At 61.1% G+C, this 56659-nt stretch carries 49 protein-coding genes (1 of these 49 cut by a window edge); 16 read left to right on the forward strand and 33 right to left on the reverse strand.

Annotated elements, in window-relative coordinates; translation table 11 throughout:
• Positions 1 to 23 precede the first annotated feature (23 nt).
• The 9 genes from AC0Z4S_RS00005 to AC0Z4S_RS00045 all read right to left on the reverse strand — a co-directional run bounded on the left by AC0Z4S_RS00005 (position 24) and on the right by AC0Z4S_RS00045 (position 12005).
• A complete protein-coding gene (locus AC0Z4S_RS00005; RefSeq protein ID WP_485621548.1) occupies positions 24 to 767 on the reverse strand; it encodes a DUF4123 domain-containing protein in 744 nt (247 codons plus the stop codon).
• Positions 757 to 2799 carry a type VI secretion system Vgr family protein gene (locus tag AC0Z4S_RS00010; protein ID WP_485621549.1) on the reverse strand — a complete coding sequence of 681 codons (2043 nt, stop codon included), beginning with the start codon at positions 2797 to 2799 and terminating at the stop codon, positions 757 to 759. The genes AC0Z4S_RS00005 and AC0Z4S_RS00010 overlap by 11 nt, the downstream gene beginning before the upstream one ends.
• A gap of 135 nt (positions 2800 to 2934) precedes the next feature.
• Positions 2935 to 3450: an Hcp family type VI secretion system effector gene (locus tag AC0Z4S_RS00015; RefSeq protein ID WP_007949952.1), complete on the reverse strand. Its 516-nt coding sequence runs from the start codon at positions 3448 to 3450 to the stop codon at positions 2935 to 2937.
• A 907-nt stretch (positions 3451 to 4357) separates the two neighbouring features.
• A complete protein-coding gene (hglS, locus tag AC0Z4S_RS00020; RefSeq protein ID WP_485621550.1) occupies positions 4358 to 5746 on the reverse strand; it encodes a 2-oxoadipate dioxygenase/decarboxylase HglS in 1389 nt (462 codons plus the stop codon).
• A gap of 88 nt (positions 5747 to 5834) precedes the next feature.
• A complete protein-coding gene (gene glcF, locus AC0Z4S_RS00025) occupies positions 5835 to 7055 on the reverse strand; it encodes a glycolate oxidase subunit GlcF (protein WP_485621551.1) in 1221 nt (406 codons plus the stop codon).
• 2 nt (positions 7056 to 7057) lie between these two features.
• The gene (gene glcE / locus AC0Z4S_RS00030; protein WP_485621552.1) at positions 7058 to 8107 is read right to left on the reverse strand and encodes a glycolate oxidase subunit GlcE; all 1050 of its coding nucleotides are present in this window, start codon (positions 8105 to 8107) and stop codon (positions 7058 to 7060) included.
• Complete coding sequence (gene glcD / locus AC0Z4S_RS00035) at positions 8107 to 9606, reverse strand: glycolate oxidase subunit GlcD (protein ID WP_485621553.1); 1500 nt, start codon at positions 9604 to 9606, stop codon at positions 8107 to 8109. Before glcD ends, glcE begins: the two co-directional genes overlap by 1 nt.
• The gene (locus tag AC0Z4S_RS00040) at positions 9603 to 10529 is read right to left on the reverse strand and encodes an alpha/beta fold hydrolase (protein ID WP_485621554.1); all 927 of its coding nucleotides are present in this window, start codon (positions 10527 to 10529) and stop codon (positions 9603 to 9605) included. The genes glcD and AC0Z4S_RS00040 overlap by 4 nt, the downstream gene beginning before the upstream one ends.
• 21 nt (positions 10530 to 10550) lie before the next feature.
• Positions 10551 to 12005 (reverse strand): flavin-containing monooxygenase, encoded by a 1455-nt coding sequence (locus AC0Z4S_RS00045; protein WP_485621555.1) that lies wholly within the window; start codon positions 12003 to 12005, stop codon positions 10551 to 10553.
• A 189-nt stretch (positions 12006 to 12194) separates the two neighbouring features.
• On the opposite strand from AC0Z4S_RS00045, the gene AC0Z4S_RS00050 reads away from it, so the two are divergent.
• The 3 genes from AC0Z4S_RS00050 (at position 12195) to AC0Z4S_RS00060 (ending at position 15450) form a co-directional block, all read left to right on the forward strand.
• Positions 12195 to 13268: a diguanylate cyclase gene (locus AC0Z4S_RS00050; RefSeq protein ID WP_485621556.1), complete on the forward strand. Its 1074-nt coding sequence runs from the start codon at positions 12195 to 12197 to the stop codon at positions 13266 to 13268.
• 237 nt (positions 13269 to 13505) lie between these two features.
• Entirely contained in the window at positions 13506 to 14744 is a 1239-nt protein-coding gene (locus tag AC0Z4S_RS00055; protein ID WP_485621557.1) for a M20/M25/M40 family metallo-hydrolase, read from the forward strand.
• 403 nt (positions 14745 to 15147) lie between these two features.
• A complete protein-coding gene (locus AC0Z4S_RS00060) occupies positions 15148 to 15450 on the forward strand; it encodes a hypothetical protein (RefSeq protein WP_016774122.1) in 303 nt (100 codons plus the stop codon).
• A 105-nt stretch (positions 15451 to 15555) separates the two neighbouring features.
• Here AC0Z4S_RS00060 and AC0Z4S_RS00065 read toward each other — a convergent pair whose 3' ends face one another.
• From AC0Z4S_RS00065 to AC0Z4S_RS00100, 8 genes are all read right to left on the reverse strand, one after another.
• Positions 15556 to 16425, reverse strand: a complete 870-nt coding sequence (locus AC0Z4S_RS00065; protein WP_016774123.1) for an isocitrate lyase/PEP mutase family protein — start codon at positions 16423 to 16425, stop codon at positions 15556 to 15558.
• A gap of 153 nt (positions 16426 to 16578) precedes the next feature.
• On the reverse strand, positions 16579 to 17613 hold the full coding sequence (gene astA / locus AC0Z4S_RS00070) for an arginine N-succinyltransferase (RefSeq protein ID WP_471879882.1): 1035 nt from the start codon (positions 17611 to 17613) through the stop codon (positions 16579 to 16581).
• Between the two features lie 49 nt (positions 17614 to 17662).
• On the reverse strand, positions 17663 to 18679 hold the full coding sequence (locus tag AC0Z4S_RS00075) for an arginine N-succinyltransferase (RefSeq protein ID WP_485621558.1): 1017 nt from the start codon (positions 18677 to 18679) through the stop codon (positions 17663 to 17665).
• Positions 18680 to 18797: 118 nt separating this feature from the next.
• Positions 18798 to 20147 (reverse strand): APC family permease, encoded by a 1350-nt coding sequence (locus AC0Z4S_RS00080; RefSeq protein ID WP_485621559.1) that lies wholly within the window; start codon positions 20145 to 20147, stop codon positions 18798 to 18800.
• A 68-nt stretch (positions 20148 to 20215) separates the two neighbouring features.
• A complete protein-coding gene (locus AC0Z4S_RS00085; protein ID WP_485621560.1) occupies positions 20216 to 20968 on the reverse strand; it encodes an N-formylglutamate amidohydrolase in 753 nt (250 codons plus the stop codon).
• Positions 20952 to 22283: a type I glutamate--ammonia ligase gene (locus AC0Z4S_RS00090; protein ID WP_485621561.1), complete on the reverse strand. Its 1332-nt coding sequence runs from the start codon at positions 22281 to 22283 to the stop codon at positions 20952 to 20954. The genes AC0Z4S_RS00085 and AC0Z4S_RS00090 overlap by 17 nt, the downstream gene beginning before the upstream one ends.
• Complete coding sequence (locus AC0Z4S_RS00095) at positions 22280 to 22924, reverse strand: cysteine hydrolase family protein (RefSeq protein WP_485621562.1); 645 nt, start codon at positions 22922 to 22924, stop codon at positions 22280 to 22282. The genes AC0Z4S_RS00090 and AC0Z4S_RS00095 overlap by 4 nt, the downstream gene beginning before the upstream one ends.
• Before the next feature lie 2 nt (positions 22925 to 22926).
• On the reverse strand, positions 22927 to 23781 hold the full coding sequence (locus AC0Z4S_RS00100) for a MurR/RpiR family transcriptional regulator (protein WP_485621563.1): 855 nt from the start codon (positions 23779 to 23781) through the stop codon (positions 22927 to 22929).
• Between the two features lie 307 nt (positions 23782 to 24088).
• Here AC0Z4S_RS00100 and AC0Z4S_RS00105 point away from each other — a divergent pair, with 307 nt between their 5' ends.
• Entirely contained in the window at positions 24089 to 24658 is a 570-nt protein-coding gene (locus AC0Z4S_RS00105; protein WP_485621564.1) for a histidine phosphatase family protein, read from the forward strand.
• Positions 24658 to 25413, forward strand: a complete 756-nt coding sequence (gene cobF, locus AC0Z4S_RS00110) for a precorrin-6A synthase (deacetylating) (RefSeq protein ID WP_485621565.1) — start codon at positions 24658 to 24660, stop codon at positions 25411 to 25413. The genes AC0Z4S_RS00105 and cobF overlap by 1 nt, the downstream gene beginning before the upstream one ends.
• Before the next feature lie 219 nt (positions 25414 to 25632).
• Here cobF and AC0Z4S_RS00115 read toward each other — a convergent pair whose 3' ends face one another.
• The 3 genes from AC0Z4S_RS00115 to AC0Z4S_RS00125 are packed head-to-tail and all read right to left on the reverse strand — an operon-like array spanning position 25633 to position 28214.
• A complete protein-coding gene (locus tag AC0Z4S_RS00115; protein ID WP_485621566.1) occupies positions 25633 to 26814 on the reverse strand; it encodes an acetyl-CoA C-acetyltransferase in 1182 nt (393 codons plus the stop codon).
• Between the two features lie 11 nt (positions 26815 to 26825).
• Positions 26826 to 27491, reverse strand: a complete 666-nt coding sequence (locus AC0Z4S_RS00120) for a CoA transferase subunit B (RefSeq protein ID WP_039762320.1) — start codon at positions 27489 to 27491, stop codon at positions 26826 to 26828.
• Between the two features lie 24 nt (positions 27492 to 27515).
• The gene (locus AC0Z4S_RS00125; protein ID WP_042609530.1) at positions 27516 to 28214 is read right to left on the reverse strand and encodes a CoA transferase subunit A; all 699 of its coding nucleotides are present in this window, start codon (positions 28212 to 28214) and stop codon (positions 27516 to 27518) included.
• 278 nt (positions 28215 to 28492) lie between these two features.
• On the opposite strand from AC0Z4S_RS00125, the gene AC0Z4S_RS00130 reads away from it, so the two are divergent.
• Positions 28493 to 29428 (forward strand): LysR substrate-binding domain-containing protein, encoded by a 936-nt coding sequence (locus AC0Z4S_RS00130; protein WP_485621567.1) that lies wholly within the window; start codon positions 28493 to 28495, stop codon positions 29426 to 29428.
• A 44-nt stretch (positions 29429 to 29472) separates the two neighbouring features.
• Here the strand turns inward: AC0Z4S_RS00130 and AC0Z4S_RS00135 are convergent, their stop codons facing one another.
• Together AC0Z4S_RS00135 and AC0Z4S_RS00140 are read right to left on the reverse strand one after the other, a co-directional pair.
• Positions 29473 to 30090: a DNA-3-methyladenine glycosylase family protein gene (locus AC0Z4S_RS00135; protein WP_485621568.1), complete on the reverse strand. Its 618-nt coding sequence runs from the start codon at positions 30088 to 30090 to the stop codon at positions 29473 to 29475.
• Between the two features lie 58 nt (positions 30091 to 30148).
• Positions 30149 to 31231 (reverse strand): bifunctional transcriptional activator/DNA repair enzyme AdaA, encoded by a 1083-nt coding sequence (locus AC0Z4S_RS00140; RefSeq protein ID WP_485621569.1) that lies wholly within the window; start codon positions 31229 to 31231, stop codon positions 30149 to 30151.
• A 109-nt stretch (positions 31232 to 31340) separates the two neighbouring features.
• Between AC0Z4S_RS00140 and AC0Z4S_RS00145 the strand changes: the two genes are divergently transcribed.
• Positions 31341 to 31772 carry a VOC family protein gene (locus AC0Z4S_RS00145; protein ID WP_485621570.1) on the forward strand — a complete coding sequence of 144 codons (432 nt, stop codon included), beginning with the start codon at positions 31341 to 31343 and terminating at the stop codon, positions 31770 to 31772.
• On the opposite strand, the gene AC0Z4S_RS00150 is transcribed toward AC0Z4S_RS00145, so the two are convergent.
• Positions 31754 to 32872 carry a carboxylate-amine ligase gene (locus AC0Z4S_RS00150; RefSeq protein ID WP_485621571.1) on the reverse strand — a complete coding sequence of 373 codons (1119 nt, stop codon included), beginning with the start codon at positions 32870 to 32872 and terminating at the stop codon, positions 31754 to 31756. The genes AC0Z4S_RS00145 and AC0Z4S_RS00150 overlap by 19 nt on opposite strands.
• A gap of 159 nt (positions 32873 to 33031) precedes the next feature.
• Here AC0Z4S_RS00150 and AC0Z4S_RS00155 point away from each other — a divergent pair, with 159 nt between their 5' ends.
• From AC0Z4S_RS00155 to AC0Z4S_RS00170, 4 genes are all read left to right on the forward strand, one after another.
• A complete protein-coding gene (locus tag AC0Z4S_RS00155) occupies positions 33032 to 33310 on the forward strand; it encodes a hypothetical protein (protein WP_485621572.1) in 279 nt (92 codons plus the stop codon).
• A 196-nt stretch (positions 33311 to 33506) separates the two neighbouring features.
• Positions 33507 to 34112, forward strand: coding sequence for a biliverdin-producing heme oxygenase (locus tag AC0Z4S_RS00160; protein ID WP_485621573.1), 606 nt, complete (start codon positions 33507 to 33509; stop codon positions 34110 to 34112).
• Positions 34109 to 36343 carry an ATP-binding protein gene (locus AC0Z4S_RS00165; protein ID WP_485621574.1) on the forward strand — a complete coding sequence of 745 codons (2235 nt, stop codon included), beginning with the start codon at positions 34109 to 34111 and terminating at the stop codon, positions 36341 to 36343. The genes AC0Z4S_RS00160 and AC0Z4S_RS00165 overlap by 4 nt, the downstream gene beginning before the upstream one ends.
• 321 nt (positions 36344 to 36664) lie before the next feature.
• Positions 36665 to 37252 carry a LysE family translocator gene (locus tag AC0Z4S_RS00170; protein ID WP_253500822.1) on the forward strand — a complete coding sequence of 196 codons (588 nt, stop codon included), beginning with the start codon at positions 36665 to 36667 and terminating at the stop codon, positions 37250 to 37252.
• 144 nt (positions 37253 to 37396) lie between these two features.
• Here the strand turns inward: AC0Z4S_RS00170 and AC0Z4S_RS00175 are convergent, their stop codons facing one another.
• Positions 37397 to 38230 (reverse strand): AraC family transcriptional regulator, encoded by an 834-nt coding sequence (locus tag AC0Z4S_RS00175; protein WP_485621575.1) that lies wholly within the window; start codon positions 38228 to 38230, stop codon positions 37397 to 37399.
• 34 nt (positions 38231 to 38264) lie between these two features.
• Entirely contained in the window at positions 38265 to 38768 is a 504-nt protein-coding gene (locus AC0Z4S_RS00180) for a VOC family protein (protein ID WP_253500824.1), read from the reverse strand.
• Positions 38769 to 38957: 189 nt separating this feature from the next.
• Here AC0Z4S_RS00180 and AC0Z4S_RS00185 point away from each other — a divergent pair, with 189 nt between their 5' ends.
• The gene (locus AC0Z4S_RS00185) at positions 38958 to 39350 is read left to right on the forward strand and encodes a GFA family protein (protein ID WP_485621576.1); all 393 of its coding nucleotides are present in this window, start codon (positions 38958 to 38960) and stop codon (positions 39348 to 39350) included.
• Between the two features lie 749 nt (positions 39351 to 40099).
• On the opposite strand, the gene AC0Z4S_RS00190 is transcribed toward AC0Z4S_RS00185, so the two are convergent.
• Positions 40100 to 40930 (reverse strand): alpha/beta fold hydrolase, encoded by an 831-nt coding sequence (locus AC0Z4S_RS00190; RefSeq protein WP_485621577.1) that lies wholly within the window; start codon positions 40928 to 40930, stop codon positions 40100 to 40102.
• 247 nt (positions 40931 to 41177) lie between these two features.
• Here AC0Z4S_RS00190 and AC0Z4S_RS00195 point away from each other — a divergent pair, with 247 nt between their 5' ends.
• The 4 genes from AC0Z4S_RS00195 to AC0Z4S_RS00210 are packed head-to-tail and all read left to right on the forward strand — an operon-like array spanning position 41178 to position 45415.
• Complete coding sequence (locus AC0Z4S_RS00195) at positions 41178 to 41633, forward strand: (2Fe-2S)-binding protein (protein WP_010459764.1); 456 nt, start codon at positions 41178 to 41180, stop codon at positions 41631 to 41633.
• 22 nt (positions 41634 to 41655) lie between these two features.
• Positions 41656 to 43818: a xanthine dehydrogenase family protein molybdopterin-binding subunit gene (locus AC0Z4S_RS00200; RefSeq protein WP_485621578.1), complete on the forward strand. Its 2163-nt coding sequence runs from the start codon at positions 41656 to 41658 to the stop codon at positions 43816 to 43818.
• 1 nt (position 43819) lies between these two features.
• Positions 43820 to 44398 carry a hypothetical protein gene (locus AC0Z4S_RS00205; RefSeq protein WP_130000055.1) on the forward strand — a complete coding sequence of 193 codons (579 nt, stop codon included), beginning with the start codon at positions 43820 to 43822 and terminating at the stop codon, positions 44396 to 44398.
• Between the two features lie 54 nt (positions 44399 to 44452).
• Positions 44453 to 45415: a sensor domain-containing diguanylate cyclase gene (locus AC0Z4S_RS00210; protein WP_485621579.1), complete on the forward strand. Its 963-nt coding sequence runs from the start codon at positions 44453 to 44455 to the stop codon at positions 45413 to 45415.
• A gap of 206 nt (positions 45416 to 45621) precedes the next feature.
• Here the strand turns inward: AC0Z4S_RS00210 and AC0Z4S_RS00215 are convergent, their stop codons facing one another.
• The 7 genes from AC0Z4S_RS00215 to AC0Z4S_RS00245 form a co-directional block, all read right to left on the reverse strand.
• On the reverse strand, positions 45622 to 48744 hold the full coding sequence (locus AC0Z4S_RS00215) for a hypothetical protein (RefSeq protein WP_485621580.1): 3123 nt from the start codon (positions 48742 to 48744) through the stop codon (positions 45622 to 45624).
• 149 nt (positions 48745 to 48893) lie between these two features.
• Entirely contained in the window at positions 48894 to 49688 is a 795-nt protein-coding gene (gene fabI, locus AC0Z4S_RS00220; protein WP_014339032.1) for an enoyl-ACP reductase FabI, read from the reverse strand.
• 19 nt (positions 49689 to 49707) lie between these two features.
• Entirely contained in the window at positions 49708 to 51318 is a 1611-nt protein-coding gene (locus tag AC0Z4S_RS00225) for an ABC transporter ATP-binding protein (RefSeq protein ID WP_485621581.1), read from the reverse strand.
• A 1-nt stretch (position 51319) separates the two neighbouring features.
• Positions 51320 to 52339, reverse strand: coding sequence for an ABC transporter permease (locus AC0Z4S_RS00230; RefSeq protein WP_016774153.1), 1020 nt, complete (start codon positions 52337 to 52339; stop codon positions 51320 to 51322).
• A 1-nt stretch (position 52340) separates the two neighbouring features.
• Positions 52341 to 53414, reverse strand: coding sequence for a microcin C ABC transporter permease YejB (locus AC0Z4S_RS00235; protein WP_016774154.1), 1074 nt, complete (start codon positions 53412 to 53414; stop codon positions 52341 to 52343).
• A gap of 4 nt (positions 53415 to 53418) precedes the next feature.
• Entirely contained in the window at positions 53419 to 55260 is a 1842-nt protein-coding gene (locus AC0Z4S_RS00240; protein ID WP_485621582.1) for an extracellular solute-binding protein, read from the reverse strand.
• On the reverse strand, positions 55257 to 56659 hold the 3' portion of the coding sequence (locus tag AC0Z4S_RS00245) for an extracellular solute-binding protein (protein ID WP_485621583.1). The gene runs 430 nt beyond the window's last position; 1403 of the gene's 1833 nt are visible here — the last part of the coding sequence; its start codon lies beyond the right edge, outside the window; the stop codon is at positions 55257 to 55259. Before AC0Z4S_RS00245 ends, AC0Z4S_RS00240 begins: the two co-directional genes overlap by 4 nt.

The raw sequence follows: 56659 nt of genomic DNA on the forward strand, positions 1-56659 counted from the left end.
AACGATCCCGCCCATTAAAACGCTCATACCACCACCTCTTTTTCCAGGTAGGCCTTCAACAGCCCGGTAAAGTTTTCTTCCGTGAGTGGCGTGCGGTTAACAAAGCGCGCCACTTTTTGTTTCAGGTTCGATTCGGGAAAGGAGAAATACAGATCGGCGTGTTCCTCCTGCAACCACTGCAGCATGTTGCCGATAACGGTGGATGGATTTTCTGCCATCAACCCCTCCAACAACCCCTTCGGCACCTCCCACCACGGCCAGTCCCGCACCTTCGGCACCACCCGCGTGCCCACTTCCAGCGCCTGCCCATTGATCAGATACCGCTCGAACACCGGCAGCACTTCCCCAGCCGTTTCCCCCAGACCCCGCAGAATCGGATAAATATGCCGCCCATCCCAAAACCGGAAAAACACTTGAGTGCCATCCGGCATTTTCACCTGCGTCAGGCTGCGCAGATGTTCGAACACTTCGTTCGGCGTTGAACGCGATACCGCCAGCCAGCCCCAGTCCCGCGCATCGGTTTCGGCTATCCAGGCCAGGAAGGCGGAGTTGGCTTTGAGTTCGGTGAGGTAGGGCATCACCGGTTGCCAGGTGGAGTAGGGCGTGCCGCCCCAGATCGGCAGGAGCTGGGCGGTGGGTTCAGTGAGGTACAGGGTTTTCAGTGCGTCGGCGTCGCTGGCGGCGCTGATGATCAGGTACAGGCGCTCGCCGCTTTGCAGTGGCTGTTGCGCCAGCCAGTCCTTGGGGGTGATTCGTTCAGATGGCACAGGCACCTGCCTTGCATTTTTCGCATTCTTCACAGAACGGCGCGTTACGTTTTAGGGTGTTGATCTGCGCCGGGGTCAGGACCTGGCCAGCCTTGTCCGCATCCGCCTGTTTCAACACACCGGGCATCAGCGGCGCAGCACCCGTCCCGCTGCCAGGACTACCACCGGAGTTCATGTTGATCACCGGCCCGCTCAGGGTCACGCCGCCGGCGTCGATCTTGATAAAACTGCCGCCGCCGACCAGCGTGAGTTCCGCACCAGCCTCCATCACCACTTTCATGCCGCTGCTCAGGTGGATTTCCTGGCCGGCGTCGATGAACTGGCCGGTGCCGATCTTGATGTGCTGATTGACGCCGACGGTGAGGTGGTCGTTGGCGCGGGTTTCGACTTTTCGGTCGGCGTAGACGGTGTGGTGTTCTTCGGCCTTGAATTCGCTGTAGCTGTTCTGTTCGACGGTGTCGTGGCGTTCGTTGCCGACGCGGATCTTCTGGTCGTGCTCGATGTTTTCATCCCAGTCGCGCTGGGCGTGCAGGTAGATCTGTTCCTGGCCTTTTTTGTCTTCGATGCGCAGTTCGTTGTAGCCGCCGCCACCCATGGAACTCAGGGTCTTGAAGGTGCTGCGGGTCTTGTTCGCCGGCAGTGGATAGGGGACGGTGTTTTCCTTGTGATACAGGCAGCCGCTGATCAGCGGTTGATCGGGGTCGCCTTCAAGGAACGTGACCAGCACTTCCATGCCGATGCGCGGGATGGCGATGCCGCCGTATTGGGCGCCGGCCCAGGCGGATGAGACGCGCAGCCAGCAGCTGGTCTTGTCGTCGGCCTGACCTTCGCGGTCCCAGTGGAACTGGACTTTGACCCGGCCGTACTCGTCGCAGTGGATTTCTTCACCTTTGGGGCCGGTGACGACTGCGCTCTGGCTGCCGAGGATGCGCGGTTTCGGATGGCGCAGCGGCGGGCGGTTGGGCACGTCCCACGGCGTGGCCTGGAAACGGTTGCGATAGCCCTGATGGAAATCGTCTTTCAGCGCCGTGGTGTCGCTGGTCACCGACTCTTCGAGCACCTGCGGCTGCTTGCCTTCGTGCAGGACTTCGGTGAGCAGCCAGAGGTCGTTCCACTTCGCTTTCGGGTGTTCGGTCAGGGCGAGGAAATGGCCGCTGACCAGCAACGGCTGATCGCTTTTGCCTTCGGCCAGTTGAAAGTCGCTGCGGTGGCGTTCGAGGGCGCGTTTGGCCAGGTGTTTGCCGCGCTCGCGGTCGATGAAGCGGCCCGGGTAATCGTAGTCTTCGAGGTCGGGCAGGGCGTCGCCACGGTTTTCGCTTTCCAGGGTCAGGCGCGGTTTTTCGAAGTCGTAGTCGCGGCGGGTGGTGCGGCTGGTGCGGGTTTCCAGGCGCAGGTCGAAACGCTTGATCACCGGGTTGCTGGCGACCATGCCGGAGTCTTGCTGATAGGGCACGGGCGCAAGTTTCGGGAACACCGTCTGGTCATCGCCGAACAGCAGTTTGTGGCCTGTTGTGGTGTGCTGGAAGTGGTAGTGAATACCTTCCTCTTCGCACAGGCGCTGGATGAAGTGCAGGTCCGACTCGTCGTATTGCACGCAGTAGATGCGCTCGGGATAGATCGAGCCGGTCTTGAATTCGTAGGCATTGCTTTGAATGCCGTGCTCTTCGAGCACCATGCCGATGATTTTCGGCACGCTGAGGTTCTGGAAGATGCGCTGGTTGATGCGGTGCGCCAGGTACGCCAGTTGCGGGCGCAGGGTCACCGAATAACGCGTCAGGCGCTTGCCGGAATCGCCTTGCGCGGCGCGGTAGATCTGCCCATGAATGCCGCTGCCGTCAGGCGACAGCTGCAGAAAGGCCGGTTTGTGCAGCAGGGTTTCGAGGTCCAGCGACGGCTGCTCACTGACCAGCTCCACCTCAAAGACAAAAGGCTGGCTGATGGCTTCCCGGCCGGTGAGGGTAAACACCTGAAAGTCGGCGGAAAGCCCTTCGATGGTCAGGGCAAAGTGGGTTTCATTGGCCGGCGCGAACATCCCTTGTTCCTCGTGCTGTACAGCGGCGCTCGTCGACGGCCGCAAAAAAAGCGACTCAACGTACGCGAAATTCTGGAGGGGCGTAAACAACATCGACCAGCAGAGCTGGCCGATGCGTGTAACGGTCAGCCGTAATTAAACGACTGGAGCACGCCAGTCATCGGAACCCGAAGTACCGGATACTTCGTGGGTCCAGGTGATTTTGCGGTAGGTGAACTGCACTTCTTCCAGGTGGGTGAAGTGCGCGTTGCCTGGATCCTGGCAGTTGTGCATTTTGTTGTTGATGGCGACGATGATCGCGTCTTCCAGTTTGGTGGTGTAGTAGTGCTCTTGGGTGCCTTGAGCCGAAGTGCGGTACCACTGGATAACGATTTCGCTCATGCGCTCGCCGGAAGTCAGTGCTGCTTGCAGCAGTGGCGAAGCCTTGTCGTAGACCTTGGTGATCACAACTGGCTTGTGTACGCGCTGACCGGTTGGCTGACCGGATTGCGGGTCACGCGGGATGATCACGTCGTGGGTGAACGCCTGAACCATGACCTGGTCTTCGTGGCCTTCCTGGTAGGTGTTGCCAACGGAGTCGGCGGTGAACGCGCCGGCAGTGATCAGGCCTTGTTTTTCGCCGGTAACCGACATGTACGCTGGTGTTGCCATGGGGTGCTCTCCTTGCGGATAAATTGAGGATGCCCGGAGGCGAAATCGCCCGGTGGGTGGCTGAACTGTTATCAAAGAGCGTGCCAGGTTTTGTGAAGTGCCCGGGTGGTGGGGGCACCACGGTCGTTGGTGATCATCCGGGGCGATTTTCAGCGGAATAATCAGGAGAAAGTGCGCAAGAAGTTGCGCAGTACTGCGCAACTTCTTGCGCACTTGGCTGCAGGCCTCGCACTGCGTGGGCTGCAGGCCATTTTGCCTGTGAAATATTACGATCTACTGCGCAACTTCTTGCGCAGTTGGGTATTTGCCGGGACCGAGGTGTCTGCTTCGCGAGCAGGCTCGCTCCCACAAGGATTTATGGATTGCCTGAGAGCTGAGTTCATCCGCGAAACCTGTGGGAGCGAGCCTGCTCGCGAAGGCGTCCGTTCAGGCAAATCTTCGGCGACTGACACACCGCTATCGCGAGCAGGCTCACTCCTACAGGGGATTTGTGGGTTGCCCCGAATTCGTGTTCATCCGCGAAACCTGTGGGAGCGAGCTTGCTCGCGAAGGCGTCCGTTCAGGCAAATCTTCGGCGACTGATACATCGCTATCGCGAGCAGGCTCACTCCTACAGGGGATTTGTGTGTTGCCCCGAATTCGTGTTCATCCGCGAAACCTGTGGGAGCGAGCTTGCTCGCGAAGGCGTCCGTTCAGGCAAATCTTCGGCGACTGACACACCGCTATCGCGAGCAGGCTCACTCCTACAGGGGATTTGTGTGTTGCCCCGAATTCGTGTTCATCCGCGAAACCTGTGGGAGCGAGCTTGCTCGCGAAGGCGGCTGTTCAGGCGAATCATTGGCGACTGATAGACCGCTGTCGCGAGCAGGCTCACTCCTACAGGGGATCGGCGGGGTAGTTAGCAAAGTCAGGTTAGGTTGAAACGCAGCACCTCGGCACATTCCTCAATCGACCGCCATTGCGTCTCTGCATACAAGTCCAGCTCATCAATAGTCGAACGCCCCAGCGCCTGTTCGAATGCCTGGCGATTGGAATGTTCGGCGTAATGCGCCTGCGCAGAATCGCCGAGATTTGACTGAAAAATCCCCGCTGCGCTCACCGGCAGGAAATCTTCGTACACCAGCGGCTCCGCTTTCACATAGCCATCGCGCAGCAAGTCCTCCAGGGACGACTCACCAAGTCCTTCAGCGGCCAAGCCCTTTTCCGTAGCGAAATAACGAAAGTACGCCAACCCCTGTTCGCGCATGCCCTCGATGCTGTCAGGAAATTCGGCAAAGTGCTGCGTCATCAGCGCGTCGTAGCGTGCGGCATTGGCTTCGTTAGGGAAGTCGCCCAGTTCATCGCGAGCGGAATTCAGCAGGCGGTCATACAGCGCGCGCCCCTTCGGCGTCAGTGCAGCGCCGCGTTGTTCGATTTCGCCGAAACGCGCGCTGTGGCTGCCACGGGTTTCGGGCTGATCGGTGAAGGCGATCGGCTCGTCCAGCGCCTTGAAGCTGGTCTGGCGCAGCAGGATCGGGCACTTGCGGCGCGGTGGGCCTTCAATCACCGCTTTAGGTGTGATGCCATGGGCAGGCATCTGCTCCTGCACGGTGTCGATGTCCAGCGTGCGCGGGGTCAGATGATTGATGTGCGGGCCTTTGAACGCAACGACGTCGGCGACCAAACGGTGCTGGGCGCTGAGTTTTTGATACTGCGCGCCAGTGACGGTGGCGCTGTGGTGCCAGCGAAAAGTCTCCAGTGCCTGTCGGACGAATTCTGCGGCTTCGTCGTCATTCAGTCCGCCTGCCGTTTCGGCCTGATCGATCAGCCGCAACGCGGAGTCGGTAAAGATCGAACGACGGGCCAACACCGACCCGGCAAACGAACGCAGTTCAGGGTCTTCAATCAGCTCCAGGCGCAGCAACGAGGTGAACACGCGAAACGGGCTGACCTGCAGCGCCTCTTCATGCACCGCGCGAAACGCCGTTGAATGCACCGGCACGCCCGCCGGGGTCAGGTCGTAATAACCCACCGGTTGCATGCCCATCACCGCGAACAAGCGGGCGAGGGTGGCCAGTTCGCTCGCAGTGCCGACGCGAATGGCACCGTGGCGTTCCATGTCCAGCCGCTCGATTTCGCCGGTGCGCCTGAGGTGCCCGGCAATCTCAGGCTGACGTGCCAGCACGTCGCGGTTGGTGTTCTCTACCAGTTTCATCAACGCGCCGTACAGCGGCACCTCTTCGCGGTACATGTCGGACATCGCTCGGGAGAAGCGCTGGCGGATCAAATCGGGGCTGACGAACGGCTGCACGGTCATGAAAAAAATTCCTGCCACGGTCACGGAATGGATGCCGGAAAAGATCGCAGCCTTCGCCCACGCGGGCAAACGAAGAATCCTACGAACTTCATTCTGCCAACGACTGATCCACCAGCTCGATCCAATGCCTCACGGGTGTGCGCCCGGCGCTGGCCAGATGACTCTGGCAGCCCACGTTGGAAGTGACGATCAACTCAGGCCGGCCGCTTTCCAGAGCGTTGAGTCGCTGGTCTCGCAATTGCCGCGCCAGCACGGGTTGGGTCAGCGAGTATGTGCCCGCCGAGCCACAGCACAAATGGCCGTCCGGCACCGGTGTAAGGTTGAAACCGAGTCGGTTCAGCACTGCTTCCACCGCGCCGCCGAGTTTCAGTGCGTGCTGCAAAGTGCAAGGGCAATGCACGGCGATGCGCCGTTCGCTGGCGGCGCAAACCTGTTCCAGTGGTTCCGCCGCGATGACTTGCACCAGATCCCGGGTCATTTCACTGATCCGCCGAGCCTTGTCGGCATACACAGGATCGCCCGCCAGCAAATGCCCGTAATCCTTGATGAACGCGCCACAACCGCTGGCCGTTTGCACGATGGCTTCGGCGCCGTTCTGCAGTTGCGGCCACCAGGCATCGATGTTCTGCCGAGCGCGGTCGAGGCCTTTGGTCTGGGCGTCGAGGTGATAGTCGAGCGCGCCGCAGCAACCGGCCTCGCTCACCGGCGTCACGCTGATGCCCAAGCGATCGAGGACTCGCGCCGTCGCGTCATTGGTGTTCGGCGACAGACCCGGTTGCACGCAACCTTCGAGCAACAACACCCGGCGCGCATGCCGAGGAGCAGGGCGCGTCCCCATAACACCCAAGCGCTGCGGCAGTTTGCTTTCCAGCAGACGCGGCAGCAGCGGTCGGAAGGTCGCGCCCATTCGCAGCAAACCCTTGAACAAACCCGGATTCGGCGCCAGCGCGCGCAAGCTTTCGCGCAGCAAGCGCTGGGCAACCGGGCGCGGCACCGCGTCATCAACCACCGCGCGGCCGATGTCGAGCAGGTTGTGATAATCGACCCCGGACGGACAGGTGGTTTCGCAGTTGCGGCACGACAGGCAACGATCCAGATGCAGTTGTGTCTGCTGCGTGGCCGGTGCGCCTTCCAGCACTTGCTTGATCAGATAAATACGCCCGCGCGGGCCGTCGAGTTCATCGCCGAGCAATTGGTACGTCGGGCACGTCGCGTTGCAGAAGCCGCAATGCACGCAGGTGCGCAGGATCTTTTCCGCTTCGGCGGCGCGGGGCAGTTGCCGCGATTGCTCGCTGAGGGTGGTTTGCATGGCTAGACCTCCGCGTACATTCGCCCGGGGTTGAACAGCCCTTGCGGGTCGAGTTGCGCCTTGAGTTGCCGGTGGTAGCGCAGCAGGGTTGGCGCCAAGGGTTGGAACGGCGAATCGGTGGCGCCGTGGGTAAAGCACGTTGCATGGCCGCCCAAGGAATGGGCGAGGGCATGAATCTCAGTGCTATCGGATTTCACCCAGCGTTGCGCACCGGCCCAGTCGATCAGTTGCTCGCCGGGCAGTTCGAGCGGGCCGAGGTTGTTCGGCAATGACAGTCGCCATAGCGGCAAGCCTTCGTCGAAAAAACTCAGGCGCTGCTCGTTGAGGTCGCGCCAGAAAACCGAGTCCAGCGGCTCGCCACCCAGGCGTTGATGCGCCGCCGTCACCGAACCTTCGCCGCCTTCCAGACGCAGATACAGGCTCTGACCATCGTGGCACGCGGCGCTGATCGGCAGCGGTTGCTGGCCCCACTCGGCAAGTTTGCTCAAGGCGCGGACACAATCGATGTCGAGGCGAATGCTCAGGCACTGGCGTGGTTTCGGCAGGACTTTCAGCGACACTTCGGTGAGCACGCCGAGGCAGCCGAAACTGCCGGCCATGAGCCGCGACAGGTCATAACCGGCGACGTTTTTCATCACTTCGCCACCGAAGCGCAAATGCTGACCAAGACCGGTGATCACCCGCGCGCCGAGGACGAAATCGCGCACCGAACCGGACCAAGGCCGGCGCGACCCGGACAGTCCTGCGGCGACCATGCCGCCGACCGTGGCGCTGTCAGCGAAGGACGGCGGTTCGCAGGGCAACATTTGCCCGGCGTCATCCAGCGCCGCGAGCATCTCGGACAATGGCGTGCCGGCGCGCACCGTGACCACCAGTTCCGTCGGGTCGTACTGGACGATGCCGCGATGGGCGCGGGTGTCGAGCACTTCACCGGCCACCTCGCGACCAAGAAACGCCTTGCTGTTGCCGCCCTGAATCTTCAGCGGCGTGGCATTGGCCCGCGCGGCGTTGACCTGATCGAGCAGGGCACCGGCAGCATCGAAATCAGCCATCAGAAGCGCTCCAGCTCGGGGAAGGGCAGTTGCCCGGCGTGGATGTGCATGGCGCCAAATTCGGCGCAGCGGTGCAGGGTCGGGATGTTCTTGCCGGGGTTGAGCAGGCCCTGCGGATCGAACGCAGCTTTGACCGCGTGAAACAGCAGCAACTCGTCGCTGTTGAACTGTGCGCACATCTGATTGATTTTCTCGCGCCCGACGCCGTGTTCGCCGGTGATACTGCCGCCGACCTTCACGCACAGTTCGAGAATCTTGCCGCCCAACGCCTCGGCGCGATGCAGCTCGCCCGGCTGGTTGGCATCGAACAGAATCAGCGGGTGCATGTTGCCGTCACCGGCGTGGAACACGTTGGCCACGCGCAAGCCATATTCCTCGCCGAGGCTGGCGATACCTTGCAGCACAGCGGGCAATTCGCGGCGCGGGATAGTGCCGTCCATGCAGTAATAATCCGGCGACAACCGACCAATCGCCGGAAAGGCATTTTTGCGCCCGGCCCAGAACCGCACGCGTTCGGCCTCGTCCTGAGCCTGGCGCACCTCAGTGGCCCCGGCTGCTGTCATCACTTCGCGCACGCGCTGGCAATCGTCGTGCACGTCAGCTTCGACGCCGTCCAGTTCGCACAGCAGAATCGCCTCGGCCTCGACCGGGTAACCGGCGTGGATAAAGTCTTCGGCGGCGCGGATGGCGACGTTGTCCATCATTTCCAGACCGCCCGGAATGATCCCGGCGGCGATGATTTCGGCGACCGCGCGGCCGGCCTTTTCCACTGAATCGAAACTGCCGAGCAAGACCTTGGCGACTTGCGGTTTGGGCAATAGCTTCACGGTGACTTCGGTGATGATCCCCAGCAGACCTTCGGAGCCGGTGAACAACGCGAGCAAGTCAAAACCGGCGGAATCGAGTGCCTCGGAGCCCAGCGTCAGACGTTCGCCCTCGATGGTCAGCACTTCGATTTTCAGCACGTTGTGCACCGTCAGGCCGTACTTGAGGCAGTGCACGCCACCGGCGTTTTCCGCGACGTTGCCGCCAATCGAACAGGCAATCTGCGATGACGGATCCGGCGCGTAATACAAGCCGAACGGGGCCACCGCTTGGGAGATGGCGAGGTTGCGCACACCCGGCTGAACCCGCGCGATACGGGCGGCCGGGTCGATATGCAGGATGTTGTTGAACCGCGCCATCACCAGCAGCAGGCCTTTTTCCAGTGGCAGAGCGCCGCCGGATAATCCAGTGCCGGCACCCCGCGCAACCACGGGCACGTTGTTCTGATGGCAGAGTTTCAGCAGGGTTTGCACTTGCTCCAGACGCCGGGGCAGGGCCACCAGCATCGGTGTGGTGCGGTAAGCGGAGAGGCCGTCGCATTCGTAGGGTTTGAGTTCATCCTCGCGCCAGAGGATGTCCAGGTCAGGCAGGGCGTGTTGCAGAGCCTTGAGCAATTCGGCCTTGTTCACCTCGGACAGGGCGCCGTCGAGGCGTTCGTCGTAAAGGATGTTCATCGCTGTCGTTCCAGAAATTCCCCGTACAGCCGCGCGGTATTTCCCGGCTGCTCGACCATCGGCATGTGCCCGACGTGATCCCACACATCCACTTCGAGATTGGCGATGCCTTTGCTCCACACCGGCACGCTGCTGACGTCGATCAGGCGATCCTTGCGCCCCCAAAGCAGCAGCGCCGGGCATTTGATCTCGGCCAGTTTCGGCTCCATCGGCGGGCTGGCGCGGAAGTCGCGGAAGATTTCTTCGAGCTCGTCACGTTGTTGCTCATAGCGCTGGGCGACGGCGTCCAGCACCAGCTTCGGTACCCACGGCGGCGACTCCATGGTCATCGCGTAGAAACGCTGAAATTCTTCGCGGGAGTTGATCAGGAACGGATTATGCCCGCGCGCCAGATGGCGCTCCATGTCGCTCGGCTCCGGTGCGGTGACGCCGGCCGGGTCGATCAAGGCCAGCGAGACGATCCGCTCGGGATAGGTCGCCGCCAGCCACGCGGCGATGTAGCCGCCCATGGAGTTGCCGATGACATGGACCTTCTCCACGCCGCAGACGTCGAGCAACTGAATCATGCGTTTGGCCTGAACCGCGATGTCATAACCGCCCCCAGCCTTGAAGCCGGTCTCGCCGTGGCCTGCCAGATCCGGAATGATCACCCGATACTGGCGGACGAAATGCCGGGCGCAGCGCAGCCAGAGGTTTTTGTCGGCGCTGAAGCCGTGCAGCATCAGAATCGCGCTGGACGCCTCGTACGGCCCGCCTTGCCAGGTCGACACAGTCATTTCGGCGATCGGCACTTCGATCTTGTGCAGTTTGTACAACCTGGCCTCGCTGGCCATGGTCAGGTCGTACAGCCAATGGCCGACCGCCGGGTAAGTCAACCAGCTCCAGGCCACAAAAACCGCGAGTGCGACAAACAGCAAAAGCATCGACGTCTTCCTTTTACGTGTTCAGGACAAAATATGGTCGGCCGGTTTCAGCGCTCGGGTCAGCAGGTGATAGCTGAAACTGAAGCCGGGGAACATCGCGATCACATGACCGCTCTTGCTCTGGTACCAACTGTGGCAACCGCCGGACTTCCACACGGTGCGCTGCATTTCCCGGTGGATCATTGCAGTGTAGGTACGTTCCGCGTCATGGCGCACTTCAATGCTGCGCAGGCCTTTGGCCTGCACGGTGCGGATGCAGTCGAGGATGTAGTTCATCTGCGACTCGATGATGAACAGCGCCGAGGTGTGGCCAATGCCGGTGTTCGGTCCGGTGACGATAAACAGGTTGGGGAAATCCGGCAGGCTGGTGCCGAGGTACGCACGCGGGTATTCGGCCCAGACATCTCTGAGTTGCACCGCGTTTTTGCCGCTGACCGGGTAGGAAATCACCCCATCGGTGGCGTCGTAACCGGTCGACCAGACGATCAGATCAACATCGACATGCTCACCGTCCACGGTGTTGATCCCGCTTTCGTCGATCGAAGCGATGCCGTGCTCGCGACTGTGCAACGTGACGTTGGCGCGGCTCAGCGCCGGGTAGTACGTGCTGGACACCAAAACGCGTTTGCAGCCGATGGTGAAGTCCGGGGTGAGTTGCTGCCGCAGCACCGGGTCTGGAACCTGGCGCTTGAGGAACCGCAGCGCATGTTGCTGGACCAAGTGAATCGCCGGTTTCGAGTATTTGAAGGCGATCACCCGGGTTTCGAATTGCCAGTAGATCAGCCAGCGCAGCAGCTTGTACGCCGGTTTCAAACCGAGCAGGCAGCGCTGGATCCGGCCGAACTTGCGATCGGCACGTGGCAGCACCCAATGCGGCGTGCGCTGAAACACATGCAGATGTTCGACCTGGGGTGCAATTGCCGGAATCACCTGCGCCGCGCTGGCACCGCTGCCGACAATCGCCACGCGTTTACCGCGATAGTCGTAGCTGTGATCCCAATGGTTTGTGTGAAAAGTCTTGCCTTGAAAGCGATCCATCCCGGGGAAGTGTGGGATGACCGGCTGACTTAACGGCCCGGAGGCGTTGATCAGGAACTGCGTGTGAAAGATGCCTTTGGCACGGGTGTGCACCGTCCAGTGTTTTTCCGCCTCGTTCCACTCGACGCGCTGGACATCCGCCTGCAGCTCCACGCGGTCGCGCAAACCAAACTCCTCGATCACCTGTTCGGTGTAGCGCTGCAGTTCCGCCTGTTCGGCGAACATCTGCGACCAGCGGTAGGGCGCGAACGACAGCGAGTACAGCGGCGACGGCACGTCAACCGCCGCGCCGGGGTAGGTGTTTTGGCACCAGGTGCCGCCGAAAAAGTCGCGTCGCTCCAGTATGCGAAAGTCGTCGATCCCGGCTTTGAGCAGGTTGACCGCCGCGCACTGGCCGCCAAAACCGCTGCCGATGATCAACACATGGTAGGTGTGCATGGGCCCCCTTTTTATAGTTGTTTTTCCATTTCCCCTCTTTCATTTATAGCCAACTCTGGGCTTCGTGTGCGGCGCTGATAGCGCTCTATTCAGGCCGCTGGCCGGTGATGGCTATTTAGCGGCGCCCTGATAGACTCCGAACACATCCGTGTCGGGGTGAAACCATTGCAGCGCGCGGTCGAGGCCCTTATGGGAAATACGCGGGGAAAGGGACTTTCACTGGCCAGGAGGCTGTACAGGTCGCGGGTGTTCGGGCTGCTGCTCGGGCTCATGTGCGTCAGCGTGGCGATGTATGCCCTCGATCCGCCGCTGTGGGTGTGGGGTTTGATGCTGTTCAATGGCCTGATCTGGCCGCATCTGGCGTTTCAATGGGCGCGCCGCTCAAGCGTGCCGTTTCGCGCCGAACACCGCAATTTGCTGATCGACGCATTCATGGGCGGCTTCTGGGTCGCCGCCATGCAGTTCAATCCGCTGCCCAGCGCAACCACGATTTCCATGATGGCGATGAACAATGTCGCCATCGGTGGCGGGCGATTTCTACTCGCCGGGACGGCGGCGCAGCTTTTCGGAATGGGCGTGGGCCTGGTGGTGTTTGCCCCGGCGTTCATCCCGCAAACAACGCCGCTGCAGCTATACGCCTGTTTGCCGTTGTTGTTGCTGTATCCGCTGGCGCTGGGCTGGATCTGCTTTCTCCAGGCCGCTACTCTCGGCCGGCACAAGCGTGAGCTGTTGGCGCTGAGTCGTACCGACAGCCTGACCGGTCTGCTCAATCACGGCGCGTGGAAGGACCAATTGGATCTTGCGTTTCAGCACTGCAAACGGCAGCAGCAGGGCGCGGCGATTGCGCTGATCGATATCGATCACTTCAAGGCAATCAACGACACCTACGGCCACGTCGCTGGCGACATCGTCCTGCGCCAGTTGAGCAAACTGCTCAAGCACAATCTGCGCGCCACCGATGTCGCCGGGCGCTACGGCGGGGATGAATTCTGCGTGATCCTGCCGGAATTGCCGCTGTTCAACGCCGCTCAGGCCATGGAAGCCTTGCGCGAACGCTTCGCGACGCTGGGCTATGAGCAGAACCCGGCGTTGAAGGTCAGTCTGAGCATTGGCCTGGCTGCGTATGACCCGAGTCATGCCGATGCCACGCGGTGGCTGGACGATGCTGATCAGGCGTTGTACGAAGCCAAGGCGAGTGGGCGCAATCGGGTGATTTGCAACAGCGACAACAAGCCGAGGCAGGCGTTGCTGGATTCGGTGTGACAGGTGTTTGTTGACCCCGTGTAGGAGCTGCCGAAGGCTGCGATCTTTTTGGGACGCAGAGCGTCCGGGGCTGTATTTCCACGCAGAGGGTGGGAACGATCAAAATCAAAGATCGCAGCCTTCGGCAGCTCCTACAGTTTGTTCGGTGTCGGTCTGGAGAGTGTCGCATCCGCTATAGAGCCTTGCGCCAATGTCGGTTACGGTTCAATCCCCCCGACACGAAACAAGGACTGCTTCATGACGTTCTCATTTCCCCGCTCTCTGCTGGCCGCCAGTCTCGGTCTGTCCCTCGCGTTCTCGGCCGTCAGCACCTTCGCCGAACCGCATAAACAAGTGCTCGCCGATGCCGAGCAGTACCAGCCCGAAGCCCTGAAGTTGTTGGAGCGGCTGGTCAATATCGACTCCGGCTCAGGTTATGAGCCGGGTCTGAAACAGGTCAGCGACATTGCCATCGATGAGCTGAAGAAACTCGGTGCAACCATTGAGCTGGTACCGAACACCCCGGAAAAATCCAGCCACGTGCTGGCCACGCTCAAAGGCACCGGCAAGGCGAAAATCCTCCTGATGGCGCACATGGACACGGTGTTCAAGGAAGGCTCCGCCGCCGAGCGGCCTTTCCACATCAAGGACGGCCGCGCCTACGGGCCGGGTGTAATGGATGACAAGGGCGGCATCGTCGCCGGCATCTACGCATTGAAAGTGCTGAAGAACCTCGACTTCAAGGATTACGCACAGATCACCTTCCTGCTCGACGCCAGCGAAGAAACCGGCTCGGACGTCGCTACCGATCTGATCAAGAAAACCGCCAAACAGCACGACGTCACCCTCAACCTCGAACCGGGGCGCCCGGCCGATGGCCTGGTGGTGTGGCGCAAGGGCAGTGCGACGGCGCTGGTCGAAGTCAAAGGCAAAGCCGCCCACGCCGGGGTCGCGCCAGAATTGGGGCGGAACGCGGCGATGGAAGCGGCGCACCAGATTCTGCAACTGGGCAAGCTCGGCGATGAGGCGAAGAAAACCACCATCAACTTCACCGTGCTAAAGGCCGGCGATCGCACCAATGTGATTCCTGATCAGGCCACGGCCAAGGCTGACGTGCGCGCGGCGGTGCCGGAGGAGTTTGATCGTATCGAGAAGGATCTGGCGCGGGTCTCGCAAGACAAGTTGATTGCCGAGACCGAAGTGAAAACGTCCTTGCAGCGCGGACTGCCGCCGATGCCGCAAACGGCCGAGTCGGATCGCCTGATGGCCATGGCTCAGGGGATTTACGGTGAGATTGGCCGCAAGTTGACCGAGGAGGGCAGTGGTGGCGCGGCGGATGCCAGCCTGTCCGCAGGCGTAGGGACGCCGACGCTGGATGGCTTCGGAATCGTTGGCGGTAATATTCACACGCCCGAGGAATACGCCGAAGTGGCGAGCGTGGCGCCGCGGATTTATCTGTTGTCGCGGATGATCATGGAGTTGGCCAAGCCGCGGTGATGGAATTGGTGGTGTGAATGTTTGGGGCGGGGTGTCAGTTGACTCGCCCCTCACCCTAGCCCTCTCCCCCAGGAGAGGGGACTGCCCGTGTTGTTTGTAGTCAATGCGGCAACCTTGAGATTTTCTGCTGAATTCAATTTCGAATTCAACACGGTCCACCACGTCGGCGCAGATCCTGAGCATTCCCCAATCGGTTCCTTCTCCCTCAGGGAGAGGGCTAGGGTGAGGGGCTTTTGTGGGAAAAGTGGAAGTCGCGGACGGCGCACAAACAATACCGAAAAGTCCGACAGAAGCTCTCGTTGCGACCGTTGGGCGCGGCTCTTATAGTCTCGGTTCGCAGATACCTCTGCAACGATCTTGGCCGGTCGAATACAGCACCTGACCCCTCTTTGGAGTGAACCCTATGACCGACCAAGTAATGCCGCGCTACCTCCCCATCGACACCTACGACGCCGAATCGCCGGTGCTCTTCATCAATACCCATACAGAACTCAGCGACATGGCCGCCTGTGCGATGCACCGGTTTGTGGTCGTGCGGGATCTGGCCGATACCTTTGCCAGCCTTAACCTCAAGGGCATCTCCGATTGTGATCTGACGCGGGTGACCAGCGCGGTTCATCTGTTGATGCGTGAGGGCTGTGCGATTCTGAATGTGATCCAGGCGCGGGCGGCGCAGCGGGAGGAGGGTTACAAGACGCCGGTTTAGCGGTGCCGCAATAGACGCTTTCGCGAGCAGGCTCGCTCCCACAGGGGACCGCATTTCAACTGTGGGAGCGAGCCTGCTCGCGAAGGGGCCGGTGCAGCGTGTGCATCACTCCTTGACGCTCATGTATTCCTTGGCCCAGAGAATGTATTCCTCCGGCTGGGTATAGGTGTGGGTCAATTCGGTCGCGCTCAGGTCGGAGGCCTGGGTAAAGATCTGCCGCTGTTCGCGCAGGCTGTCGTAAGTGGCCTTGATCGCGGCGAAGTAGGCGCCGTGGCCGTCGATGGTTACGCGCACACCGAGTTCGGCCAGGCGCTTGTCGTCGCGCAGGGCCGGGTTGCCGTAGGTGACCAGCATCAGCGGCACCGTCAGGTGCTCGGCGATCTGTTCCAGTTGGTCGAAGTCCTGCACGCCGACCATGCAGATACCGTCAGCGCCCGCCGCCTGATATTGGCGGGTGCGGCTGATGATTTCCTGATTCGGCAGAATGCCGGCGTTGGTGCGGGCGATGATCGCCATTTCCGTGTCGACCCGGGCTTCCAGCGCCGCGCGGATCTTGCCGACGCCTTCGGCAACGGTGATCAGGTCGGTGGATTTGCGGCCGAATTGCGCCGGCAGCAAAGTGTCTTCGATGGTCAATGCCGCGACACCGGCGCGCTCCAGTTCGACAATGGTGCGCATCACGTTGAGAGCGTTGCCATAGCCGTGATCGGCGTCGGCGATCACTGGCAATTGGGCGACGCGGCCAATGCGCGTTGCCTGTTCGGCGAATTCGCTGAGGGTGATCAGGGCGAAGTCCGGGGCGCCGAGCACCTGCAACGAGGCCACGGAACCCCCGAGAATACCCACTTCGAAACCCAGGTCAGCGGCGATGCGGGCGGACATCGGATCAAACACCGAAGCCGTGTGATAGCAGGTGTCGGAGGCCAGCAGCTGACGGAAATTACGGCGCAAATCTTGATGGGAAAGCCTGGTCATACGAGTCCACCAATACATAAGGAATGGAGAGGCTTGAGCAAAGGTGTCAACGCCGAAGAATGAAAAGGCTATCACGCGGATGGGTCAGGAATCATGACGAATTTGCGCGGCAGGACTGGCGGCTGAAAGGTTTAACCCTCTGTGCTGAACCTATCAGGCCGCCACGGCGTGCTGCTGTTGATGGGGCAGCAGCACTGCGCGCACCGAATTGCCCGGCTGCAATTGCAGGCGTTTGGCCGTGAGACGATCAACCATCAGGCTATTGCCCACCAGTCGCCCGGGCGCCACGGTGATGCGGCAGTTTTCCAGGCGGCGGTTGTGAATCAGCCATAGCGGCGCCTGCTCGTCCGGGGTGCCGAGGCTCAGGGTCAGTTCGAGGCTGTCGCGTACCGTGCGGATGCTGCGCACCGGCGCTTCGATGACCGGGCCTCCGTCGAAAATGTCGATGTAGCCTTTGTGCGCAAAGCCTTCGGCCTGCAGGATTTTCAATGCCGGCTGGGTGTTCGGGTGAGTCTGGCCGATCGCGGCCTGCGCCTGTTCGGTCAGCAGGCAGGTATAGAGCGGCTGACGTGGCATCAATTCGGCGATGAAGGCTTTGTTGCCCAGGCCGGCCAAGTGATCGGCGTGGGTGAAATCAATCTGGAAAAAATGCCTGCCGAGGCTGTCCCAGAATGGCGAACAACCGTTTGCATCGGCACTGCCGCGCAATTCGGCGATCATCTTCTCGCCAAACAGGTGCGGGAATTCGGCGACAAACAGCAGACGCCCCAGCGACAGCAAACGCCCATTGCTGCCGCTGCGCTGGTCGTGACGCAGGAACAGCGAGCACAGTTCCGATTGCCCGGTCAGCTCGTTGTTGAGAAACAACGTCGGGATCTGTCGTTGAATACCCAGGTCGGGTGCCGAACTGACGGTCACGCCCAGCCGGTAGTTGTACCAGGGCTCGCGCAAACCGACGGCGCCGGCCAGCGCACTGACGCCGACTACGCGCTGGTCATCGTCCTCGAGGACGAACAGGTAATCGGCATCGGCCCGTTCCACCTGCTCGGCGAAGGCCCGTTGCGCCCAGCGTACCCGATGCGCCAGTCGATCCTCGTTGGCCGGAAGGGTGGTGAAGCCTGGCCCTGCCTGTTGCACGAGGGTCATCAACGCAGGCAGGTCACTGACTTTAACTGGACGGACAATCATGCTCTAACTCCTTCGGCGTACCGATTCAGGCGCGAACGGGGGAGGCGGATCACAAGGCGACCAACCGTATCGAACTGCCATCGCTCACTTTCAGCGCCGCACAGATCTCGGGGGTGAGGGGCAGCGGTTGATCGGGGTGATAGTCGAGCTCGGTGACGATGGCGCGGTAGTCATGCAGAGCGTCGTTGCTCAACAGATAACGGCCACGAGCGTCCATCGAAGCGTGTTGTCGAACGATGGCGGTCTGGCTGCCAGTGATCGAACGAATGTTCGCGGTGCGCGCATACAGGGTCGGACCGGCATCGAACAGATCGATGTAGCTGTTGGTTTCGAAGCCTTCGCGCTCAAGGATGTCGAACGCTTCCTGACCGTCCGGATGGACCCGGCCGATGCAGTCCTGCGCCGCTTGCGGCAGCATCGGCACGTAGATCGGGTATTGCGGCATCAGTTCGGCGAGGAACGTGCGGCTCTGCAACCCGCACAGACGCTCGGCTTCGGCGTAGGGCAGGTCGAAGAAGTGCTTGCCCAGCGCATCCCAGAATGGCGAGTGACCCTGCTCGTCGCTGTAGCCGACGATCTCGGTAATCACCGCTTCGGAGAACCGCTGCGCATGGGCGGCAATGAACAGCAGGCGCGCCCGCGACAACAGTTCGGAAAACGGCGTGCGCACCAGCGTGGCGTCGATGTGGAACCCGCGCAGCAGGGTATGCCCGCTAAGGTCATGGCAGAGCGACAACGCCGGCACGCCATGCTCGATGTTCAATTCACGCGAGGCGCTGGTGAAATGGCGGTTGCGCAGGCTGTAGAACGGCTCCTTGAAGCCGGCGGTGGCCAGGATTTCCGAGCAGCCGACCAATTGCTGACGATCAGGATCTTCGAGCACAAAGAAATAGTTCTCCGGCCCCTGCGCCGTGGCCGCGCTGTCGAAGGACGCGCACGAGGCAGCGATTTTGTCGCGCAGGTGGTCGCTGTCATCGGGCAGCGAGGTCACGCCGATCAGGCTCTCGCGGGCCAGGCGCTGTAGCTGGGGCAGATCATTCTGCTCGACTGGACGTAAGACCAGCATGGATGTACTCCTGTATCAAAAGGTTCGGCCCATTCGCCGAACCTGACTATCACTGTCGGTTTCCACGCGTTGAATCGGCGGTCGCCTGATTTGTTGTCAGACGCCGCTCTTTTTCTTGTCAGCCATTGCTCGGATCGGGCAACACCGTACTGGCGCCGAGCTTGTTGAGGAAGAACAGGTAGACCAGACCCAGAGCGATCCAGATCAGGCCGAGTTTCTGCGCATCGACGCCCATGTTGTACATGATGGCGGCGACGATGATGAAGCCGATCACCGGGCAGAGCAGATGGCGCACAAACTGGCCTGACTTCTGCCGACGCCAGTAGTGGTTGATCACCGTCAGGTGCAACAGCATGAAACCGCTGAGGGCGCCGAAGTTGATCAGCGAAGTGAGAATGTCCACCGCCTCGATGAACAGGTAGCAGATCAGCAGCGACAGCACCGCCACCAGATAAATGCTCAGGTAAGGCGTGTTGTGTTTCGGATGGACCCTGGCCAGCACCTTTGGCAGTTTGCCGTCGCGGGCCATGCCGAACAGCAGGCGCGACACGGCGGCCTGCGAGGTGATCGCCACCGCGACGCCCCACGCCAGCGCCGTCGCTACGGCGGTCAGGGTCGCCAGCCAGCTGCCGGCGGCCATTTCAGCGATTTCATAGAAGGCGGTATCGGCGGACTTGAAGCCCATGCCTGCCGCCAGATCGGTGGCAATCCACGTCTGTACGACGAAAATCGTGCCCATCACCGCCAGGGTAATCAGTGCTGCTTTGCCGACGCTGCGGCCCGGATCTTCCTTGATTTCTTCGGCGAGGGTCGAGATCGCGTCAAAGCCGAGGAATGACAGCACGGCGATCGACACCGCCTGCATCAGCAAGGCGAAGTTGAAGGTTTCCGGGTGATACAGCGGCGCCAGCGTCAGCTCGCCGTTACCGCCGCCGTTGTGCAGAGCATTCCAGGCATAAAACAGGAAGATGCCCAACACCACCAGTTGCGCCAGCAGGAACAGGATGTTCATCCGTGCGGTAAAAGTGATGCCGCGCAGGTTGACGAACGTCGCGCTGACCAGGAACGCCAGAATGAAACCGACCTTGGGAATCTCCGGGTACAAATGGTTGAGCGCCATCGCCGCATACAGGTACAGCAGCGGCGGAATCAGCAGGTAATCGAGCAACATCAGCCAGCCAGCGATGAAGCCGACGTGTTGATTGAGGCCGCGCTGGGCGTAGGAATACACGGAGCCGGCAATCGGAAAGGCCTTGGCCATGCTGCCGTAGCTCAGCGCGGTGAACAGCATCGCCACCATGCCGATGATGTAGGCCAGCGGCACCATCCCCGGTGCCTCGGCATTGACGTAGCCATACACCCCGAACGGGGCGATGGGGATCATGAAGATCATCCCGTACACCACCAGATCGGTCAGCGTCAGGCTCCGTTTCAACTCTTGCTTGTAGCCGAAATCTTCAATTTCCATGAAGCGCAACTCCTTGTCAGCCATCGGTCGTTTCAGTTGTTCTATCGGTCGATCATTTACCGCCATTCTTACAGCAAGGGTGCCAGGTAGCCGGCCCAGCGCGAGACGGCTTCGGGGCTGCGCAGCAGATCATTGCGCACTTCGATCAACACCGCCTCCAGCCCACGGGCATCGCCGTGCACCGGTACGGTCATGTCGCCCAGCGGATCAATTCTGTACGGCTGGTTACCTGCGACTTTCAGCGGATGCGCTTGCAGTCCGTCGAGCAGGCGCTGGGCGTAGGCTTTGGCCTGGCCGAACAACACGCCGATTTCCAGTGGTCGCGGCTGGCCGTAATACACCGGGGTGAAACTGTGAATACCGACCACGCGCACCGCTTGGCCTTGGGCAATGCGCTCGTCGATCAATGTCTGCAAACGTGCGTGAAACGGTTTGAACAGGGTCTGGCGGCGATACTCGCGGGCCGCTTCGTCGAGCTCGCGGTTGCCGGGGATCTGATAGATCTCGCTCTGCACTGGAATGCTGTCCGGCGCATGACGCGGGCGGTTGAGGTCAATCAACAGCCGTGAATAGTTGGCGCTGAGCAGGGTGGCGCCAAGTTGTTCCGACAATTGTTCGGCCAGTTGCAGCGCGCCGATGTCCCAAGCGATGTGTTCGCGCGCGGCAGGCTCGTCCAGGCCCAGATTGTTCAGGGCGTCGGGGATGTAACGACTGGCGTGTTCGCACACAAGGATCAACGGATTCGTCGAGTCCTCGCGGCTCAGGTTGTAGACCGGGCGGGTGTACAAGCCCAGCTCGGCGGATTCAGTACAGGCGTGCATAGTGCTCACACAAGTCAGCGGGCGAGAGCTGTTCCGTCAGCGCCAGTTCCTCGGTTTTCAGGGCGTAATAAGTGTCGAGCAACGGCTTGGGCAGCCATTCGTTGAAGGCTGCACTGTCGCGCAGGCAATCCAGCGCCTGGGCCAGTGAGGCGGGCAGGGCCACGATGCCCCGGGCCTTGCGTTGCTCGTCGTTGAGTGAATCGGGAATTTCATCGGTAATCGCGTTCAGGGCCAGACGCTGTTCGATGCCCAGTCGCCCGGCGATCAGCAACGCGGCCATGGCCAGATGCGGCGAGGCGGTGGCGTCCATGGCGCGGAATTCCAGGTTGAACTGCTGCGCGGCGGACTTGCCACCCAACGTCACGGTCGGGCAGATGCGCAGCGCCGCTTCCCGGTTCTGCTGCCCCAGGCAGGCGTACGACGCGCTCCAGTGATGCGGCTGCAAGCGTTCGTACGACAGCGGCGTCGGCGCGGTAAAGGCGCAGAGTGCGGGCAGATAATGCAGAACGCCGGCAGCCCAGTGCTGACCGATGCTCGACAGACCGTTGCTGGTGCCGGCGTCATACAGCATCGGTTGACCGGCCAGATCGAGCAGGCTGATGTGCAGATGCACACCGTTGCACACCGCTTCGGCGGCGGTCTTCGGCGCGAAACTCAATTCCAGACCCAGCTGCCGGGCGATTTCCCGGGTGATTTCGCGCACGTTGACTGCACGATCAGCCGCCGCCACGCCCAAGGTCGGGCGGCAGGTGATTTCGTATTGGTGCTTGCCGTATTCCGGCAGGAACATTTCCGGCTCGACGCCACCGGCGCGCAGGGCACTGAGCAGCCAGCCGCCGAACTCGGCGCCTTGGCGCTGCGCTTCGAGAGAGAACGCTGCGTGTTCGGCGACGCCTGCGTGCAGGTTGAACTCGTGTTCGAAGGCTGCGTTGACCTGCAAACCCAGTTCATCGCGATAGCGCTCGATTTCATCGCGCAGCAGCGTGCGCGGACAGGCGCCCCACGCCTGGCCATCGGTTTCGCGGATGTCGGCGTGGATGAAGTCCAGCGCCGGCGCGTTGGCATCCGGGCCGCTGCCGACGGTAACGCGGCTGCTCGGATCCGGAATCAGACGCAGGTCGCCGTATGCGCCCCACGGATTGCTCGAGGCGATGATGTCTTGTGGCGTCAACGCGCTGTTGGCCGGGACCCAGCCGCAACCCGCTGCCTGATAGTGCTCAAGCTCGTCGGTAGGGAACGAGCGGCCACGGGTGATGCCGATCAGATCGGTGGTCACCAGAGTGGTCATCGGCAGCGGCGTCAGGCGTGTGCTCATGGCTGCATCTCCTGCAAACGCCCGAGCACGGTGTCGGTGTCGGTGATCCAGCAGTAACCCTTGATTGCATTCAGGCAGGCGTGGTGGCGTTCGGCTGTGTAAGTGGCGCAGGCGTCCTCCACCAGCGTCACCAGATAGCCACGGTCGGCGGCGTCGCGCACGGCCATGTCCACGCATTGGTCGGTGACGATGCCAGCGATGATCAAATGACGGGTCTGCAAGTTGCGCAGCACGTAGTCGATGTTGGTCGAATTGAAGACCCCGGAGGAGGTCTTCGGCAGCACGATTTCGTTCTCGGCCGGGGTCAGTTCAGCGATGACCTGAGCTTGCGCGCTGCCCTTGGGCAGGTGCATGTCCGACAGCTTGTGATCCAGCGAGCGGTCGCGACCGTCGGCGGTCAGGCTTTCGATAATCGTGTGCAGCACGTTCTGCCGCGCCTGGCGAAAGGCGCCAAGCAGACGTTGTTGATTGGGCACCACCTGGCTGCGCGCACGCTGGAGAAAATACTCGGCATCCGGCCCGCTCAGGTGCGGGTCGAATTGCGGTTCGAGCCAGGCGCGCTGCATGTCCACCAGCAACAAGGCGGTGTGGTCGAACGCAAACGGCAGGTCCCGAGGCGAGTGGTGGGGAAGGCTGAACATCCTTATTTTTCCTCCAGCAGGTGAGTCGCAAAGTCATTGCGCAGGGCGTCGATGCCTTCCAGGCGATCGGCCGGGTCCGGCACGCGCAAGGTCAGGCAGGCAATCAGCGCCTCGACCTGCGCCAGCGCCGGCACCATGGTGTCGAACGGTGACGCCGATTCCACCGGGGCGCTGATGATCAGGTCGGCCATCTCGCGCAGCGGCGAGGCATAGATATCGGTGAACAGCACCACCCGTGCGTTGTTGTTCTTCGCCGCGGTGGCGACGCGCAGGGCTTGGGTCTGGTAGCGCCGGTAGTCGAACACCAGCACCACATCCTGGCGTTGCAGATCGAACAAACGGTCGGGCAACAGGGCGTTGTCTTCCAGGGCGAAGCAACCGGGACGCAGCAGGCGCAGATGGTTGAGCAGGTAATTGGCCATAAGGATGCTGAAACGGCCACCGAAGCAGTAAACCTGATGGCGGGTGTCGAGCAGCCATTCCACGAGGATCCGCACGTCTTCGGGTTGGGTCAGCGCCTGGGTGTCGACCAGCAAGCGGTGGCTGTCGGCCAGATAATGGCCCCAGGCATCGTCCTTGTTCTGCTGCGAGCGCGGCTGCAGCAACGTGCGCGGCGAGCGCAAGCGATGGTCCATGTCGCTGAGCAATGCTTCCTGAAATTCGGCATAACCGCCAAAACCGAGCTTTTTCACCAGGCGCACGATGGTCGGATCGCTGACTCCGGCATGTTCGGCCAAACGCGCCATTGGACCGAGACCATTGCGCGGATACTGATCGAGCAGGGCGCGGACGACTTTGCGCTCTGACGGCGTCAGTTCCAGACCGGGGTCGGTGATCAGGTCTCTGAGAGGGGGCATCCGGGCTCCTGCTGGATGAGGGTGTCGAATTCGTTTCACAATCCGTTAAAAGAGTATTTATGTAATGGGCGCTACATGTCTAGCGAATTTTTGTACAGGTGCAGAAAGCACCAAAAGCGTGCAAGGAGCCCGTGTAACAAGGGCTACGTGGAAGTAGCAGGATGTTGTAGTCCATTGCCTTATACCGTGTCAGACATTGCCCATTCGGTTTGCGGCCGGCAGTACTGAAGTTTATCGTTTGCGGCACAATAGGCCGCGAATTGGCTGATTGCCGTTGGTTTCATATCTTTCGACCGAGTACCTGCCTGTGCCAAGTAGCCGTTTGACGTTGATTTGCCATGCGCGAACCGTCGCACAAAAACTGGCGCGTTTTCCTACGAACGAGCCTGTTGAAGATTTGGCTTTAGCGTCTGACGTATTCAGGGCGCGATTCCCCTCGCCACGGCGACTGATTTGCGCGCCTGAGTTGCGTACCCGGCAAACGGCGGCGTGGTTTGGCGCCGATGCGCAGATTGACCAGGCCCTGCGCGATTGTGATTGGGGGCGCTGGCACGGCCAATCGATCAAGGAGCTGCAAGCCTATGAGCCTGAAGCGTTACACGCTTGGCTGGTCGATCCTGAAGCAGCCCCCCATGGCGGCGAATCGGTCAGGCAACTGACGCAACGAGTTACGAAGTGGCTGGACACAATCGCCCCAACGCCCGGGCATGTGGTAGCGGTCACCCATCCGTTCGTCATTCGCGCGGCGCTGATGCAGGTGCTGCAGGGCGCAGCGTTCAATGCGATCGACGTCGAGCCGCTGTCGGTGATCGAGCTGCGCTTCAACGGTATCTGGCGTCTGCGCTTGCCGGGCATGGCCCTTGAAGAGGCATTCTGATGAAACAGCTGCTGGTCATCGGCATTGGCGCCGGCAATCCGGACTACATCACGATGCAGGCAGTGAAAGCGCTGAATCGGGTCGATGTGTTCTTTCTGCTGGATAAAGGCCAGAGCAAGCAGACGCTGATCGACCTGCGCCGGGAGATCTGCGAGCGCTACATCACCGATCATGCTTATCGCTTCGTCGAAGCCCGCAGTCCCGAGCGCGAGCGCGGCGATGTCGACTACACGGCGAGCGTCGATGCACTGAACCGCGCCAAACAGCTGACCTTCGAGCGGCTGATCAATGAAGAATTGTCCGACGGCCAGTGCGGCGGTTTTCTGATATGGGGCGATCCGGCGTTGTACGACAGCACGCTGAGGATCCTCCAGGCAATAGAGGCGTCGGGACAGTGTGAATTCGAGTACGAGGTGATTCCCGGGATTACCAGCGTTCAAGCCCTGGCTGCGCAGCACAAGATACCGCTGAACACGATTGGCCGTTCGGTGGAAATCACCACGGGCCGGCGGCTGGCGGCGGGGCAGGTGAGTGAGGCAGACAGTCTGGTGGTGATGCTTGATGCCGAGAATTCATACCAGCGCGTGGCGGATCGGCAGACCGAGATTTTCTGGGGCGCTTACCTCGGCACACCGGATGAGATTCTGCTCAGCGGCCGGCTGGCGGATGTGGCGGAGGAGATCGAGCGGGTGCGCAAAGCGGCGCGGGCGGAGCATGGGTGGATTATGGATACCTATATGCTACGCAAGCCTTGAGTGGTTGGCGCCTGAACAAGCGCTTTCGCGAGCAGGCTCGCTCCCACATTCTGGACTGCATTTCCCTGTGGGAGCGAGCCTGCTCGCGAAGGCGCCAGAACATTCACCACAGCTTCTCGACAGGCAAAAAAAGACCCGGTGCAACGCAAATCGCACCGGGTTTTTTGTTGCCAGCCAACAGCGGATGTCGTGGATCCGCCGTCAACCTTGAACTCCGTATCAGGCGCGTTCCAACGCCAAAGCCACACCCTGACCGCCGCCAATGCACAAGGTCGCCAGACCTTTTTTCGCATCGCGCTTGAGCATTTCGTGCAGCAATGTCACCAGCACGCGGCAACCCGATGCGCCGATCGGGTGACCAAGAGCGATGGCGCCGCCGTTGACGTTGACCTTGTCCAGATCCCATTGAAGATCCTTGGCCACCGCCAGCGATTGTGCAGCGAACGCTTCGTTGGCTTCGATCAGGTCGAGCTGGTCGATGTTCCAGCCGGCCTTGTCGAGGCAGCGGCGGGTGGCCGATACCGGGCCGATGCCCATGATTGCCGGGTCGACCCCAGCGTTGGCGTAGGCAGCGATTCTGGCCAGAACCGGCAGGCCGAGGGCTTTGGCTTTTTCGGCACTCATCAGAATCACGGCGGCGGCACCGTCGTTGAGCGAGGAGGCGTTGCCAGCGGTGACGCTGCCATCCTTTTTGAACGCCGGACGCAGTTTCGCCAGGGATTCGGCGGTGGTATCGCCCCGTGGCTGCTCGTCGACCTTGAACGCGACCGGATCACCCTTGCGCTGGGGAATCAGGATCGGAGTGATTTCATCGACGAAGCGCCCGGCCTCGATGGCCGCAGCAGCTTTCTGTTGGGAAGCAGCAGCAAAAGCGTCCTGCTGTTCGCGGCTGATTCCGTACTTGTCGACCAGATTTTCTGCAGTGATGCCCATGTGGTAATCGTTGAACGCATCCCACAGGCCGTCGCTGATCATGGTGTCGACGATTTGCGCGTGGCCCATGCGCAGACCGGTGCGGGCGCCCGGCATGATGTAGTTGGACAGGCTCATGTTTTCCTGGCCGCCGGCGATGATCACCTCGGCGTCGCCGCAGCGGATTGCCTGCGCACCCAGATGCAGAGCCTTGAGGCCGGAACCGCAGACCTTGTTCAGAGTCATCGCCGGTACCGCATGGGGCAGGCCGGCCTTGATCGCGGCCTGACGCGCCGGGTTCTGCCCGGCGCCGGCCGTCAACACCTGGCCCATGATCACTTCATCGACCTGCGCACCGTCCAGGCCGGTCTGCTCGAGCAACTGGCGGATCACCGCCGCGCCCAGATCTACCGCGGATACGTTGGCCAGGGAGCCCTGAAAACTGCCGATCGCGGTACGCGTGGCGGCAACAATGACGACGTCTTGCATTTTCGAATTCCTCACTCGGCAGCGAACTGCATTTCCGGTACGTGATCCGGGACGATCAGTTTACCAGCGGTTTTGGCGACGATTTCTTCAACGCTGACGCCAGGTGCGCGTTCCTTGAGGACAAAAGCGCCATTTTCGATTTCCAGATAGGCGAGGTCGGTCAGCACGCGCTTGATGCAGCCGGCGCCGGTCAGCGGCAGGCTGCATTTGGCCAGCAGCTTGGATTCACCGTCCTTGGACGCGTGGGTCATGATGACAATGATGTTGTCGGCACCGGCCACCAGGTCCATGGCGCCGCCCATGCCCTTGACCAGTTTGCCGGGGATCATCCACGAAGCGATGTTGCCTTCGACGTCGACTTCGAACGCGCCGAGTACGGTCAGGTCGACATGGCCGCCGCGGATCATCGCGAAGGATTCGGCGGAATTGAAGATCGACGCGCCGATCCGCGCAGTTACCGTTTGTTTGCCGGCGTTGATCATGTCGGCATCGATGGTTTCTTCGGTCGGAAACGGACCCATGCCGAGCAGGCCGTTTTCCGATTGCAGCATGACTTCCATGCCTTCGGGGATGTAGTTGGCGACCAGGGTCGGAATGCCGATACCGAGGTTGACGTAGTAGCCGTCCTGCATTTCGCGGGCGACGCGTTGAGCCATTTGTTCGCGGGTAAGTGCCATGTTGTTGTTCTCCGTGGGCCTGAATTATTTGCGGATGGTGCGTTGTTCGATGCGTTTTTCGAACGTGCCGCAAATGACCCGGTCGACGTAGATGCCCGGGGTGTGGATCTGCGTCGGGTCGAGTTCGCCGGGTTCGACGATTTCTTCGACTTCGACCACGGTGATCTTGCCGGCGGTGGCGGCCAGCGGGTTGAAGTTCTGCGCGGTGTGACGGTAAACGACGTTGCCGAAATGGTCGGCCTTCCAGCCTTTGACGATGGCGAAGTCGCCGGTGATGGATTCTTCCATCAGGTACTTGCGACCCTTGAATTCTCGCACTTCCTTGCCTTCGGCGACCGGAGTGCCAACGCCGGTGGCGGTGAAGAACGCCGGAATGCCTGCGCCGCCGGCGCGCATCTTCTCGGCGAGGGTGCCCTGCGGGGTGAGGATGACTTCGATGTCGCCCTTGAGCAGCTGCTCTTCGAACAGTTTGTTTTCGCCAACGTACGAGGCGATAACTTTGCTGATCTGGCGGTCGGTGAGCAGCACGCCAAGGCCGAAACCGTCGACGCCGCAGTTGTTGGAGACGACAGTGAGGTCGCGGGTGCCCTTGCGCTTGATCTCGGCGATCAGGTTTTCCGGAATGCCGCACAGACCGAAGCCGCCGGCAATGACGGTCATGCCGTCTTCCAGCCCGGCCATCGCTTCCTCGTAGGAACTCACACGCTTGTCGAAACCTGCCATAGGCACCTCTTTTATTATTTGCGGGCGGCTGGCTAGCCGAATGACTGGAGTGTCTCTCCGTGGAATATATTTGTTAAGTTGATTTTTGCGGTTGATTGATTGATAAACGTCAATAATTAATGTTTCGGCGATCTCCTGTAGGAGCTGCCGAAGGCTGCGATCTTTTGCCGTTGATTTTCAAGATCAAAAGATCGCAGCCTTCGGCAGCTCCTACAGAGGGCCATCGTTTCACGGCTTGCAGCTTGAAGCTTGCCGCTCGCAACTGGAGCAAAGCGACCATGACCATCAAACAGATCCGTGCGTTTCTCGCCGTGGCCCACAGCTTGAGTTTCGCCGTCGCTTGCGAGCGCCTGCACCTGTCCCAGTCGGCATTGAGCCTGACCATCAAAGCGCTGGAGGAGGGGTTGGGCGGGCGGCTGTTCAGCCGCAATACCCGGAATGTCGCGCTGACCCCGGAGGGCGAATCCCTGCTGCCGCTGGCACGCCGGTTGATTGCCGACTGGGACAACGCTGAAGACGAGATGCGTCAGCGTTTCAGCCTGCAACGCGGGCGCGTGACGCTGGCGGCGATGCCGTCGTTTGCCGGCAATCTGCTGCCGCCGATTCTCAAGAGTTTTCGCGCGCGTTATCCGAACGTCAACGTCACGGTCAATGACGTGATCAACGAGCAAGTGCTGGAAATGGTCCGCGACCGGCAGGTCGAACTCGGCGTCGCGTTCGCGCCGATGCAGAGCACGTCGATGACGTTCACGCCTCTCTATGTCGATCGCTTCGTCGCGGTGGTGCCAGCGGATTCAGCGCTGGCCGATCGCGCCGACATCGATTGGCAGACCTTGTTGCAGGAACCGTTCATCACCCTGCAGCGGCCATCGACCGTGCGGGTCATGCTTGAAGAGCATTTGCAGGCACGCGCAATGAAGTTGCCGGTGGAGTTCGAGAGTCATCAATTGGCGACGGTCGGCCGCATGGTCGCCAGCGGGCTCGGGGTCAGTGCGGTGCCGGCGTTGTGTGCGGGGCAAATGCGCGAGTTGGGTGCACATTGCCTGACCTTGAACGATTCGGTCGAGCGGGCAATCGGTGTGCTGACCGAGCCGGGCAATGAATTGTCGGCGGCGGCGCAGGCGTTGTTCGAGATTCTCAAGGCTGAAGATCTGCAGCGCCAGTTCGATCTCCCGCTCACCCCGGGAGCGCGGAAACAGAGCGCCGAACGCTGATTCAGTGTGGGAGCGAGCCTGCTCGCGAAGAACGATAACGCGGCCTAACCCTTGGCCACCCGCCACAGATACCAGGCCGCCACCGTCCGATACGGGCTCCACGCCCGTCCAATCTCGATCATCTGTTTGCGCGTCGGCTGCGCGTCCAGCCCCTTCAACCGCCGATAACCCTCACGCACACCGAAGTCATCCGCCGGCAGGATGTCCATGCGTTCCAGGCTGTAGATCAGCAGCATCTCCACGGTCCAGCGGCCGACGCCGCGCAGGCTGGTCAAACGTTCGATCAGGGTTTCATCGTCCATGACCCGCGCCGTCGGGTAATCCGGCACCACGCCGTCCAGCGTCGCCTGGGCAATCCCTTGAATCGTCGCAATCTTGCTCGCCGAAAAACCGCAAGCACGCAGTTGCTCGACCTCAGTCGACAGAATCTGCTCCGGACGCGGAAACGCCTGCCCGGGAAACAACCCCACCAGACGCCCGAGAATCGCATCGCCAGCTTTGGCGTGCAGTTGCTGATAGGCAATCGCGCGCACCAGCGACTCATACGGATCCCGCGCCGGGTGCGGCTGATGCAGGCAGGGGCCAACGGCACGGATATGGCGCTGCCAGTCAGTGTCTATTGCGGCGAGAAAGGCGCTGGCCGCGTCGTACGCGTCAGTCATGCTGCCGTGGGTCGAGCGTAATCATTGAAATCCCTTGTCGCTTGATCAATTGAATGCTTCAGAAAGCCAGTTGCTGAGTCATTTGCAGCACAGCGTTTTCCAGCCTGAGCAAAAACGCCTTGCGCGGCTGGCCGCCACCATAGCCGGTCAGCGAGCCGTCCGCGCCGATCACTCGGTGGCAGGGCACCACGATCGACAGGCGATTGTGCCCGTTGGCCAGGCCTACCGCACGGCTGGCGCCGGGTTTGCCCAGCGCGGCGGCGATAGCGCCGTAAGTGCTGGTATGGCCGTAGGGGATTCGCAGCAGCGCCGCCCAGACCTCGCGGGCGAACGCGCTGCCGGGCAGGTGCAACGGCACGCTGAATTGCGTGAGTTTGCCGGCAAAATAATCCGCCAGTTGCACCTCGATCTGCTGCAAGTGGCCGTTGTGCCCCGGCGCGACCGCGTAGCCATAACGGTTTTGCAGCGCTTCGACTTCACGGGTCAGCGCCGGACGATCAAGAAACTCCAGCAGCACCAGCCCACGGCGCTCGGCCATGGCGATCATTGGCCCCAGCGGCGTGGTCAGGCGGGTGAACAGCAACGGCTCACTGTTGGCGGCTCGGCCCGGGGTAATGTGGAAAGACTTCTGAAAGGCGTCGCGAAAACCACTGAGCGACTCATAGCCGGAATCAAACGCAGCGTGATCTATCGACGCGCCTTGCCTGATTCCGCCCAGGGCCATGCCGAGGCGGCGGGTACGCAGCCAGGCGTGGAAGGTCATGCCGAAGTGCTGCTTGAACCAGCGCCGCAACTTCAGCGGCTCGATGCCTTCGGCGAGCAATTGTGCATCGCTCCAGCGCCGTTCGGGATCGGCGTCTACCGCGTTGAGCAGGCGCTGCACCCAGTCCGGGGCGATGGCTGCCGCGTCCAGTGGCTTGCAACGCAGGCAGGCGCGATAGCCCGCGCACAGGCATTCGTCGGCATGGGCAAAGAATTCGACGTTCTCCGGTTTCGGCTTGCGCGCCGTGCAACTGGGGCGGCAGAAGATCCCGGTGGTTTTCACCGCCGTGAAGAATACGCCTTCGTAGGCAGTGTCGCGTTCGAGCATGGCGCGAACCATTTCGGCGTGGGGTGGCAGGACAGCGGCTGGTATGTTCATGGCCTGAGAGTAAATCCGCTTTGTCGATGGCTCCACCGAAAAATCGACAGTGAATTTTTTCGCTGGTGCAGCACAATGAGCGGGTCGCCGCTTTCAAGGAAGCCAACCCATGCATCCGTTTTCCATTCAGCGCATCGATCACATCGTCCTGCGCGTCGCCGATCTGCAACGCAGCATCGATTTCTACGCTAGGGTATTCGGCGCCGAAGTGGTCAGGCACAACCAGCCGCTGGGGCTGGTGCACTTGCGGGCCGGCACGTCGATGATCGATCTGGTTGACCTGGCGGGCGAACTCGGGCGCAAGGGCGGTGGTGCGGCTGGGGCGGACAAACGCAATGTCGATCACTTTTGTCTGCGCATCGAGCCGTTCGACGAAGCCGCGCTCATCGCTCACCTGCAGTCGTTCGGGCTGACCGTGGAGCGAGCCGCCAGACGTTTCGGTGCTGAGGGTTACGGCCTGTCGCTGTACTGTTTCGACCCGGACGGCAATCAGGTCGAACTCAAGGGGCCGTCCGAAGACGCTCAGCCAGCCGTTTCCTGAAGCAACAGTTCGGTCACTTGCGCCAGGGCCGAGCGGCCGTTTTGCGGTTGTTCAGACGCCAGGTTGAACAGCGCCAGTTGCCGATCGGCGCTGGTGCCGCTGTCAATGATCGCCCGCGCACGTTCGAACAATTGCGCCGCGCCCAATGCCTGCGCGGTCTCGGCAAAACGCTGCTCGGCCAGTTCCAGCCACTGCGCGGTCGAACAGTCACCGTCGATGCCTTCGACCAGAAAGCGCGCATGAATCCCCAGGCGTTTGGCCCGCCAGCGGTTCTCTTCCAGCATCGAACGCGCGGTCTGGTCGTACAGCAGACCGGGGCGCCGCTGTGCACTGGCATGAGCCACCAATACGCGAAAAAACGCCGCGAGCGTCAGCGCATCATCGACCCGCGGGCAAGCGTCGGTCATGCGCAGTTCGAGAGTCGGAAAGCGCGCGGCCGGACGTACACCCCACCAACACTCGCTCGGCTGAGTGATCGCGCCGATGCGCGTGAGAAACGCCAGGTGCTCGTCGTAATGGCGCTGATCGGCAAACAGCGGCGGGATGCCCATGCGGGGCCATTCGTCGCAGGCCGTCTGCCGGTAACTCATGAAACCGCTGCCGGCGCCATCCCAGATTGGCGATGAACAGCTCAGCGCCAGCAGGAGCGGCGTCCACGGCAGCACTTCGTTCATCACCGCAATGCGATCCAGCGGCTCGATCACTTCGACGTGCACATGCAGGCCTGACAACACGCTGCGCCGCGCGACATGGCCGTAGCGTTCGAACAAATATTGGAAATGTTCCTCGTCGGTCGGCACCTGCTCACGCCAGTCGGCCAGCGGATGACTGCCGGCGCTGAGCACGCCCAGGCCAAACGGTTCGAGGACTGCTCCCAAGGCCTGACGGCTGCCACGGAGAAAGTCGCCGGCATGCAGAAAGTCGCTGAACACCGGCGAGGCCACCTCGATCTGCCCCTGAAACATCTCCGTGGCAAACCACACACCCAGCGCCCCCCGGCAAGCCTCGATCGCCTGTGGTGGCGGGCTGCCGACCATGCGCAGGGTCTGCAGATCAGTGAGGAAATACTCTTCCTCGATACCGACTCGCGGATGGCTCATGGCGGTGCTCGGGTGAGTGTTTCTGTTGAGAACAGTCCGCAGTAGTGGTGGTTCAAGCCAGGCGACCAGTGCCGCGAATGCACCGTTGGTCTTGTCCATTGCACTTGAGCGGCCAGGGCGTTTCCAAACAAGTCCGATCAACGTGTTCTGGAGGCAGACATGAACCACCCATCCAGCAACGACAAAACCCTCGATGACACCGGCAATCCCAACGACGACGGCTTTGCCATCGGTACGGCCGGGCGTGATGAAGATCCCAACGCCACCACCGACTGGGACGTCAGCCGTGACAGCGAAGATGTCATGACACCGGACGATACTCGCGGTTTGCCCGGTTACCCTGGCGCCGAACACAGTAACCCGTCAAAACGCGTTCCCGACACCAGCGTGCCAGCCAACGGTGATCCATCCGTGCAGAACGACAGCGCCGCTGACTGAGGCGGTGGAGGGTGGCAGGATAATGGCGTCGGTCGAACTTTTTCGATCCGGCGCCACTCTCAAACTGTCATAGGGGCGCGGCTCGACAGAAAAAACGCTTCTGCAGGCAGAAAAAGCCTCGTAGCGTGATAAATTCCCACCCCACGTCGTGCCCACCCAGAATGGCCCCTGCCGGGTCCCACCAAGAGCGATCTACATGCAAGCAAAGGCCCGTGAGGTTTATGTGCCACCGGTGCTGCAGGATCTGCGGGCCGGCACAGCCGAACTGCACATCGCACTGGAAAAACGCCTTCCTTTTTTCTCCGACTCCCTCGATACCCCCGCTTTCGAACGCTTGATGGCGGCCTATTACGGTTTCTATCAGCCGCTGGAACGGGCGTTGCTGGTCAGCGGGGCGGTGCCGGACGATTTCAACCTGACGCCTCGTTTGAAGGCCGACACCTTGCACGCCGACCTGCGCGCGCTGGGCGCAATGGCCAATGACTTGCCGCTGTGCGAAGACTTGCCGGTGATCGACTCCAGCGCCGCCAGCCTTGGGGTTCTTTACGTGCTCGAAGGCGCCACTCTCGGCGGGCAGATCCTGCGTCGGGAAATCGCCGCTCGACTGAACCTGGATGCTGACAATGGCGCCGCGTTTCTGGATGTCTACGGCGCGGCCACCGGTCGGCGCTGGCGCGAGTTCATCGAATACCTGAGCATCCGGCCCATGGATGCCAGCGAACGCGCGGCCGTGGTCAGCGCAGCACAAACCACATTCAGCTGTTTCGAGCAGTGGCTCGAGCGCCAGGAGGTACTGGCATGAACCTGCAAGACCAACAAGCCTTTGAAGAACTGCTGGCCAACTGTGCCGACGAGCCGATCCGCTTTCCCGGCGCGATACAGCCTCATGGTTTGCTGCTGACCCTGAGCGAGCCTGCGCTGCAGATCATTCAGGTCAGCGCCAACGTCGAAACCCTGCTGGCCCGCGCGCCCGAATCGTTGATCGGCCAGCCGCTGCACAGCCTGATCGGCGCCGAGCACACCGGGCAAGTGCTTGAAGCCTTGCAAACGGCGTTTTCCGAAGCGGCGCCGCTGCGCCTGGAGCTTAACGGCACCGCCTTCGAAGGTTTGCTGCATCGGCACCAGGGCGTACTGATTCTCGAGCTCGAGATCCACGTAAAGAATTTCCAGCCGCGCAACGTCGCCGGGGTAAACACCCATCTGGGCCGCATGCTCCAGCGTCTGCAAGCGGCGACCACGCTGCAGGCCTTGTACGACATCAGCGTCAAGGAAATCCAGGCAATGACCGGCTACGACCGGGTGCTTATCTATCGCTTCGAGGAAGAGGGCCACGGTCAGGTCATCGCCGAAGCGTCCGATCCGTCGATGGAAGTCTTCAACGGTCTGTTCTTCCCGGCCTCGGACATCCCCGAGCAGGCACGCGAGCTGTATCGCACCAACTGGCTGCGGATCATCCCCAATGCCGATTATCAGCCGGTGCCGCTGGTGCCGAAGTTGCGTCCCGATACCCATACACCGCTGGACCTGAGTTTCGCCACGTTGCGCAGCGTCTCGCCGATTCACTGCCAGTACATGAAGAACATGGGCGTGTTGTCGTCGATGAGCATTTCCCTGCTCAAGGGCGACAAGCTCTGGGGCCTGATCAGCTGCGGCAACCGCCAGCCGCTGCACGTGCCGCATGAGTTGCGCATGGCCTGCCAGACCATCGGCCAGGTTCTGTCGTTGCAGATCAGTGCGATGGAAACCCTGGAACTGACCCGCCAGCGCGAAGAAAAGGTCGAGGCGCTGGCGCGGCTCAATCAAGCGATGATCGATTCGCCGCAGAACGTGTTCGACGGCCTCGCTCAGCAGCCGGCGACGCTGATGGCGCTGGCCAACGCCGGTGGCATCGCGATCATCGAAGACAAACAATTGCACCGTTACGGCAACTGCCCGGCGCCGGAAGAGATTCGTGCGTTGCACAAATGGTTGCAGGAACGCGGCGAGCCGGTGTTTGCCAGCCATCATCTGTCCAGTGTTTACCCGCCAGCGGCGCAGTATCAGTCAGTGGCCAGCGGTGTGCTCGCCATGAGCCTGCCCAAACCCGTGGACAACGGGGTGCTGTGGTTCCGTCCGGAAGTGAAGGAAAACATCAACTGGAGCGGCGACCCGCGCAAACCGCTGGACCTGGAAAACTCCGACGCCGGTCTGCGCCTGCGTCCGCGTACCTCGTTCGAGATCTGGAAAGTCGAGATGGCCGGGATCTCCACCAAGTGGAGCCACGGTGATCGATTCGCCGCCAACGATCTGCGCCGCTCGGCGCTGGAAAACGATCTGGCCCGCCAGGTGCGGCGCGAGCAGGAGGCCGTGCAGGCGCGCGATGATCTGGTGGCGGTGGTGTCCCATGACCTGCGCAACCCGATGACGGTGATTTCCATGCTCTGCGGCATGATGCAAAAAGCCTTCAGCTCGGAAGGCGCGCACACTTCGCGGCGTATCTCCACGGCCATCGACACCATGCAACAGGCCACGGCGCGGATGAACACGCTGCTGGAAGACCTTCTCGATACCTCGAAAATCGACGCCGGGCGCTACTCCATCACCCCGCAGCCGCTGGACGTCGGGCATATTTTCGAAGAGGCGCAGGCCTTGCTTTTGCCGCTGGCGCAGGTCAAGGACATCAACATTTCCTTCCAGTCCGATCCTGATCTGCGCATCCATGCCGATCCTGAGCGGCTGTTTCAGGTGTTGTCGAATCTGGTCGGCAACGCGATCAAATTCACCCCGCGCATGGGTACGGTGGGTGTGCATGCCAGATCGGTCGGCGATGAGATCGTCTTCACTGTGCGTGACAGCGGTGAGGGCATTCCAAAAGAGCACTTGCCGCATGTGTTTGATCGCTACTGGACGGTGAAAGAAGGCAACCCGACCGGTACCGGCCTTGGTTTGTATATCACCCAGGGCATCGTTGAAGCTCACGGCGGGCAGATCGTCGCCGAGAGTGAGCCGGGGCAGGGTAGTGAGTTCCGCTTTACCGTACCGCGTCTGGCCTGAGTGGCGCTGTAGGGGGAGTCTGCTCGCGATGGCCTCAGTCCTGACAAATCTGTTGTGACTGACCGAACGCTTTCGCGAGCAGGCTCGCTCCCACAGGTCTTGTGGGGTGTGAGAGATTTGAGCCTCACACAAAACCCTGTGGGAGCGAGCCTGCTCGCGAAGACGTCAGCCCAGCCAACATCGGGCTGACTGACCCACCGCTTTCGCGAGCAAGCTCGCTCCCACAGGTGATTCGCATCCTCAGGGGCATTTTCTTCAATACCGCCACTCCCGCGCTGGCTACCGTAGCCACCTCGTTCCTCGATTTGAAGCAGGTGTGCAATGAGTCTGATTCTTTCCATGGCGGCATTTGCCTTGGCCGCTTCCATCACGCCCGGGCCGGTCAATATCGTTGCCTTGAGTTCCGGTGCGCAATACGGTTTTCGCGCCAGCCAACGGCACGTGGCCGGGGCAACGCTGGGTTTTGTGCTGTTGCTGGTGCTGATGGGCCTGGGCCTGCATGAAGTGCTGCAGTTGTGGCCGTTCATGACTCGCGTGGTGCAATGGGCCGGGGTGGCGTTTCTGCTGTTCATGGCCTGGAAACTCGCCAGCGATGACGGCCGGTTGAATGCCAGCGATTCTGGCCGCGCGCCTTCGATGCTCTATGGCGCGGTGATGCAATGGCTCAACCCCAAGGCCTGGCTGGCCTGCGTAGCTGGCATGGGCGCGTTTGTCGCCGACGGCGAGGCGCGGCTGGTCTGGCAGTTCGCGGCGGTGTATCTGGTGATTTGCTATCTGTCGGTGGGCTGCTGGGTGTATGCCGGGACCTTCCTGCGCGGCTATCTGAGCAATGCGGCGGGGATGCGCTGGTTCAATCGGTTGATGGCGGTGTTGTTGGTGGCGAGCGCGATTTATCTGCTGTTCACTTGATTTCCTGACCGCATTCCCTCTGTAGGAGCTGACGAGTGCAACGAGGCTGCGATCTTTTGATTTTGCTTTTAACGATCAAAAGATCGCAGCCTCGTTGCACTCGGCAGCTCCTACAGGGGATTGGCGTGTGCTCGGAGATTGGGTTCAGCCGCGATACTGCCCCGGCGTCGCCGCCAGATGTTGTTTGAACGCTCGCTGAAAATGCGCCTGATCGGCAAATCCGGCCTCAAGCGCCACGTCAGCAATCAACTGCCCGCTGCGCAAACGTTCGCGGGCGAACTGGATGCGCTGGTTGACCACGAAGGCATGCGGCGTCATCCCGTAACGCTGCTTGAATGCGCGAATCAGGTACGACGGCGACAGCTGCGCCGCCGCGCAAATCGCGTCAAGGCTCAACACCTCAGTGCAATGTTCGCGGATGAACCCGGCGGCGCGTTCAAGTTTGAAATTCGGCTCACGTACTGGCTGATCAGCCGGGTTCAGGCGCAGCTGCAAATCACTGAAAAACTCCACTGCCGCGCTTTGTTTACACAGCGCTTCCTGCTGGTCGTCGATCAACACTTCATACAGCCCCATCAACTTGGCGAACAGTCCGGCATCGCTCAGGTGCGTGTCTGAAAAACGGCGAAATTCCAGCTCCGCCGCAAACCCCGACTGGTGCTGCAAATCCGTCAGCCACGGCGTCTCGACATACAACATCACGTACGACCACGGCTGATCGTCGATCGGGTTGCAGGCGTGGACATCGCCGGGATTCATCAGCACTACGGTGCCCGCCGCCACCTCGTACTGTGCTTGCTCATGCACATAGGTACTGCGCCCGGCGGTGATCGCGCCGATGGAAAAGTGCGCGTGGGAATGCCGCGCGTAGCACACCTCACGGCCATCGGCGATGGCGCGCGCCTCGATGAAGGGCAGGGCGTCGTCGCGCCAGAAAAGCGGGGCTTTCTCGGGGTTTTTCGCAGCGGCGTGTTTCATCGTGGTCTTCCCGGCAAGTCTGCGCCCGAGTGTATTAGCTCTGGCCGTCGAATGCCCGTTGCAGTGCGGCAACATCGAGCTTTTTCATCTGGAACATCGCCTGCATCGCCCGCTGTGACTTGCGCGTGTCCGGGTCTTGCAGCATCTGCAGAAACCCCACGTGGACGATCTGCCACGACACGCCGAACTTGTCCTTGAGCCAGCCGCATTGCTGCGCTTCCACCGGGCCGCCGGCGGACAGGTTGCCCCAGAAATGGTCGATTTCTTCTTGATCCTGGCAATTGACCTGAAATGAAATCGCCTCGTTGAAGGTGAACACCGGCCCGCCGTTGAGCGCGGTGAACGTCTGGCCGTCGAGCTCGAAGCTGACGGTCATCACCGCGCCCTCCGGCTGCCCGTGAAATTCCTGGCCGACTTTGCTGTAGTGAGTCAGCGCGGTGATTTTCGAATGATCGAAGATCGAACAATAAAACGCCGCAGCGGCTTCGGCCTGATCATCGAACCACAAGCACGGCGTGAGTTTCTGAACGCGTTGCATGGCAGTCACCCTTGGCTGATTACAGGCTGGACTATCAGCGTAGTCAGTTCTTCGGCAGATTGCGGTGCCGTAGATCGGCGCGTGCCGGGCGCGTAGGCACCGACTGTTATAGGCTGGGTGGGGTTCGCCACGGGTCCTTTGAACGGCACCTGGCGATTGTGTTTATCAAGGGCGCAATGGAGATGAACCATGAATACATTTACCGGCGGATGCCTGTGCGGCGATGTGCGTTTTCAAGCCTCTGGCGAGCCTTACCGGGTTGGGCTGTGCCACTGTCTCGACTGTCGCAAAGTCCACGGCGCGCTGTTTCATGCCTCGGCGATTTTTCCTGAGGACGCTGTGACCATCAGCGGTGAAACCCATGACTACCAAGGGCGGCATTTTTGTCCGCGCTGTGGTTCGTCGGTGTTCAATCGCAGTGGTGATGAGGTCGAGGTGAACCTCGGCGCGCTGGATGCGCCGGATCAGTTGAATCCGACTTATGAGAGCTGGATTGTGCGACGTGAATCGTGGCTGCCGGATTTTCCGCTGGCCAGGCATTACCGTGGTGATCGTGAAGGCAAAGGGCGGGCAGAGGGATAGGGATTGATTCAACCTTCTGCACACCTGCGATTTCTGTGGGAGCGAGCTTGCTCGTGAAGGCTTTTTTTGGGGCGGTGGGGTATTTTTTGAGTGAGTACATATCCGTTGCTGCGGTAACGGCTGCTTAGGGTTCCGCCCTTACGGCGGGTCACCTTTTTCAAACGCCAAAAAGGTAACCCAAAAGGCTTGCTCCGACGTTCGGCCCCTCGCGGGCTCGGGGTTCCTTCGCTGCGGGATCGATCCGGGCGCAGCGTCTCCGGTTTGCTTCGCTGCACCTCCTTCCGCTGTGTCTGGCTGCGCCAGACGGTCGCTGCGCTCCCACCCCCGGATAAATCCCTCCGCTCAGCCTTCCGACGGGGCCGGTGGATCAAGATCAAAAGCAGGCGAGCTGACACTCGGCCCAGAGGTGAACGCGAGACTGTAGGAGCTGCCGAAGGCTGCGATCTTTTGCTCCTGCTCTTGCTCTTGCTCTTGCTCTTGCTCTTGCTCTTGCTCTTGTAGGAGTGAGCCTGCTCGCGATAGCTATCTCAAAGATACGAATGAACAGCGGATCTACCCTGATCCCTCTGGGAGCTGGCTTGCCAGCGATGGCGGCCTTATAGCCGACCAGTCTCTGGCGGATATACCCAATTCCAACTGTGGGAGCGAGCTTGCTCGCGATGGCGGTGGGTCAGTCACTATTGAATTGACTGACCCACCGCCATCGCGAGCAGGCTCACTCCTACAGGGGATCGCGTAGGTCCGTGATGTCACCCGCGAATAAACGTCAGCAAATCCGCATTGATCGTCTCCGCCTGCGTCGTCGGCATGCCATGCGGAAACCCCGGATACGATTTCAGCGTGCCATTGGGCAGCAGTTTCGCCGACAACGGCCCGGAGTTGGCGTACGGCACGATCTGGTCGTCTTCGCCGTGCATCACCAGCACCGGCACGCTGACTTTTTTCAGGTCTTCGGTGAAGTCAGTCTGCGAAAACGCGACGATGCCGTCATAGTGCGCCTTGGCGCCGCCGATCATGCCCTGGCGCCACCAGTTGGCGATGATCCCTTCCGACGCCTCGGCGCCAGGACGGTTGTAGCCGTAGAAAGGTCCGCTCGGCACATCGCGATAAAACTGCGCCCGGTTCGCTGCCAATTGCGCCTGAAAGCCATCGAACACCGATTTCGGCAAACCGCCCGGGTTGCTTTCGGTCTGCACCATCAACGGTGGCACGGCACTGATCAGCACCGCTTTGCTGACCTTGTCCTGACCATGCCGGGCAATGTAATGGATCACTTCGCCGCCGCCCGTGGAATGGCCAACATGGACAACGTTGTTCGTACCCAGATGATTGACCACGGCCAGCACATCGTCGGCGTAGTGGTCCATGTCGTGGCCGTCCCAGACCTGGCTTGAGCGCCCGTGCCCGCGCCGATCATGGGCAATCACCCGAAAGCCCTGCGCGAGAAAAAACAGCATCTGCGCGTCCCAGTCATCCGAACTGAGCGGCCAGCCGTGGTGGAAATGGATCACCGGAGCGTCGCGCGGGCCCCAGTCCTTGTAGAAGATGTCGACGCCGTCTCGAGTGGTGACAAAACCCATATTCGTTACTCCTGACCTGTGATGGACAACCGCGAGTTTCGCGGACCGGTTGCGCAGAGATACGACGACTCAGTGCGAGCCGTTATCAACTGTAGGATTAATGTCGGCCTCTGCATGACCGCTGGTCACAACGTCTGGCTTCGTGCGCAAATTAAGCTTTGCTGAAAGGGATAAGCGCGGGCGTCCGTAGGTTTTGCAGCCACAGCGACGTCCCTTCGCAACACCGTGAGTCTGAGGAAACCCGCCGATGCTGACCCTGAATATCAATGGCAAGGATCAGGAGCTCGATGTCCCCGCCGACATGCCGTTGCTCTGGGTTCTGCGTGATGTCGCGCACCTGACCGGCACCAAGTTCGGCTGTGGCATGGCCCAGTGCGGCGCGTGCACCGTGCACGTCGACGGTGCGCCATTACGCTCCTGCATTACCCCGGCTACCGCCGTCGCCCACGGGCAGAAAATCCTCACCATCGAAGGCTTGTCCACCGATGGTTCGCACCCGGTGCAACAGGCCTGGGCCGAACTCGACGTGGTCCAGTGCGGTTACTGCCAGTCCGGGCAGATCATGTCCGCCGCCGCACTGCTGGCGAAAATCCCCAAGCCCACCGACAGCGATATCGATCAGGCGCTCTCCGGCAACATCTGTCGCTGCGGCACCTATCCGCGCATTCGCGCAGCGGTCAAACGCGCCGCCGAAATCGGCTGATTCATTCTGTGGGAGATGGACGATGAACAGTCCGGTATCGCGTCGGGGGTTTCTCAAGGGCAGTGCCGTGTTGGGTGGCGGCCTGATGGTGGCGTTTGTGGTGCCCGGCGCCCATCGCTTTGCCCGCGCGGCAGAGGATCAGAACAAGACGTTCGCGCCGAATGCGTTTCTGCGTATCGCGGCGGACGACAGCGTCACCGTGCTGCTCGGCCATTCGGAAATGGGCCAGGGCATCTGGACCGGCCTGACCATGCTGATCGCCGAAGAGCTCGACGCCGACTGGTCGAAAATCAGCGTTCAACACTCGCCAGCCTCGGCGGCGGATTACGGTTTGCCAGCGTTCGGCGGCATGCAGATCACCGGAGGCTCGACTTCGACCTGGATGGAATTTGACCGATATCGCCTGGCCGGGGCGACGGCGCGGCAGATGTTGGTGGAAGCTGCCGCCAAGCGCTTTGACGTCGCGCCGTCGACGATTCGCACTGAATCGGGCGTGGTGATCGCCGGGGACCAGCGCGCCACCTACGGCGATCTGGCCGATGCCGCCGGGCAACTGCCGGTGCCGGACCCGAAAACCATCACGTTCAAGGAAGCCAAGGACTGGAAAGTCATCGGCAAACCGACCAAACGTCTCGACACCCCGGAGAAGATCACCGGCCGCGCCAGATTCGGCATGGACGTGCAGTTCGAGGGCCTGATGACCGCCATGGTCGCTCGCGCGCCGGTGTTCGGCGCCACGGTCAAATCTTTCGAAGGCGCCGCAGCGCTGGCGATTCCCGGCGTGCACAAAGTGCTGCAGGTACCCAGCGGAGTAGCGGTGGTGGCCGAGCATTTCTGGGCGGCGAAGCTGGGGCGCGATGCGCTGAAGGTCGATTGGGACCTGGGACCGCTTGCCGATATGAGCAGCGAAAAGCTGCTGGAGAGTTTCCGCAAACTCGCGGCGACGCCGGGTACGTCCGCCACTCAGGCCGGGGACGCCAAGGCCCATTTCGCCAAGGCTGCGAAGAAAATCGATGTCGAATACAGCGTGCCGTATCTGGCCCATGCGCCGATGGAGCCGCTCAATTGCACGGTGAAGATCAGCACCGGCAAATGCGAAATCTGGACCGGCACGCAATTTCAGACCCTCGACCAGATGGTCGCCAGCAAGATCACCGGGCTCAAACCTGAGCAGGTCGAGATACACACGGAATTTCTCGGCGGTGGTTTCGGGCGCCGCGCCAACCCGACCTCGGATTTTGTCGCCGAAGCCGTGCAAGTCGCGAAAGCGGCAGGCCTGCCGGTGAAAACCGTGTGGGCGCGCGAAGATGACATTCGCGGCGGCTATTACCGCTCGATGTACCTGCATCACGCCCAGGTTGGGCTGGGCGTCGATGGCCTGCCGATGAGTTGGCAGCATGTGCTGGTCGGGCAATCGATCATGACCGGAACGATGCTCGAGGCGGCAATGGTCAAGAATGGCATCGATGCGACCTCGGTCGAGGGTGTGGCCGACAGTCCGTACATCAAGGACCTGCCTGATCATCAGGTCGATCTGCATTCGCCGCAGACCGGCATCAACGTGCTGTGGCTGCGTTCGGTGGGCCACACCCACACCGGTTTCGTCATGGAGTCGCTGATCGATGAACTGGCGACGGCGGCAGGCAAGGATCCGGTGGAGTACCGGCGCACGCTGCTCAAGGCGCATCCGCGGCATCTTGGCGTGCTCAACCTGGCGGTGGAGAAGGCCAACTGGGGCGCGGCGCTACCCGACGGGCATGCCCTCGGCGTGGCGGTGCACGAGTCGTTCGGCAGCTACGTGGCGCAAGTGGCGGAGGTGTCGCAGGACAATCTGGCGATTCGCGTGCATCGGGTGGTGTGCGCGGTGGACTGCGGCATTGCGGTGAATCCGCAGAGCATCGCTGCGCAGATGGAATCGTGCATCACCTTCGGCCTCGGCATGGCCCTGCACAGCAAGCTCACCGTGAAGGACGGCGGTGTCGTGCAGTCCAACTATCACGATTATCAGGTGCTGCGGCTCAATGAAATGCCGGTGGTCGAAGTGCATATCGTCCCCAGCAGCGAAAAACCCGGCGGCATCGGCGAGCCCGGCGTGCCACCGACCGCGCCGGCAGTGGCCAATGCAGTGTTCGCCTTGACCGGGCAACGTCTGCGCGAACTGCCACTGCAACTGTCGGGGGTGTGAGATGAAACGACATCTGGTGCTGGGCACCGTCGTGTTGCTGGGCCTTGGTGGCTACGCCTCGGACCTGTTTGCCGAGGATCAGCAGGCGTTGCAAGCCTTCGGCACGGTGCAGAAAGTTTTCCAGAGCCCGCGCTGCCAGAACTGTCACATTCCCGGCGATTCGCCGTTGCAGTTCGATGCCGGCATTCCCCATGCGATGAACGTGGTGCGCGGCATGGACGGCAAGGGCGCCGCCGGTTTGCCCTGCGCCACCTGCCACGCTGAAAGCAATCCACCGGCCAGTTACGGCCCCCATGCACCTCCGGGCGCGCCGCACTGGAGCCTGCCACCGGCGGCGCACAAAATGGCCTGGATCGGCCTGCCTTCGGACAAGCTCTGCGCGATGATCAAGGACCGCGCGAGCAACGGCGATCGCGATTTCGCCGCACTGTTAAAACACGTCAGCGAAGACAAACTGGTGCTCTGGGGCTGGAATCCCGGGGCAGGGCGCGCTCCGGTGCCGGTACCGCACGATATTTTCGTCGCGCAATTCAAACTCTGGGCCGATGCCGGCGGGCCGTGTCCGGTGGCGCAGATGTGAAGCCACCACGATTTAGCGCTACGCTGAACGCATGACTGTCTACGGAGTGTGCGCATGCTGGTGCCCGGAAAACCTGCCAATGAAGCTGCCCGAATTGACGCGTTGCACGGCCTTAACCTCGACTCGGCTCCCGAAGAACGCTTCGATCGCCTGACGCGCCTGGCCAAGCGCTTGTTCAATGTGCCGATCGCGTTGGTCACACTCGTGGACAAGGATCGTCAGTGGTTCAAGTCCTGTGTGGGGCTTGATGTCAGCGAGACGTCGCGCGATGTCTCGTTCTGCGGCCATGCGATTTTGCAGGACGAGTTGATGCTGGTGCCTGATGCGCGGGAAGACCTGCGTTTCCATGACAATCCGCTGGTCACGGGCGCGCCGAATATTCGCTTTTACGCCGGTTATCCGCTGACCGTGCCCGACGGCAACAAGATGGGCACCTTGTGCCTGATCGATACCAAACCCCGCAACCTCGACGACGAAGAGCGGGCCCTGCTGCGTGACCTTGCGCAGATGGCCGAGCAAGAGCTGACGGCGGTGCAGCTGGCGAGCATGGATGAACTGACGCTGTTGTCCAATCGTCGCGGTTTCAAACAACTGGCCCAGCACGCGCTGGACGCCTGCGCGCGCCTGAACCGACCGGCGACGCTGCTGTTTTTCGATCTCAACGACTTCAAGCAGATCAACGATCTGTACGGCCATGCCGAAGGTGACAGCGCGCTGAAGACCTTCGCCGATGTGTTGCGCATTGCCTTTCGCGAGAGTGATGTGGTCGGGCGCCTGGGTGGCGATGAGTTTGTCGCGTTGCTGACCGGCTCCAGTCACGTCGAAACCACACGGATCATGGCGCGGCTCAAGGAAATCCTTGAAGAGCGCAACGCGACGCTGCACCGGGGTTACGCGATTCGCTTCAGCGTTGGCCAGATCGAATACGATCCCGCGCGTCATGACACCGTAGATCGCCTGTTGGCCGATGCGGATAGCGCGATGTATGCGCACAAACAGACTCTGAAAGGCTGCTAGTTCAGCCGCAAATCAAAGGCAGGAGTGAGCCTGCTCGCGATAGCGGTGTGTCAGGCAGTCCTCAAGTCACAGATAAAATGCTATCGCGAGCAGGCTCACTCCTACAGGTTTGGCGGTGTTGTTGATTTTTTGTTTGGCCGCCAACCCCTGTGGCAGCGAGCCTGCTCGCGAAGGCGTCAGCTCATTCAATGCAATCTCGCCAGGGCTCAGACTTTGGGCGGACTCAGCTTGCGGTAAAACGCCAGCCATTTCTCATGACTGGCAGCAGCATCCTTGAGGTCGGGCACTCGCAGCGCCTCTTGCAAGGCTTGCGCCTCATAGGCGTCGAACAGGTGCCGGACGGCGGTGCTGGCGATGGCGTTGACCTTCCTCGAGGCAAAGGTGTCAGGCACGGCGGGGCGTGCTTGTTGCTCCAGGGGGGCGCCTTCAATGTCGAGTAGACTGATGAACGCGTTGCAGGTGGCGTTTGAGCGGGGAAGGGTGCCGTGCCGGTAGGCTTCGGCATCCAGGGGCAGCGATTTCGGCGCTTCTTTCGCCACCGATGGCGTGAGCAAGGTGATATCGATATCACGACGCACGACCACTTCATTCCTGCAGGTGAAAATTTCGCACACCCGGGTTGTCTCCCCATGCAGCAGTGCAAGGATGCCGAAGGGCGCTGCGGCGTCGGAAATTGACTTGTTCGCGGTCGTTGATGTGGGCCGCAGGGCCAGCAATTCCAGCCTGTAGTCTTCGATGTCGAGCCGTTGCGCCAGCGGCAAACTACAAAACGCTTCCTTGAGAAACGCGGTATGCGCGTCCTTCATCTGCTTGAGGCGTGCAGCCAGTGCCGCATGGAAAGAGGTTGCCACGCTTTGCAGTCTGGGCAGCGACGCCTTCATGGACGCCAGTTGCAGCTGTGGATTGCTCGATTGCCAACCCTGCAGGTCGCCTGCCAGCTTGCCGGCCATATGCAGTTCGCCCAGAGAGTAATGCGGCGCATCGGACTCGGCATTCGAGGCTGGGACAAACAGCACCTTCTCCGTCAGGTGTGGGTTATCGGAGAAAACCTGGCGCAGATCCGTCAGGGCAACCGTGGAAGGAGTGGGCGGCGTCGTCAGAAACGCCTGCCGGTCTAAATCGTCCAGCAAACGAGTGTGACCGCGAAAGAGCAGGTCGGCCTGCTTCATCGTCGTGGCGTCATAAATCGTGACCTGAAATTCGGCGTTGCGCTGGATCAACCCTCTGGCAACCGCCCAGTCTATGACAATCGAGGCACAGGCCTCCCCGCGCAGGAATTGGTAGAAGTCCGTCGGAGCCGGGCCTTTGGTCAGCTGGCTCAGTTGTGGGTAGCTCATCAAGCGCGCCACGCCCGGCAGGCGGCTTTCGATATACAGCACGACTTGCTTGAACCACACCCAGTGCAGGCAACTCATGTAGGAGAGTGATGCAGGAATGTCGCGGGTGAGAAACTCCGGCGCTATGCCCGACAACAACAGGTGGGTCGCCAATGTCTTGTTGTTGACCCTCGTGAGCTGCGGCTGCCGGTCGATGAACCGGCGTACCTCATCATAGTTGTCGCCCCAGAAATCGTGGCCCTCCAGACGCTGGTCGACGATTCGGTTCAAATCCTCACCGGCGCTCGGTTCCAGGCTGAGAATCAATGCAGCGAGCAACAGGCGATCGCGATTGGTGGCCAAAAGACGTTTTTTTCCGACCGGCGCCCCCAGGTTCTTCACCAATTGATTGCCCAGCGTCCGGGCGCGTGGCGTGATCAGGATACAGCTGATCAGGTAATCGGCTTTTGCCTTGAGCGTATTGAGCGGCAGGTCGGTATCGACGCCTTCACTGAGGTAGTCGATCAAGGGCGGCGAGTCTTCGGGCAAAAACCTTTGGGTGGTGTCGATAATGCTCTGACGTTGTGACGTCGTGAACCCCTCGGTTTGTGTCCAGGGCTGACCTAACAGATACCAGTGGTTCATGTGTCCGGGACGCGTGTGCAGATCGACCCTGTACCATTTCGCCATGGCGAGTGCGTGCTCGACAGTTTTCGGCAAAGGCAGGTTGTAGAAGCGCAACATCTGCCCAAGCGTGACTTTACCGCTCGAACGGAGGGCTCCGCCGGCTTTGCGTGCCTTGGCTGTAAGCCGATCGCGATGAAGTTTCAGATCAGTGTTCTTTTCTACCTGAGTCGTCAAAGTCACCCAGCCTTTGGCACTGGCGGTACCGACATGCCCGGTGTCGCTCACCAGCAATTGACTGTCGGCAGGCAACCCGTGCTGCTGCAGAATGGCTTGAAAATCCGCATTGGAGCTGAATATCTGCAATTGACGCTGGCCGAGCGTCATCCACTCCGCCAGCGCGGAATCCGGATGGGGCTCGCTGAATTCCTCGTAATCGATTTTGGCGTCGGGTGCCTTGTTCCAGCTCAGTGCCTCAAGGCGCCGGACAATATGCCGACCGTCTTCGAGGTCGGCGAAGCTTTCGCGATAGCTGCGGATGGGGTCGGCGGTCTGCACGTAGTCACTGACGTAGGGCAGTTCCGGCCAGCGGTGTTGTCGCAGACGTTTCGCAAGCGCTTCGGCTTGCCCGGCATCTTCCGGCGATGGAAACTCGTAACGAGCCAGAAGCTCGCGCAGTTTAAGGCGCGGCCCTCTGACAGGAGCGGAAACAGAGGCTGAAGTGAGCGTTACGGGAGTGTCGAGAAAGCTGCGCTCCTCGAAGGGATCCCTCGTCAGCAACACTTCATCGATGCACTCGGCGATGGCCCTGAAATCCTCCAGTTGCTCGTTACGTTCCTTGACTACGGCTGAAGTGGTGTGGCCGTCATCATCAATGGGGGCAAAGCCTGTGTTTTTCAGTTCGGTCACAATGACCCCGGCCTGCACCGCGTTTTGCGGTTCCGGATAACCGTAGAACGCCAATACCACTTGCCGTGGAAAGCGGTACAGGGGGTTGGCCGACTTGCCGCCGATGTAAGGCAAACCCAAGCCGGCAGGATCTATGCGCTGGGAAATCGACAGCAACATGGGCGCCATCTGCCACCAGCCAGAATCATCTTCCAGAGTGAAAGTGCGAACACCGCTTGAGCCATTGGCTGGCGTTTGTGCGTGCAGGGTGTCGCCTTTGATCTGCAGGGTGTCCAGGTCGATATGGAAGCGGCTGGCCCAGTCGAGAAACTCGGGGCGTTCGAGGGCGTTCCAGTAAAGCTCCATCCACTCGCGCAGCAGGCACGGACGGGGCACGTCCAGCGTACGCGTCGGCGTGGCGGCGGTGACCACCGGAACGGCAGTCAATTCCGCGATGAGATTCTGGAGCAGCGTCTGTTCATGTACCGGTGTGTCGTTCATTTGTGCCTCCCTGGCGGCTGACAAGCATTAAGAGCCGAGTATCGAAGGCAGAGCACAGTGGTTGGCGGTACATATGTAGTGCGGCGATCTTTTCTCCGGGCGTAAAAAACCCGCCAGATTCGGCGGGTTTTTTATTGGCTAACCGAAGATCACTCTTCGATGTTGCCCATGGCGGTGGTGTTGAAGCCACCGTCGACGTACATGATTTCACCGCTGATGCCCGACGCCAGGTCGGAGCACAGGAAGGCGCCGGCGTTGCCGACTTCTTCGATGGTGACGTTGCGGCGCAGCGGAGTCTGCGCTTCGTTGGCGGCCAGCATCTTGCGGAAGTTCTTGATGCCGGAAGCGGCCAGGGTGCGGATCGGACCAGCCGACACGCAGTTGACGCGGGTGCCGTCCGGGCCGAGGGAACCGGCCAGGTAACGGACGCCGGCTTCCAGCGAAGCCTTGGCCATGCCCATCACGTTGTAGTTCGGCATGGTGCGCTCGGCGCCCAGGTACGACAGGGTCAGCAGGCTGCCATTGCGACCTTTCATCATTTCGCGACCGGCCTTGGCCAGAGCCACGAAGCTGTAGGCGCTGATGTCGTGAGCGATGCGGAAACCTTCACGGGTGGTGGCTTCGGTGAAGTCGCCGTCCAGTTGGTCGCCCGGCGCGAAGCCGACGGAGTGCACGATACAGTCCAGGCCGTCCCACTTCTTGCTCAGTTGTTCGAAGACCTTGGCGATTTCTTCATCGCTGGCCACGTCGCACGGGAAGCACAGCTCAGGGCTCGAACCCCAGCCCTGTGCGAACTCTTCGACGCGACCCTTGAGTTTGTCGTTCTGATAAGTGAAGGCAAGCTCAGCGCCCTCGCGATGCATGGCGGCAGCGATGCCGGATGCGATGGACAGCTTGCTGGCGACACCGACGATCAGTACGCGCTTACCGGCGAGAAAACCCATGTGTTGCTCCTCTTTCAGGTTATTGCGCAGTGGCTGGTGCCAGAAAAGCGGCTTCCAGCAACTGCTGTGTATACGGATGTTGGGGGGCGGCAAAGATACTTTGCGCGTCTCCCTGTTCGACCACTTGGCCATGCTTGACCACCATCAGTTGGTGGCTCAGCGCTTTGACGACAGCCAGGTCATGGCTGATGAACAAATACGTCAGGTTGTACTTGGCTTGCAGTGAACGCAACAGCTCCACTACTTGCCGCTGCACCGTCCGGTCGAGCGCCGAAGTCGGCTCGTCCAGCAGGATCAGCGCCGGTTTGAGCACCAGGGCCCGGGCAATGGCAATTCGTTGCCGTTGCCCACCGGAAAATTCGTGGGGGTAGCGGTGCCGGGTTTCCGGATCCAGACCTACCTCCTTCAATGCCGCGATGATCGCCGCTTCCTGTTCGGCGGCGGTGCCCATCTTGTGTATCCGCAGGCCTTCGCCAACGATGTCGTTGACGCACATGCGCGGGCTCAGGCTGCCGAACGGGTCCTGAAACACCACCTGCATCTCCCGGCGCAGCGGGCGAACCTCGCTCTGCGTCAGGCAGTCTAGCTGCTTGCCTTCAAAGCGGATCGCGCCTTTGCTGCCGATCAGGCGCAAAATCGCCAGACCGAGGGTGGATTTGCCGGAACCGCTTTCGCCGACGATCCCCAGGGTCTGACCCTGAGGCAGGCTGAAATTGATGCCGTCCACTGCCTTGACGTAATCCACCGTGCGCTTGAGCAGGCCTTTCTTGATCGGAAACCAGACTTTCAGGTCCTCGACTTCGAGCAGCGGCGCACCGATTGCATTGTTTGCCGGGCCGCCGCTGGGCTCCGCGCCGAGCAATTCCCGAGTGTACGGATGCTGCGGCGAACGGAACAGCTCTGCGCACGATGCCTGTTCGACGATGCAACCGCGCTGCATGACACATACGCGATGCGCAATTCTTCGCACCAGGTTCAAATCATGACTGATCAGTAGCAGCGACATGCCCAATCGAGCCTGAAGATCCTTGAGCAAATCGAGGATTTTCAGCTGAACGGTCACGTCCAGCGCCGTGGTCGGTTCGTCGGCAATCAGCAATTCCGGCTCGTTGGCCAGGGCCATGGCGATCATCACCCGCTGCCGCTGGCCGCCGGACAATTCATGGGGCAGGGCCTTGAGGCGCTTGTGCGGCTCGGGTATGCCGACCATTTCCAGCAGCTCCAAAGTCCGTCTGGTCGCAACTTTGCCGCTCAAGCCCTTGTGGATGCCGAGAATTTCGTTGATCTGCTTCTCGATCGAGTGCAGCGGATTCAGCGAGGTCATCGGTTCCTGAAAAATCATCGCAATGCGGTTGCCACGAATGTGACGAATGGTCTTTTCGCTCAGGCCCAGCAGATTCTGCCCGGCATAATTGATGCTGCCGGTCGGATGCCGCGCCATGGGGTAGGGCAACAGGCGCAGGATCGAATGCGCCGTCACCGATTTGCCTGAGCCTGATTCGCCGACCAGCGCCAGGGTTTCGCCGCGCTTGATGTCGAAGCTCACGCCCTCGACCACACGGTGTACCCGCTCGCCGAAACCGAATTCGACGGCGAGGTCGCGCACTTCGATCAGATTGTCCTGATTCATTTCACTTCCTCGGGTCGAAGGCATCGCGAGCGGACTCGCCGATGAACACCAGCAAACTCAACATCAATGCCAGCACGGCAAACGCGCTCATGCCCAGCCATGGCGCCTGCAGGTTGGATTTGCCCTGGGCGACCAGTTCGCCCAGCGACGGGCTGCCCGCCGGCAAGCCGAAACCGAGGAAGTCCAGCGCGGTGAGGGTGCCGATGGCGCCGGTGAGGATGAACGGCATGAAGGTCATGGTCGAGACCATGGCGTTGGGCAGGATGTGGCGGAACATGATCGCGCCGTTCTGCATGCCCAGCGCGCGGGCGGCACGCACGTATTCCAGATTGCGCCCACGGAGGAACTCGGCGCGCACCACATCGACCAGACTCATCCACGAGAACAGCAGCATGATCCCCAGCAGCCACCAGAAATTCGGCTGGACGAAACTGGCGAGGATGATCAGCAGGTACAGCACCGGCAGGCCCGACCAGATTTCCAGAAAACGCTGCCCGGCCAGATCGACCCAGCCACCGTAGAAACCCTGTAGCGCCCCGGCAATCACGCCGATGATCGAACTCAATACGGTCAACGTCAGGGCAAACAGCACGGAAATGCGGAAACCGTAGATCACCCGCGCCAACACGTCGCGGCCCTGATCGTCGGTGCCCAGCAGGTTGTCCGCCGAGGGTGGCGCCGGGGCCGGGACTTTCAGATCGTAGTTGATGCTCTGGTAGCTGTAGGGGATCGGCGCCCACAGAATCCACGCGTCCTTGGCTTTGAGCAGCTCACGGATGTATGGGCTCTTGTAGTTGGCTTCCAGCGGGAATTCGCCACCGAAGGCGGTTTCCGGGTAGCGTTTGATCGCCGGGAAATACCAGTTGTTGTCGTAATGCACGACCAGCGGTTTGTCGTTGGCGATCAGCTCGGCACCCAGACTCAGGCCGAACAGAATCAGAAACAGCCACAGCGACCACCAGCCACGCTTGTTGGCCTTGAACAGTTCGAAGCGCCGGCGGTTGAGAGGGGACAGGTTCATCTCAATGCTCCCGGCTGGCGAAGTCGATGCGCGGATCGACAAAGGTGTAGGTGAGGTCGCCAATCAGTTTCACCACCAGCCCCAGCAGGGTGAAGATGAACAGCGTGCCGAACACTACCGGGTAGTCGCGGTTGATCGCCGCTTCGAAACTCATCAGGCCGAGGCCGTCGAGGGAGAAAATCACTTCCACCAGCAACGAGCCGGTGAAGAAAATACCGATGAACGCCGAAGGAAAACCGGCAATCACCAGCAGCATGGCGTTGCGGAATACGTGGCCGTAGAGCACGCGATGGCGGGTCAGGCCCTTGGCCTTGGCGGTGACCACGTACTGTTTGTTGATTTCATCGAGGAAGCTGTTTTTGGTCAGCAGGGTCATGGTCGCGAAGTTGCCGATCACCAGCGCCGTCACGGGCAATGCCAGGTGCCAGAAGTAATCGAGGATCTTGCCGCCCAGGCTCAACTCATCGAAGTTGTTCGACGTCAGGCCGCGCAGGGGGAACCAGTCGAGATAACTGCCGCCGGCAAACACCACGATCAGCAGGATCGCAAACAGAAACGCCGGGATCGCGTAACCGACGATGATCGCCGAACTGGTCCAGACGTCGAAGTGGCTGCCGTGCCGCGTGGCCTTGGCGATGCCCAGCGGGATCGACACCAAGTACATGATCAGCGTGCTCCACAGCCCCAGCGAGATCGACACCGGCATCTTTTCCTTGATCAGGTCGATGACCTTGGCGTCGCGGAAGAAACTGTCGCCGAAATCCAGCTGCGCGTAGTTCTTGACCATGATCCACAGGCGTTCCGGGGCCGATTTGTCGAACCCGTACATGTGCTCGATTTCCTTGATCAGCGCCGGGTCCAGCCCTTGCGCGCCACGGTAGGACGAGCCGGCCACCGCCACCTCGGCACCGCCGCCGGCAATCCGGCTGGTAGCACCTTCGAAGCCTTCGAGCTTGGCGATCATCTGCTCGACCGGCCCGCCGGGCGCGGCCTGGATGATCACGAAGTTGATCAGCAGGATGCCGAACAGGGTCGGAATGATCAGCAGCAGTCGCCGAAAGATATACGCCAGCATCTGATTACTCCGTGCCCGCAGGGTCGGCTTGCAGTTGGGTTTCGACTTCTACGGCCGGTTTGGCGTCAGGCTTGACCCACCAGGTGTTGATGCCGATGTCGTACTTGGGCGAGGTTTTTGGGTGGCCGATGTGGTTCCAGTAGGCCACGCGCCAGCTCTTGATGTGCCAGTTCGGCACTACGTAGTAGCCCCATTGCAGTACGCGATCCAGCGCGCGGGCGTGGGCCACCAGGCTTTTGCGCGAGTCGGCGTTGATCAGGCTTTCCACCAGTTGGTCAACGGTCGCATCCTTCAGGCCCATGCTGTTGCGGCTGCTCGGTTTGTCGGCGGCGGCGCTCATCCAGTACTCGCGCTGTTCGTTGCCCGGCGAGTTGGACTGCGGAAAGCTGCCGACCATCATGTCGAAGTCCCGCGAACGCACGCGATTGATGTACTGCGAGACGTCGACGCGGCGGATCACCAGATCAATGCCGAGGTCGCTGAGGTTGCGCTTGAACGGCAGCAGCACCCGTTCGAACTCGGTCTGGGCGAGGAGGAATTCGATCACCACCGGTTTGCCAGCGGCGTCGACCATTTTGTCGTCAACGATCTTCCAGCCGGCCTCTTGCAACAGTTGATACGCCTCGCGCTGCTGGGTGCGGATCATGCCGCTGGCGTCGGTCTGCGGATTTTCGAAGGCTTCGCTGAACACCTGGGCCGGCAGTTTGCTGCGGAATGGCTCAAGGATTGTCCGCTGATCGGCGTCCGGCAGGCCGGTGGCGGCCATTTCCGAGTTCTCGAAGTAACTGCGGGTGCGCACGTAAGCGCCATTGAACAATTGCTTGTTGGTCCATTCGAAATCGAACAACAGCCCAAGCGCCTGGCGCACGCGGACATCCTGGAACAGCGGACGGCGCAGGTTGAAGACGAAGCCCTGCATGCCGGTCGGGTTGCTGTTGGGAATCAGTTCCTTGATCAAACGGCCCTCGGTCACCGCCGGAACGTTATAGGCGCTGGCCCAGTTCTTCGCGGTCATCTCCAGCCAGTAATCGAACTGCCCGGCCTTCAGCGCTTCGAGGGCAACGGTGTTGTCGCGGTAGTAGTCGGTGGTCATCGTGTCGAAATTGTAGAAACCACGGTTGACCGGCAAGTCCTTGCCCCAGTAATCCTTGACCCGTTCGTAACGTACCGAACGGCCAGCCTTCACTTCGGTGACCTTGTACGGGCCGCTGCCCAGCGGAATTTCCAGATTGCCCTTGTTGAAATCGCGACTGGCCCACCAGTGTTTCGGCAGGACTGGCAATTGGCCGAGGATCAGCGGCAGTTCGCGGTTGTTGCTGTGTTTGAACTTGAACAGCACTTTCAACGGGTCTTCGACAATGGCTTCGGCGACGTCGTTGTAGTAGCCGCGAAACATCGGCGAGCCTTCCTTGGTCAGCGTCTCGAAGCTGAACACCACGTCTTCGGCGCGCACCGGGTGGCCGTCATGGAAACGTGCTTCCGGGCGCAGGTAGAAACGCACCCAGCTGTTGTCGTCGGCTTTCTCGATTTTGCTGGCGATCAGACCGTATTCGGTGAACGGCTCGTCGAGGCTGTGTTTGGTCAGGGTGTCGTAGATCTGCCCGATGTCATCGGCGGGCACGCCTTTGTTGATGAACGGGTTGAGGCTGTCGAAGCCGCCGAAACCGGCTTGACGAAACACGCCGCCCTTGGGCGCATCGGGGTTCACGTAGTCGAAATGCTTGAAGTCGGCCGGGTATTTCGGCGGCTCGTTGTACAGGGTCACGGCGTGTTGCGGGGCGGCACAGGCCAGCCCGGCGAACAGCAAGCCGCTGGCCTGCACGAGCAGTAAGCGAACAGGGTTCATCGATCTTTCTCCGAAGACTTCAGCCACCACGCGCTCAGGCCCAGGGTGTAGGGCGGCGTGGTGACAAAGGCCAACCGGTTGCGGTAGGCCAGACGGTGATAATTGAGGTACCAGTTGGGAATGCTGTAGTGCTGCCAGAGCAGCACGCGGTCGAGCGCCTTGCCGGCGGCGACCTGCTCGTCGCGGGTGCGCGCGGCGAGCAGTTGTTCGAGCAGGTGATCGACCACCGGATTGGCGATGCCCGCGTAATTCTTGCTGCCCTTGACGTTCACCTGACTGGAGTGGAAGTACTGCCACTGCTCAAGGCCCGGGCTCAAGGTCTGGCCCAGTGTCATCGAGATCATGTCGAAATCGAATTGATCGAGGCGCTGTTTGTACTGCGCGCGATCGACGGTGCGCAGGCGTGCGTCGATGCCGATGCTGTTGAGGTTCTCGATATACGGCTGGTAGAGACGCTCCAGGCTCGGATTGACCAGCAGCAGTTCGAAGCGCAGCGGTTGGCCTTGGGCGTTCTGCAAGCGCTGACCGTTGAGCTTCCAGCCGGCGTCCGCGAGCAATGCCAATGCCTTGCGCATGGTTTCCCGGGGAATGCCGCGACCGTCGGTTTGCGGCAGGGTGAATGGCTCGGTGAACAGCTTGGCCGGGAGCTGATCCTTGTACGGCTTGAGCATCAGCCATTCATGCCCGACCGGCAGGCCCGAGGCGGTGAATTCGCTGTTGGGGTAGTAACTTGTGGTGCGCTTGTAGGCATCGCTGAACAGCGCGCGGTTGGTCCACTCGAAGTCGAACATCAGCCCCAGCGCTTCGCGGGTCTTGACGTCGGCGAAGGTCGCGCGGCGGGTGTTCATGAACAGGCCTTGGGTCTGGGTCGGAATCTGATGCGGGATCTGCGCCTTGATCACCTCGCCACGCCGTACGGCAGGGAAGTTGTAACCGTTGACCCAGTTCTTCGCCTGATGCTCGATGTAGATGTCGAACTCACCGGCCTTGAACGCTTCGAACGCCACATCGCTGTCGCGATAGAACTCGACTTCCATGCGATCGAAATTGTACTTGCCGCGATTGACCGGCAAGTCCTTGCCCCAGTAATCCTTGACCCGTTCGAAGATCAACTGCCGCCCCGGCGTTACCGAGGTGATGCGGTACGGCCCGCTGCCCAGCGGTGGTTCGAAGGTGGTGGCCTTGAAGTCGCGGTCTTTCCAGTAATGCTGGGGCAGCACCGGCAATTCGCCCAGACGCAGGATCAGCAGCGGATTGCCCGAGCGCTTGAACACGAAGCGAATGCGCTGCTTGTTGAGGATGTCGACCCGCAGCACTTCCTGCAGCGCGGTGCGATACAGCGGATGGCCGTCCTTGAGCAGCGTTCGATAGGAGAACGCGACGTCGTAGGCGGTGATGG

Source organism: Pseudomonas sp. 1L-B-1-E-C1 (assembly GCF_057291835.1).

Excerpts from the sequence above, each read along its gene's own strand:
- AC0Z4S_RS00045 (WP_485621555.1), bottom strand. The coding sequence starts at position 12,005 with ATGCACACCTACCATGTGTTGATCATCGGCAGCGGTTTTGGCGGCCAG.
- AC0Z4S_RS00125 (WP_042609530.1), bottom strand. The coding sequence starts at position 28,214 with ATGGCAGGTTTCGACAAGCGTGTGAGTTCCTACGAGGAAGCGATGGCC.
- AC0Z4S_RS00170 (WP_253500822.1), top strand. The coding sequence starts at position 36,665 with ATGAGTCTGATTCTTTCCATGGCGGCATTTGCCTTGGCCGCTTCCATC.
- AC0Z4S_RS00175 (WP_485621575.1), bottom strand. The coding sequence starts at position 38,230 with ATGAAACACGCCGCTGCGAAAAACCCCGAGAAAGCCCCGCTTTTCTGG.
- hglS (WP_485621550.1), bottom strand. The coding sequence starts at position 5,746 with ATGACCGTGCAGCCGTTCGTCAGCCCCGATTTGATCCGCCAGCGCTTC.
- AC0Z4S_RS00145 (WP_485621570.1), top strand. The coding sequence starts at position 31,341 with ATGCATCCGTTTTCCATTCAGCGCATCGATCACATCGTCCTGCGCGTC.
- AC0Z4S_RS00225 (WP_485621581.1), bottom strand. The coding sequence starts at position 51,318 with ATGAATCAGGACAATCTGATCGAAGTGCGCGACCTCGCCGTCGAATTC.
- AC0Z4S_RS00040 (WP_485621554.1), bottom strand. The coding sequence starts at position 10,529 with ATGCTTTTGCTGTTTGTCGCACTCGCGGTTTTTGTGGCCTGGAGCTGG.
- AC0Z4S_RS00050 (WP_485621556.1), top strand. The coding sequence starts at position 12,195 with ATGGGAAATACGCGGGGAAAGGGACTTTCACTGGCCAGGAGGCTGTAC.
- AC0Z4S_RS00060 (WP_016774122.1), top strand. The coding sequence starts at position 15,148 with ATGACCGACCAAGTAATGCCGCGCTACCTCCCCATCGACACCTACGAC.
- AC0Z4S_RS00010 (WP_485621549.1), bottom strand. The coding sequence starts at position 2,799 with ATGTTCGCGCCGGCCAATGAAACCCACTTTGCCCTGACCATCGAAGGG.
- AC0Z4S_RS00090 (WP_485621561.1), bottom strand. The coding sequence starts at position 22,283 with ATGAGCACACGCCTGACGCCGCTGCCGATGACCACTCTGGTGACCACC.
- glcD (WP_485621553.1), bottom strand. The coding sequence starts at position 9,606 with ATGAACATCCTTTACGACGAACGCCTCGACGGCGCCCTGTCCGAGGTG.
- AC0Z4S_RS00155 (WP_485621572.1), top strand. The coding sequence starts at position 33,032 with ATGAACCACCCATCCAGCAACGACAAAACCCTCGATGACACCGGCAAT.
- AC0Z4S_RS00085 (WP_485621560.1), bottom strand. The coding sequence starts at position 20,968 with ATGCACGCCTGTACTGAATCCGCCGAGCTGGGCTTGTACACCCGCCCG.
- AC0Z4S_RS00130 (WP_485621567.1), top strand. The coding sequence starts at position 28,493 with ATGACCATCAAACAGATCCGTGCGTTTCTCGCCGTGGCCCACAGCTTG.
- cobF (WP_485621565.1), top strand. The coding sequence starts at position 24,658 with ATGAAACAGCTGCTGGTCATCGGCATTGGCGCCGGCAATCCGGACTAC.
- glcF (WP_485621551.1), bottom strand. The coding sequence starts at position 7,055 with ATGCAAACCACCCTCAGCGAGCAATCGCGGCAACTGCCCCGCGCCGCC.
- AC0Z4S_RS00135 (WP_485621568.1), bottom strand. The coding sequence starts at position 30,090 with ATGACTGACGCGTACGACGCGGCCAGCGCCTTTCTCGCCGCAATAGAC.
- astA (WP_471879882.1), bottom strand. The coding sequence starts at position 17,613 with ATGATTGTCCGTCCAGTTAAAGTCAGTGACCTGCCTGCGTTGATGACC.
- AC0Z4S_RS00185 (WP_485621576.1), top strand. The coding sequence starts at position 38,958 with ATGAATACATTTACCGGCGGATGCCTGTGCGGCGATGTGCGTTTTCAA.
- AC0Z4S_RS00150 (WP_485621571.1), bottom strand. The coding sequence starts at position 32,872 with ATGAGCCATCCGCGAGTCGGTATCGAGGAAGAGTATTTCCTCACTGAT.
- AC0Z4S_RS00235 (WP_016774154.1), bottom strand. The coding sequence starts at position 53,414 with ATGCTGGCGTATATCTTTCGGCGACTGCTGCTGATCATTCCGACCCTG.
- AC0Z4S_RS00015 (WP_007949952.1), bottom strand. The coding sequence starts at position 3,450 with ATGGCAACACCAGCGTACATGTCGGTTACCGGCGAAAAACAAGGCCTG.
- AC0Z4S_RS00240 (WP_485621582.1), bottom strand. The coding sequence starts at position 55,260 with ATGAACCCTGTTCGCTTACTGCTCGTGCAGGCCAGCGGCTTGCTGTTC.
- AC0Z4S_RS00165 (WP_485621574.1), top strand. The coding sequence starts at position 34,109 with ATGAACCTGCAAGACCAACAAGCCTTTGAAGAACTGCTGGCCAACTGT.
- AC0Z4S_RS00210 (WP_485621579.1), top strand. The coding sequence starts at position 44,453 with ATGCTGGTGCCCGGAAAACCTGCCAATGAAGCTGCCCGAATTGACGCG.
- AC0Z4S_RS00095 (WP_485621562.1), bottom strand. The coding sequence starts at position 22,924 with ATGTTCAGCCTTCCCCACCACTCGCCTCGGGACCTGCCGTTTGCGTTC.
- AC0Z4S_RS00230 (WP_016774153.1), bottom strand. The coding sequence starts at position 52,339 with ATGAACCTGTCCCCTCTCAACCGCCGGCGCTTCGAACTGTTCAAGGCC.
- glcE (WP_485621552.1), bottom strand. The coding sequence starts at position 8,107 with ATGGCTGATTTCGATGCTGCCGGTGCCCTGCTCGATCAGGTCAACGCC.
- AC0Z4S_RS00160 (WP_485621573.1), top strand. The coding sequence starts at position 33,507 with ATGCAAGCAAAGGCCCGTGAGGTTTATGTGCCACCGGTGCTGCAGGAT.
- fabI (WP_014339032.1), bottom strand. The coding sequence starts at position 49,688 with ATGGGTTTTCTCGCCGGTAAGCGCGTACTGATCGTCGGTGTCGCCAGC.
- AC0Z4S_RS00200 (WP_485621578.1), top strand. The coding sequence starts at position 41,656 with ATGAACAGTCCGGTATCGCGTCGGGGGTTTCTCAAGGGCAGTGCCGTG.
- AC0Z4S_RS00065 (WP_016774123.1), bottom strand. The coding sequence starts at position 16,425 with ATGACCAGGCTTTCCCATCAAGATTTGCGCCGTAATTTCCGTCAGCTG.
- AC0Z4S_RS00115 (WP_485621566.1), bottom strand. The coding sequence starts at position 26,814 with ATGCAAGACGTCGTCATTGTTGCCGCCACGCGTACCGCGATCGGCAGT.
- AC0Z4S_RS00190 (WP_485621577.1), bottom strand. The coding sequence starts at position 40,930 with ATGGGTTTTGTCACCACTCGAGACGGCGTCGACATCTTCTACAAGGAC.
- AC0Z4S_RS00100 (WP_485621563.1), bottom strand. The coding sequence starts at position 23,781 with ATGCCCCCTCTCAGAGACCTGATCACCGACCCCGGTCTGGAACTGACG.
- AC0Z4S_RS00055 (WP_485621557.1), top strand. The coding sequence starts at position 13,506 with ATGACGTTCTCATTTCCCCGCTCTCTGCTGGCCGCCAGTCTCGGTCTG.
- AC0Z4S_RS00205 (WP_130000055.1), top strand. The coding sequence starts at position 43,820 with ATGAAACGACATCTGGTGCTGGGCACCGTCGTGTTGCTGGGCCTTGGT.
- AC0Z4S_RS00080 (WP_485621559.1), bottom strand. The coding sequence starts at position 20,147 with ATGGAAATTGAAGATTTCGGCTACAAGCAAGAGTTGAAACGGAGCCTG.
- AC0Z4S_RS00180 (WP_253500824.1), bottom strand. The coding sequence starts at position 38,768 with ATGCAACGCGTTCAGAAACTCACGCCGTGCTTGTGGTTCGATGATCAG.
- AC0Z4S_RS00075 (WP_485621558.1), bottom strand. The coding sequence starts at position 18,679 with ATGCTGGTCTTACGTCCAGTCGAGCAGAATGATCTGCCCCAGCTACAG.
- AC0Z4S_RS00140 (WP_485621569.1), bottom strand. The coding sequence starts at position 31,231 with ATGAACATACCAGCCGCTGTCCTGCCACCCCACGCCGAAATGGTTCGC.
- AC0Z4S_RS00195 (WP_010459764.1), top strand. The coding sequence starts at position 41,178 with ATGCTGACCCTGAATATCAATGGCAAGGATCAGGAGCTCGATGTCCCC.
- AC0Z4S_RS00215 (WP_485621580.1), bottom strand. The coding sequence starts at position 48,744 with ATGAACGACACACCGGTACATGAACAGACGCTGCTCCAGAATCTCATC.
- AC0Z4S_RS00120 (WP_039762320.1), bottom strand. The coding sequence starts at position 27,491 with ATGGCACTTACCCGCGAACAAATGGCTCAACGCGTCGCCCGCGAAATG.